Source organism: Streptomyces sp. NPDC005423 (assembly GCF_040606415.1).
Taxonomy (GTDB): Bacteria; Actinomycetota; Actinomycetes; order Streptomycetales; family Streptomycetaceae; genus Streptomyces.
Genome location: NZ_JBEXET010000027.1, coordinates 1 through 54,989, shown reverse-complemented (window position 1 = coordinate 54,989; position 54,989 = coordinate 1). Strand labels below are relative to the sequence as shown.

Below are 54,989 nucleotides of genomic sequence, written 5' to 3'. Positions count from 1 at the left end.
TCCTCGTCAACGGCGGCAGCCAGGGGATCGGCGCCGCCGTCGCCCGGGCCGCCGTCCGCGAGGGCGCCACGGTGGCCGTCACCGGCCGCCGCCCCGAGCTGGGCGAGGCCCTGGTGGCGGAGCTGACCGAGGCGGGCGGCACGGCGCTGTTCGTCCGCGCCGACCTCGCCGACGCCGAGCGGGCGAAGGCGTCCGTGGCCGAGGTCATCGCCGCGTACGGCCGGGTGGACTGCCTGGTGAACTCCGCCGGACTCACCTCCCGCGGCACCCTGCTCGACACCACGCCCGAGCTCTTCGACCAGCACATCGCGATCAACCTCAAGGCGCCGTTCTTCGCCATGCAGGCCGTCGTGGCGGACCAGCTGGCTCGGAAGGCGCCGGGCACCGTCGTCAACATCGGCTCCAACTGCGCGCACGGCGGCGCGCCGCACCTGGCGGCCTACTCCGCGGCCAAGGCCGGGCTCGCCGGTCTGACGCGCAACGCCGCGCACGCGCACCGCTGGGACCGGATCCGGATCAACACCCTGAACATCGGCTGGACCGAGACCGAGGGCGAGGACGCCACCCAGCGGGCCTTCCACGGCGCCGGCGACGACTGGCGGGAACGGGCCGGCGAGCGGCTCCCGATGGGCAGGCTCGGCCGACCGGACGAGATCGCCGACTTCGTGGTCCTCCTGCTCTCCGACCGATCGGGAGTGGTCACGGGTTCGGTGATCGACTGGGACCAGAACGTCCTCGGCGCCCTCGACTGACCCTCCCGGCAAGCAGTCCGCACCACTCAAGGAGCACCTCCCCCATGCGTATCGGCATCCTCGGCCTCGGCCGCATCGGCGCGTTCCACGCCGAGACCCTCTCCGGGCTCGACGCGGTCGAGTCCCTCGTCGTCGCCGACCCGTTCGCGGACGCCGCCAAGGCCGCCGCCGAACGGTTCGGCGCCCAGGTCGCGGACTCCCCGGAGGCCCTCCTCGCCGCCGGTGTCGACGGCATCGTCATCGCCGCCGCGACCGACGCCCACCCCGCGCTGATCCTCGCCGCCGTCGAGGCGGGCGTCCCCGTCTTCTGCGAGAAGCCCGTCGCCCGGACGATGGGCGAGGGCGTGGAGGTCCTCAAGGCCGTCCAGGGCAGCGCGGTGCCGATCCAGATCGGCTACAACCGCCGCTTCGACGCCGGTTTCGTCGCCGCGCGCGCCGCCGTCCGCTCCGGCGAACTGGGCAAGCTGCACACCGTACGCTCCACCACGCTGGACCCGGCCCCGCCCCCCGCCGCCTACGTCGCCACGTCCGGTGGCATCTTCCGGGACTGCAGCGTGCACGACTTCGACATCATCCGCTGGGTGACCGGCCACGAGGTGAGCGAGGTGTACGCGGTGGGCGGCAACCGGGGCGCCGACTACATCCGGGAGGCGGGCGACGCCGACACCACCGGCGCGCTCCTCACCCTCGACGACGGCACCATCGCCGTGGTCTCCAACTCCCGGCACAACGCCCGGGGTTACGACGTGCGCATGGAGCTGCACGGCTTCGCCGACTCCATCGCCGTGGGTCTGGAGGAGAAGCTGCCGCTGCGGTCCGTCGAGCCGGGCGTCACCTTCCCCGCGGGCACCCCGCACGACTTCTTCATGGACCGCTTCACCGACGCCTACCGCGCCGAACTCACCGCGTTCACCGAGGTCGTCTCCGGCGTCCGGGCCTCGCCGTGCACGGTCGCGGACGCGCTGGAGGCGGGCTGGATCGCCGAGGCGTGCACGCTCTCCCTGCGCGAGCACCGCCCGGTGACCGTTCAGGAGGTACGGGGCGCATGAGCCGGCCGGCCCCGGAGCCACTGCGCATCGGAGTACTGGGAGCGGCGCGCATCACCGGCAGCTCCCTGGCCGGCCCGGCCCGGACGACCGGCCACCGCCTCGTCGCGGTGGCCGCTCGCGACCGGTCCCGCGCCGAGTCGTTCGCCGCCGCGCACAGGGTGGAGCGGGTCGTCGGCTCCTACGCCGACCTGCTCGCCGACCCCGAGGTCGAGGTGGTCTACAACCCCCTCGCCAACGGACTGCACGGACCGTGGAACCTGGCCGCCCTATCGGCCGGCAAACACGTCCTGAGCGAGAAGCCCTCGGCGAGCAACGCCGAGGAGGCGGCCGCGGTACGGGAGGCGGCCGGCCGGGCCGGCACCGTCTTCATGGAAGCGTTCCACTACCTCTTCCACCCGGTCACCCGGCGCCTGCACGAAGTGCTGGCCTCCGGTGAACTGGGCGAACTGCGGCACGTCGAGACCCTGGTGGCGATTCCCGCGCCGCCGGAGACCGACCCGCGCTGGTCGCTGGAGCTGGCCGGCGGCGCCGTGATGGACCTGGGCTGCTACGGCCTGCACGCGCAGCGCATGCTGGCCCCGTGGGCGGGCGGGCCGCCGCGCGCGGTCGCGGCCCGGGGCGGGGAGCGCGCCGGAGCGCCGGGCGTCGACGAGTGGCTCGACGCCGACCTCGTCTTCCCCAGCGGCGCCACCGGCACCGCCCGCTGTCACATGGCCCACCACGAACTGGTGATGAGCTGCCGGATCACCGGCACCCGGGGCGAGGCGACCGCGCCGAACTTCGTGCTGCCGCACCTGGACGACCGGGTGGTGGTCCGTACGACGGACGGCGAGCGCACCGAGCGGCTGGGCCGGCGGTCCTCGTACACGTATCAACTGGAGTCGTTCGCGGCCCGGTTGCGGGGCGGCGCCCCGCTGCCGATGGGGCCGGACGACGCGGTGCGGACGATGACGCTGATCGACGAGTGCTACCGCCTGGCGGGGTTCGAGCCCCGGCCGTCCCGTTCCCCCGCGGCGCTCTGACCGGGCCGGCCGCGCGGGCCCGGCCGGTCTCCGTGGACCGGCCGGGTTCCCGGCGGACCGGGTGCGCCCACTGCTGCTGCTATGACCGGGGCTCTCGTGTCCCGGGGCCCCGGTTCAGGGGCGGCCGGCCGGTCGGCTCAGGAGGTTGTGTCCGGGGCACCGGCCGCCCGTGCCCGGAGCTCCTCCGCCTCCGGGAGCTTCTCGACGTCCACACCGCGGACCTGGGCCAACTCGTGCTTGAGCGCGGCGAGTTCGGTGCCGCCCGCCATGTGGTTGGTCAGCTCTTCGAGAGTGATCTCGCTGCGCTCGGCGGAGAGTTCGAGGGTGCCGAGGCGCAGCACGCTGAAGTGGTCGCCGACCATGTAGGCGTGGTGCGGGTTGTGGGTGATGAAGATGACGCCGAGACCGCGCTCGCGGGCGGCGGCGACGTACTTCAGCACGACACCGGACTGCTTGACGCCGAGGGCGGCGGTCGGCTCGTCCAGGATCAGGACGCGGGCCCCGAAGTAGACGGCGCGGGCGATCGCCACACACTGGCGCTGGCCGCCCGAGAGGGTGCCGATGGGCTGGTCCAGGTCGTCGAGGACGATGCCCATGTTGCGCAGTTCCTCGTCGGCCGTCCTCTTCATCCGCTCGATGTCGAGACGGCGCACGGGCCAGGGGCCCTTGGTCATCTCGGAGCCGAGGAAGAAGTTGCGCCACACCGGCATCAGCGGGACCGTCGCGAGGTCCTGGTAGACGGTGGCGATGCCCCGGTCGAGCGCCTCGCGCGGGGTGGAGAACCGCACCGGCTCGCCGTCGACGAGGAACTCGCCCTCGGTGTGCTGGTGCAGCCCGGAGATGATCTTGATGAGGGTGGATTTGCCTGCGCCGTTGTCGCCCAGCACACAGGTGACCCGGCCCGGACGGACGGTGAGGTCGACGCCGTGCAGGGCGCGGATGTTGCCGTAGGACTTGCCCGCGTTGCGGAGTTCGACGACCGGGCGGTCCCCGCCCTCGGGCGCGGTGTCCTGGAGGATCGCGCCGTGCGTGCCGGTGGTGGTGTTCTCTGTCATGGGGGTCACCTCCTCGTCGCCGTGCGCTGGACCCACAGGTTGATCAGGACGGCGCCGAGCAGCATCACGCCGAGGAACGCCTTGAACCAGTCGGGGTTCCAGCCGGCGTAGACGATGCCCTGCTGCACCATCCCGAACATGAAGGCGCCGAAGACCGGGCCGATCGCGGAACCGGCGCCGCCGGTCAGCAGACAGCCGCCGATGACGGCCGCCGAGATGAAGATCAGCTCCTGGCCGACGCCCTCCCCGGACTGCACGGTGTTGAAGGAGAAGAGCTGGTGCATGCCGATGAACCAGGCACCGAGACCGACCAGCATGAAGAGCGAGATCTTGGTGAAGGCCACCGGGACGCCGACGGCCCGCGCCGACTCCTTGTTGCCGCCGACCGCGAAGATCCAGTTGCCGTACCTGGTGCGCAGCAGTACCCAGGTCGCCAGGGCGGCGAAGACCAGCCACCAGACGATCGTGATCTTGACCTGGACGCCGCCGACGTCGAAGGACGAGGCGAAGACCTTCTTGGCCTGCCCGAAGCCGTCCATGTCGCTGATGTCGTCGGTCGCCACGTTGCCGGTCACCAGCTTGGTGACGGCCAGGTTGACGCCCTGGAGGATCAGGAAGCTGCCCAGGGTGATCAGGAAGCTGGGCAGGCCGGTCCTGACCACCAGCCAGCCGTTGAGGAACCCGATCCCGAGCGAGACGACCAGGGCGGCGACCACACCGACCCACACGTTCATGGTGAGTTGGTAGCTGAGCATGCTCGCGGTGAGCGCCGAGGTGATCACGGCGACACCGGCGGAGAGGTCGAACTCGCCGCCGATCATCAGCAGGGCGACCGGCAGCGCCATGATGCCGATGGTCGACGAGCCGTAGAGGATGTTCGCCATCGAGGCGCCGTCGCGCACCGGCGGAGCGGCGATCAGGAAGAACACGTAGACCGCGGCGGCGCCGAGGAAGACGCCCACCTCGGGGCGGGCCAACACCCGCAGCGCGAGCGGCCGTTGGGCGGTGCGGCCGTCGGTCTCCTTCGGGCCGGGAGCCGGCGGTGTGGTCACCGCCGGCTCAGCCTGCTGGGTCATGCTGATCACCGGGTTCCATTGGCCGCGTACTTGGCCACGGCGTCGACGTTCGTCTTGTCCACGAACGCCGGACCGGTCAGCACGGGCTGCTCGCCGCCACCGCTGTAGTTGCCGTTGTTCTTGTAGAGCCAGAGCGAGTCGACCGCCAAGTAGCCCTGGAGGTAAGGCTGCTGGTCCACCGCGAACTGGATGGTGCCCTTGCTGATGGCGCTCGTCAGGTCCTTGTTGAGGTCGAAGGTGGCGACCTTCGCCTTGCTGCCCGCGTCGGAGAGCGACTGCACGGCCGTCAGCGCGTACGGGGCGCCGAGCGTGACGACGTAGTCGATCGCCTTGTCCTGGGTGAGCTTGGCGGTGATCGTCGACTTCACGGACGGCATGTCGGTGCCGTTGACGTAGAGCGTCTCGGTGGCCCCGCTGAACGTCTTCTTCACCCCGGCGCAGCGCTGGGTCAGGCCCACGTTGCCCTGCTCCTGGATGACGCAGACGGCCTTCTTGGCGCCGACGGAGTTCAGCTTCTTGCCGAGCGCCTCGCCGGCCACCGTCTCGTCCTGGCCGAAGAACTGGAGCAGTCCGAGCTTCTTCCAGTCGCTGAGCCCGGAGTTGAGGCCGACGACGGGTATGTTCGCCGCCTTCGCCTTGCTGATGACGTCCTTCATGGCGTCGGGCTTGGCGAGGGTGACCGCGACGCCGTCGACCTTCTGGTCGATCGCGTTCTGCACCAGGTTGGCCTGGTTGCCCGCGTTCGGGTCGGCCGAGTAGACGAGCTTGATGTTGTCCTTGGCCGCGGCGGCCTCGGCGCCCTTGCGGACGATGTCCCAGAAGGTGTCGCCGGGCGCCTGGTGCGTGACCAGGGCGACCGTCATCCGGGGGGTACTGGCCTTGCCCGCCGACGCGTTGTCGGCGCTTTCCTGCGACTTCTTGCCGCCGGAACTGCTGGAACAGCCAGCGAGGGTCAGGGCCGCCGCCGCGGCCACGGCCACGAAGGGGGCCACTTTGCGGAAGCGGGTCTGGGTTGAGCGGTCCATCTTTCCTGCACCTCACTGTGCTACGGGGGAAAGCGAGCAGAGATCACAAGTATCCCGGTGCCCTGGATCCGAGGAGATCCCGGGTCGTACACCGCGACTGGGCGGCTGTTTGCGCTGGGACGGAATCCAATCCCCGGTCGCACCCGCTGTCAATACTTTGTTAAGACATCATTTCACAAGCAGGTCCGAATGTAATTACAAAGTATTGACAGTGTGCCCCTCCAAGTTCTACACCTGGGAGGCGGCAGGCCCCCAGACACCCGCACCCCGGCAGCTTGAGGAGCGTCGCGCATGGCCGAAACAGCCCAGCCCCACGACCTCGTCGCGAGGGGCCGCGCCGGAGCCGGACTCCGTCCTCCGCGGTCCCGCGCACTCCTGTCCCGGCGGGAGACGTCCGGGCGGTTCCGCGGCTGCCCCGCCACGAAGGCCACGCTCGCGACCGCCCGGCGGGGGCGGCACCCGAGGCGGCCCCCGCTGCCGCGGACCGGACGGACACCCGGCCCCCCGCGCGCCTGACCGCCCGGCCGCCCGAGCCACCCCCCGAACGGAGTTTCCCTTGCCCCTCACCATCCCCGACCTGGTCACGGTCCGGGCCCGGCACCCCGAGGCCGTCGCCGAGGCCGCCGCCCGCCGGGTGCGCCGCCCACTGCTCGGCGACAGCGGCCGGCTGATGATCGTCGCCGCCGACCATCCGGCCCGCGGCGCCCTCGGCGTCGGCGACCGCCGTACGGCCATGGCGAACCGGGCCGGCCTGCTGGAGCGGCTCTGTGTGGCGCTGTCCCGGCCCGGCGTCGACGGAGTGCTCGCCAGCGCCGACATCCTGGAGGACCTGCTGCTGCTCGGGGTCCTCGACGGGAAGGTCGTGATGGGGTCGATGAACCGCGGCGGCCTGTCCGGCGCCGCCTTCGAGATGGACGACCGGTTCACCGGCCACCGCGCCGAGGACCTCGCCCGGCTCCGCTTCGACGCGGGCAAGCTGCTGCTCCGCGTCGACTACGACGACCCGGGCTCGCTGACCACGCTGGAGTCCGCGGCCCGCGCGATCGACGCCATGGCGGAGCGCCGACTGCCCCTGTTCGTCGAGCCGTTCATCTCCCGCAGGGTCGACGGCCGGGTCCGCAACGACCTCTCCGCCGAGGCCGTCACCACGTCCGTCGCCATCGCGTCCGGGCTCGGCGGCACCTCCGCCTACACCTGGCTGAAACTGCCCGTCACCGACGACCCGGACGACATGGCCGAGGCACTGGAGACGTCCACGCTCCCCGTCGTCCTGCTCGGCGGCGAGGCCGGGGGCTCCGCCGAGGAGCAGGAGGGCACCTACGAACGCTGGCGCAAGGCACTCCAACTGCCCACCGTGCAGGGCCTGGTCGTGGGCCGCTCGCTGCTCTACCCCGCCCACGGCGGAGTGGCGGCGGCGGTGGACACGGCCGTCGGCCTGCTGTGAACCGGAGAGAGAGTCGATGACCAGGACCCACCACCTTCCCGCCGGCCGGGCCCGCGGCGGCCCCTACGTCGTGGACGTCACGCCCGAGTCGGCCGGCTGGGGCTACTCAAGCCTTCGGGTGCTGGAGCTGCCGCCGGGCGGCACCCACACCTTCGACACCGGCGACAGCGAGTGGATCGTGCTGCCGCTCAGCGGTGGCTGCACGGTCTCCTGCGCCGACGACTTCGGCCACGAGACCTTCCCACTCGCGGGCCGCGACAGCGTGTTCACCGCCGTGAGCGACTTCGCCTACGCGCCCCGGGACTCCCGTACGACCGTCTCCTCCGAAGGCGGCGGCCGGTTCGCCCTCACCGGGGCACGCTGCACCCGGCGCCTGCCCGCCCGCTACGGCCCCGCCTCCTCGGTGCCGGTGGAGCTGCGCGGCACCGGCAACAGCTCGCGCCAGGTCAACAACTTCGGCGCGGCCGGGGTCTTCGAGTGCGACAAGCTGATCGCCGTGGAGGTGGTCACGCCCGGCGGCAACTGGTCCTCCTTCCCGCCGCACAAGCACGACGAGCACCGGCCCGGCGAGGAGTCCGTCCTCGAAGAGGTCTACTACTTCGAGTTCGCCGCCCACGAGGGCACCCCCGGTCTGGGCTACCAGCGGGTGTCCCCCTCCGGACCGGACCGGAACACGGATGTGCTGGCCGAGGTGCGCGACGGTGACGTCGTCCTGATCCCGGACGGCTGGCACGGCCCCTCGATGGCGGTCCCCGGCCACCACATGTACTACCTCAACGTCATGGCGGGCCCCGAGGCCGACCGCGCCTGGCTGATCCGCGACCACCCCGACCACGCCTGGATCCGCTCCACCTGGCCCGACCAGGCCGTCGACCCCCGCCTTCCCCTCTACACGGCACCGGAGAAGTCCTGATGAGCACCCCCACCCGCCGTCTGACCGTCGCCCAGGCCCTGGTGCGCTTCCTCTCCGTCCAGTACAGCGAGCGCGACGGCGTACGGCACCGGCTGATCGCTGGGACCTGGGGGATCTTCGGCCACGGCAACGTGGCGGGCATCGGCCAGGCCCTCGTGGAGGCGGGTACCGGCGCGAACGCCGCCATGCCGTTCCACCAGGGCCGCAACGAGCAGGCGATGGTGCACGCGGCCGTCGGCTACGCCCGCCATCTCAACCGGCTCTCCGCGCAGGCGGTCACCACCTCGATCGGGCCGGGCGCCACCAACCTCGTCACGGGCGCCGCGCTCGCGACCGTGAACCGGCTGCCCGTACTCCTGCTGCCCGGCGACTACTTCGCGGCCCGCGCCGCCGACCCCCTGCTGCAACAGCTGGAGCACCCGGTCGAGGCGGACCTCTCCGTCAACGACACGCTGCGCCCGGTCTCCCGCTACTTCGACCGGATCACCCGCCCCGAAGCCCTGGTGCCGTCCGCCCTGAACGCGATGCGGGTGCTCACGGACCCGGCCGAGACCGGCGCCGTCACCCTCGCGCTGCCGCAGGACGTACAGGTGGAGGCGTTCGACTGGCCCGAGGAGTTCTTCGCCGAACGCGTCTGGCACGTCCGCAGGCCCGCGCCGGACCCGGCCGAACTGGCCGAGGCGGTCCGCGCGATCCGCTCCGCGGCCCGCCCCGTCATCGTCGCCGGCGGCGGCATCCACCACAGCCAGGCCGAGGAGGCGCTGCGGGCGCTCGTCGACGCCACCGGCATCCCGGTCGTCTCCACCCAGGCCGGCAAGGGCTCCCTGCGCCACGACCACCCCGCCGACCTGGGCGGGGTCGGCCACACCGGCACGGCGGTCGCCGACGAGGTGGCGCGCGGCGCCGATCTCGTCATCGGGGCCGGCACTCGGTACACCGACTTCACCACCGCGTCCCACACGCTCTTCCAGCACCCGGACGTCCGGTTCCTCAACCTCAACATCGCCGCGTCCGACGCCCACAAGCTGGCCGCACGGACCCTGGTCGCGGACGCGCGATCCGGTCTTGAGGCGCTCGCCGCCGGCCTCGAAGGCCACCGCGTGGAAGCCGCCTACGAGGCCGAGTACCGTGCGGGGAAGGGCAGTTGGGAGCGGGTGGTCGAGGCCGCCTTCCGCGCCGACGACGAGAACGCCGTACCGACCCAGACGCAGCTGCTCGGCGCCCTCGACGCGGTCGTCGGCGACGACGACGTGGTGATCAACGCGGCCGGTTCGCTCCCCGGCGACCTGCACAAGCTGTGGCGCTCCCGCTCGCCGCGCCAGTACCACCTGGAGTACGGCTACTCCTGCATGGGCTACGAGATCCCGGCCGGCATCGGCGTCCAGCAGGCCGCCCCGGACACCCCGGTGTGGTCGCTGGTCGGCGACGGCACCTATCTGATGATGCCGACCGAGATCGTCACCGCCGTCCAGGAGCGCCTGCCCGTCAACCTGGTGCTGATCCAGAACCACGGCTACGCCTCCATCGGCGGCCTCTCCGAGTCGGTCGGCGGCGAACGCTTCGGCACCGCCTACCGCTACCGGGCCGCCGACGGCACCTTCTCCGGAGACCCGCTCCCCGTCGACCTGGCCGCGAACGCGGCCAGCCTCGGCATGGACGTCCTGCGCGCCAAGACCGTCCGCGAACTGCGCGAGGCGCTCGCCACGGCCCGCGCTTCCTCCCGTCCGACGTGCGTCTACGTCGAGACGGACACCGCCGCCGCGACCGCGCCGCCGGCCGAGGCGTGGTGGGACGTGCCGGTGGCGGAGACCGCCTCGCGGGAGTCCGCCGTACGGGCCCGGCAGGAGTACGACCGCCAGGTCACCGACCGCCGCCGCCACCTCTGAACTCCCCTCCCCCGAAAGGCTCTCACCCCATGCAGACGATCACGCACCGGAAGGGCGGCCGACCCGTGAGGATCCGCGCGGAGTCCTGCGACGCCGCCATCGACCCCGTCGACGGCGGCCTCGGCTGCCCGAGCCACTCCTGACCCGCACCGCCGAATCCGAGAGGGGGTGCCCGCTGTGGCCGCGACCGGTGACCGGGTTCGCGCCGTGAACGTAGCGGCGCTGGACGCACTGGACTTCACCCTGGACCGCAACAGTCCGGTGCCGTTGTACTACCAGCTGGCGCAGCAGTTGGAGGCGGCGATCAAGCACGGCGCCCTCGCTCCGGGCAACCTCCTGGGCAACGAGATCGACCTCTCCGTACGCCTCGGCCTCTCCCGGCCCACGGTCCGCCAGGCGATCCAGTCCCTCGTCGACAAGGGCCTGCTGGTCCGCCGCCGGGGCGTCGGCACCCAGGTGGTGCACAGCCAGGTCAGGAGACCCCTCGAACTCAGCAGTCTCTACGACGACTTGGAGTCGGCGGGGCAGGCGCCGACGACGCTGGTGACCCGGAACGAGAGCGTCCCCGCGTCCCCCTGTGTCGCAGCCGCCCTGGGGATCGCGGAGGGCGTCGAGGTCACGGTGCTGGAGCGGCTGCGCTCCACGCACGGCCAACCCGTCGCGCTGCTCCGCAACCACCTCCCGGCCGACCTGCTCGAACTCGGCACCGCGCGGCTGGAGTCGACGGGTCTTTACCGGCTGATGCGCGCCGCCGGCATCACCCTGCACAGCGCCCGCCAGACCATCGGCGCCCGCTCGGCGACCGCCGCGGAAGCCCTTCGCCTCGATGAGAGGGAGGGCGCGGCGCTGCTCACGATGGAGCGCACGGCGTACGACGACACGGGGCGGCCGGTCGAGTACGGGACGCACGTCTACCGCGCGTCCCGGTACGCGTTCGACTTCCAGCTGCTGGTCAGGTCCTGAGCGGCCGGCGGGGCCGACCGCACCGGCCGGTCCCGCCTCCTCGCCGCGGCGCTCGGTCAGACCTGGCCGAGGAGCTGCCTCATCCGCTCGATCTCGGCGCTCTGCGCGACGACCACGTTCCCCGCGAGGGCGATGGCGGGACCGTAACTCCCCTTCCCCTGCTCGGACTTCGCCATGGTGACGGCACCCTGGTGGTGCTGGACCATCAGGGTGAGGAACAGGGTGTCGAACGCGGCGCCGGACGCCTTCCTGAGCCTGTTCATGTCGGTGGCGGCCATCATGCCGGGCATCGCCGGGGACATGTCGTGGCCCATGCCGGTCATGTCCTCGGGGAGCGGCTCGCCCCATGAGGTGAGCCAGCCGGACATGGTGGTGATCTCCGGGGCCTGGGCCGCCCGGATCTTCCTGGCGAGTGCCTCGACCGTCGCCGAGCGGGCCCGGCCGTGGGCGAGGCCGGCCATCTCGACGGCCTGGCGGTGGTGCTGGATCATCTCCGTCGCGAAGGACACGTCCGCCGCGTTGTGGGTGCCCGCCGACGCCGTGGCGGTCGCGGTGGGGCGGGGGGTCACGGACTGCGTGGCGTGGGCCCCGCCGGTGCCGCCGCCGCACGCGGCGAGCGCGAGGGCGGCCACGGGGACGGCGGCGGCGAAGAGGGTACGGCGGACGGACCCGCGGTGTGCGGTCATGGTGGGACTCCTGGGGTGGATCTCGGTACGAGGGCGGACCGGAACGCGGCACCTGGCCCCAGAGGGCGGGTTGCGGTGGCGCGCGGGCCGCTCTAGATCCGCAGGAGCTGGAGTTCGGAGAGGGAGGGCGGCGCGCGTCCGCCCTCGGGGACGGCACCGGCTCGGGCGGCGCGCGGGCCGGACGGGTCCGGCGCGGCGGCCACGTCGGGGCACAGCACCGGCACCACCACGGGTGTCCCGGCGACGGACGCCGAGACACAGAGCGGGTCGGCGTGGGTCATCCCGCCCTCGCAGCCGCAAGAACCCCCGTCCGACGCCTTCTCGGCGGAGGAGACGACGGCCGTGCTCGTCACGCGACCGTGGCCGGGGCCCATGTCCGCGCCGGGCACCGGCCCGAGGCCGTGCATGCCGAGCAGCCCCAGCAGCACGGCGGCGACGAGCAACCCGCTGCGCCACAACGGACGTCGTGGCGCAGCGGGTTGCCCGGGAAGGATCACGGACCCACCATACCCACCCCGGGTATGGTGGGTCCCGGAGGGTCAGCTCGCGGGCAGCAGCTCGGCCAGCAGGCCGCGGATCCTGGTCTCGATCTCGTCCCGGATGGGCCGTACCGCGGCAACGCCCTGCCCGGCGGGGTCCTCCAACTGCCAGTCCAGGTACCGCTTGCCGGGGAAGACGGGGCAGGCGTCCCCGCAGCCCATGGTGATCACCACGTCGGACGCCCGCACCGCCTCGTGGGTCAGCACCTTGGGGCGCTGGGCGGACAGGTCGACGCCCACCTCGGCCATGGCCTCGACCACGGCGGGGTTCACCGTCCCGGCGGGGGCCGACCCGGCGGAGCGCACCTCGACCCGGTCCCCGCCGAGCCGGGCGAGGAAGGCGGCGGCCATCTGCGAGCGGCCCGCGTTGTGGACGCACACGAACAGCACGGACGGCTTGGACGGCTTGGACGGCTTGGACTCAGACATGGACGGGACCTTCCTCGACGGGGGCCGGACTCCCGGCGGGCGGAGAGAAGAAGCGGCGGGCGGCGAGGGCGGCGTAGACCAGGCCGATCAGGACCGGCACCTCGATCAGGGGGCCGACGACTCCGGCGAGGGCCTGCCCGGAGGTCGCCCCGAAGGTGGCGACGGCGACCGCGATGGCGAGTTCGAAGTTGTTGCCCGCCGCGGTGAAGGCCAGCGTGGTCGTCTTCGCGTAACCGAGGCCGACAGCCCTGCCCAGCGCCATGGAGCCGGCCCAGATGACGGCGAAGTACACCAGCAGCGGGACCGCGATCCGCACCACGTCCAGCGGCCGGGAGGTGATGGCGTGGCCCTGGAGCGCGAACAGCACGACGATCGTGAACAGCAGCCCGTACAGCGCGAACGGGCCGATGCGCGGCACCAGTCGGGACTCGTACCAGGTCCGCCCGCGAGCCCTCTCGCCGAGCCTGCGAGTCGCGAACCCGGCGGCCAGGGGGATGCCGAGGAAGATCAGTACGCTGCGGGCGATCTCCCACACGGACACGTCCAGGCCGGTCCGCTCCAGGCCGAGCAGGCCGGGCAGCACGGAGAGGTAGAACCAGCCCAGCGCGCCGAAGGCGATCACCTGGAAGACGGAGTTCAGGGCGACGAGGACGGCGGCGGCCTCGCGGTCGCCGCAGGCCAGGTCGTTCCAGATGACGACCATGGCGATACAGCGGGCGAGCCCGACGATGATCAGGCCGGTGCGGTACTCGGGCAGGTCGGGCAGGAAGATCCAGGCGAGGGCGAACATCACGGCCGGCCCCACCACCCAGTTGAGGACCAAGGAGGGGACGAGCAGGCGCTTGTCGCGGGTGACGGTGCCGAGGCGGTCGAAGCGGACCTTGGCCAGGACCGGGTACATCATCACGAACAGGCCGAGCGCGATCGGCAGCGAGACCCCGGTGACCGTGACCCGCGCGAGGGCGTCGCCGAGGCCCGGGACAAGGCGGCCCAGACCCAGGCCCGCGGCCATCGCGACGAGGATCCACACCGCCAGGAACCGGTCCACCAGTGACAGCCGCCCGGCCACCGAACCCGTGGGCGGCGCGGTCGCCCCGCTCACGAGGCGGCCCCGGACGGCTCGCCCGGCGAGGCCGCCGGGCGGCTCAGCACCTGGGCGAGCCGGTCCGTGGTCGCGGGCAGCAGCCGGTAGTACACCCAGGTCCCGCGGCGCTCGGAGGCGATCAGGCCGGCCTGCTTCAGCAGTTTGAGGTGGTGCGAGATCGTCGGCTGAGAGAGCGCGAACGCCGGGGTCAGGTCACAGACACAGATCTCCCCGCCGTCCCGTGAGGCGATCATCGACAGCAGCCGCAGCCGCACCGGGTCACCCAGGGCCTTGAACACCTTCGCCAGTTCGACGGCCCGGCCCTCGTCCATCGGCGCGGTCAGCATCGCCGGGCAGCACGCGTCGGCGTCCTGACCGAGGACCGCCGGCTCTTGTTTCGACATGTTTCTATATTGACGTTTCCCGATCCAGGGCGCAAGGTTGTATCGATAAACGTCAATCCAGCCGGGTCGGACCTGACCCGGTCCCCCCGCCCCGAGGAGTCACCTCATGAGCGAGCACACCACCGGCCTGCGCGAATCCGTCCGCCGCCGCTACGCGGACGCCGCCCTGCGGGTCACCGAAGGGAACACCGCCTGCTGCGGCCCGTCCACCATCGAGACCGACGACTCCTTCGGCTCCGCGCTCTACGCCGCCGACGAGCGCCACGCCCTGCCCGCCGAGGCCGTCGCCGCCTCACTCGGCTGCGGCAACCCGACAGCGGTCGCCGACCTCCGCGAGGGCGAGCGTGTCCTCGACCTCGGCTCCGGAGGCGGCATCGACGTACTGCTCTCCGCCCGCCGGGTCGGACCGGCCGGCAAGGCGTACGGCCTCGACATGACGGAGGAGATGCTCGAACTCGCCCTCGCCAACCAGAGGAAGGCCGGCGCGCGCAACGTCGAGTTCCTCAAGGGCACCATCGAGGCCGTACCGCTCCCGGCGGGCACGATCGACGTCGTCATCTCCAACTGCGTGATCAACCTGTCCGTCGACAAGGCCGCCGTCTTCGCCGAGATGATGCGCGTCCTCGCGCCGGGCGGCCGTATCGGCGTCTCCGACGTCGTCGCCGACGACACCCTCACCCCCGCGCAACGGCGCGAACGCGGCGACTACGCCGGCTGCATCGCCGCAGCGCTCTCCTTCGCCGAGTACCGGCAGGGCCTCGAAGCCGCCGGCTTCACGGAGATCGACATCACCCCCACCCACGAGGTCGCCGACCGCATGCACGCCGCGACCATCCGCGCCACCAAGCCCGCCACCGGGGACGACACCCGCCCGGACGAGGCCGTGCCCGACTCCTGCTGCGGCGTCACCGCCTGCTGCACGGCCACCGAGCACGCCGACGACCCGGCCGTCACGGTCAGGGAGGCGAAGAAGGCGTCGGGCTGCGCCTGCGCCTGACCCACACAGGGGAACGAGAACGAGAACGGGAAGGGGACGGGGACGGGGACGGGGACGGGGACGGCGAACGGAAGAGGGCGGCTCCCGGTCTTTCCGCAGCCGCCCACTTCCCCTCAACTACCGTTCTGCCACGGCGAGTTGCGTCGGACTCAGTCGACGTTGCCGGAGTTCTCCCGCGGCAGGAGCCTCTGGCGAGCCCAGAGGCTCAGCAGTGCCGTCGCGCCGACCAACAGCGGCACCGGATCACGGGCGGGCGGAGCCAGCACGTATCCCAGCGCCGTGGCCGTGCAGACCGTCAGGGGAATGAACGCCGCCGCACCCTCCATACCCCACCGCAGCGCGGGCTGAGCGGTGCCCAGGGCGCTCGCCCCGCCGGGCACCCAGGGGCTGACAGCGGCCACCAGCAGTCCCCCGGTGGCGCAGACGTCGACCAGCCGACAGGACATCACCTCGGGGCCGTGCGGGCCGACCGTCCACAGTCGCAGGGTGTCGCCGATCAGAATGAAGGACAGCCCGGCGATCCCGACCCACAAGGTGACCCTCTGTTCGCTCCGCACGAGACGACGCAGAGCGAACAGAAAGCTGATGAACACGACTTCCGCGACCCACAGGACACCGACCATCCCCGTCCCCAGCCGCCAGCCGTCACCGGCCCCGCGCAGCAGCACCCACCCCGTCATGAACACGACCTCGGTCGTGACGACCCCGTCGAGCACGCGCCGCAGCACCACGTGCCGGCCCGTGCCGGCATCGGCCGCGACCACCAGGCCGGCCGTCCCCAGGCCGACCGTCAGCGTCACTCCGGTGACCACCACCGAACCCAGCAACGATCGCGCGCCCCGCCCCGAAGCCGGAGGCTGAGCCGACAGCACGGTGACCGCTCCCCGGTACACACCTCCGGCTACGGCGGAACCCCCCAACAGCAGCAGGCGCGTCCGCACCCGTCCACTCGCCCCCCACGCCCGGAGCATCAGGGAGGCCGCCAACCCCCAGCAACCGGCGGACGGCCCGAAGGCCACCTGCCGCCCCGCCCCGCCATCGGCGGCCCACGACCCGCCGTAGGTCAGCACCGTGCCCACCACACCTGCCACGCCGACCGCACCCCAGGTACGCGCCCAGGCCCTAAGACAGCGGCCCGCCCGGAGCCCGAGCACGTCCGGCGACTTCCCCAGCCCCGACATCAGGTGCGCCTTTCCACCGGTCCCCCGCCCGCGGGGCCTCCCCCCGCAACCCCCGGATGCAGAGGCAGCGTAGAGATCGGGCACCCGGCCCCGAACGGAACCATCGGTTCATTCACTCGTACTGCGTAAGGAAGGGCAGATCACCGACTGCCCTCCGCTTGGCGCGGCCGAGGGCTCGGCGGAGATCCGGACGGGACGCGGATGTCGTCGACGGACACGGCGGACACGGCGGAGTCGACGCCCTGACGCACTGCCACAACGGCTGGAACAGGAAGCGAGCAACTGGACTAGGGACGCGCCGACATCCGTTCGGTGCCGATGACACGTAGTACGTCGAGTGCCGACGCCTCCCGCGTACCGGCTGCGGCGGAGTACACGATCATCGACTGGTCGGTGTCCGGAAGCATCAACGTGTCGCAGTCCAGGACGAGACGTCCCACCTCGGGGTGGTCGATCGTCTTCTGCATCGACCGATGCACCGTCAGGCCCCCCTCCTCCCAACTGTCCCGGAACCGCTCACTGCCGGCGGTCAGCTCCTTGATCAGCCCACCGAGGTCCCGGTCGTCCGGATACCGCGAGAGTGCCGTGCGCAGCAGCCCGACCGCTTGCTGCAACCACGCCGCCTCTCCTTCCGGGGTGAGTGTGACGCGAGCGTGGCCGGTGCCGAGGAGTCGCTGCCAGATGATGTTGCGACGCTCCTCGGGCCACCGGCTCAGGTCACCGAGGAGCGCACACCCCATCGGGTTCTGCGCCAGGACGTCACCCTTGGCCGACAACACCACCGCGGGGAGGTCGGTCAGTCGTTGGAGCAGCCGCAGCACGCTCGGCCGTATCGCCATCTCGATCCCCCCAGCGAGCGGCGGTGTGCTGCCGGCGAGGCGGAAGACCTGGTCGCGTTCGTCCGCCTCCAGTCGCAGGGCCTGGGTCAGTGCCTTGAGCACTTGGGTGGAGGGTCGCGATCCGCGACCCTGCTCAAGACGGACCACGTACTCCACGCTCACCCCCGCGAGCAGAGCCACCTCCTCGCGGCGCAGTCCGCTCACCCTCCGCCTGGGGCCGGCGGTGAAGCCGACCTCCTGGGGTGCGATGCGTGCCCGGGCAGCCTTGAGGACACGAGCCAGTTCGAGGCGATCCATGCACCCATCATCCCGGCCCCGGCGCCCGACATCCTGGTACGGCCGCTCCTACCCACGGCCGTACCTGTATCGGTTCCCGCCACCGCAGCATCATGGACGCATGAGCGAGACTCACACCCTGTTGATTTTGTAGGTCCCCCTTCCAACTCAGCTGTGCTGGACAGGAGTTGGGCTGGACCAGGAGACGGTACGCCGTCCCGCAACTTCTGCGGGCAACAGGATCGGCCGCTTCCTCGCCGACGTAGACCGCGCCGGCCGCCCCACCCGCACGCCCGCACGCCCGCCCGGAGACCTAGACCTCGGAGGTCGATCAGGGCACCCCGCTCCTGTCCGACCTCCCACCACCGCAACGGGCTCTGTCGCCACCCACAGGGGCCGTACCGACATCACCTTCACTTCTTGATTCAAGTTGACCGCTGTCAACGCTGGAGTAATCGATATGACCACGATCCTGATCACCGGCGGCCACTCGGGCATCGGCCTCGCCGCTGCGCGCACGCTCGCCGCACAGAACATCGACCTCGTGCTGGCAGGACGCGGCTCGGAGCGCATGCGACAGGCCGCGGAAGAGCTGCACGCGGCCCACGGCGTCACCGTGACCACACTGACGCTCGACACGTCATCACTCGCGTCGGTCCGAACTGCCGCCGCGCAGTTCAGGACGACGATCGAGGCCGGCGAGATCGACCCGCTGGACGCGCTCCTCTGCAACGCGGGTGGCCGCTTCGACGGTGAAGTCACCTACAGCCCTGATGGTTATGAGACCACCTTCGCGACGAACTGCCTCGGACACTTCCTGTTCGTCGAGCTCCTGCTTCCATGCCTGGCCGAGCGGGGCCGGATCGTGTACACCGCCAGCGGTACCCACGACCCCGACTCGATGGACGGAAAGGCGGTCGGCACCGCCGTGGAGCCGGACGCCGTGGCGCTGGCGTACGACGGCAAGAGCGGCGGCAAGGCGCTGTCCGCCGGGAAGCGCTACTCCACCTCGAAACTGTGCATGGTCATGTACGCCTACGAGTTGGACCGCCGGCTCCGCCGAGCCGGCAGCTCGGTCGCCTCGATGTCCTTCGACCCGGGATCCGTGCCGGAAACCGGCTTTCTCCGCGGGATGCCGAAGCCGATCCAATGGTTCTCGAAGACATCCGTCATGAAGTGGATGTCCAAGCGCATCGGCCTCATCACCTCCGACGTCGAGTTCTCCGGCGCGTCCTTGGCGGCGATCGCGGCCGACCCCGCCCATGCGAACGACTCCGGCAAGTACTTCCAGGCGAACGACGGAACCCTCTCGGCCGTGCGATCGTCACGGATCTCCTATGACGAGCAGCGCGCGGCGAAGCTGTGGGACGACTCCAAGCAACTCGTCCACCTGACCGCCGAGGAGGAGCCCGCGCAGCTGCGATGACCGCAGTCGAGTAACCCGTCGCTGCCGCAGAGCTACTCGACTCAGGCGGCAGGATCACCGCGCGTCCCGTCCCCTCGCGCCGCGTGCGGAAACATGCCGCTCGACCACCGCGCGAGCGGCCGTGTCGTCCAGGACTGGCGCGCCCAGGGCAGGGACGGCTGCGGGCCTACCAGAAGGAAGCACCCGATCGACCCGTCTCGGTAGCATGCACCGCATGGCCATCAAACTCGAGAACGTCGGCATCGCCGTTCGCGACCTCGAAGCAACGATCTCCTTCTTCACCGACCTCGGCCTCACCGTCATCGGCCGTGACACGGTCAGCGGTGAGTGGACCGACACCGCGGTCGGCCTTGATGGCAATCACGCCGACATCGCGATGCTCCAGACGCCGGACGGTCACGGTCGCCTTGAGCTCTTCGAGTACATCCACCCCGAAGCGATCGAGTCGACGCCCACTCTTCCCAACGAGATCGGCATGCACCGCGTCGCCTTCTCAGTCGACGACATCGACGAAGCCCTCGAAACAGCCGCGAAGCACGGATGCCTTCCGCTTCGCGGTGTGGCGACCTACGAGGACATCTACAAGCTGACGTACGTCCGCGGCCCCAGCGGCATCCTCGTCATGCTCGCCGAGGAACTGAAGAAGAACTGACGCTGACCGGGCCCAAACCGATCAGGGGCCGATTCTGAATCTCTCCGAAACCGACCCTGCCCTGCCCTGCCCTGCGACTGACTCCAGTCCCCTGTCCCAGGGCGCTACGGGGTTGGTCTGGGGGCCAGTTGGGGACCACACAGCGTGCCCCGGCTCGCCGACGACCAACAACTCCTGCGCACCACCTTCCGGATCCTCATCCCCACCACCTACAAGGCCGACCGACGAATACGTCGCCCAGGCCCTGCAAGCCGGGGCCAGCGGATTTCTCGGCAAGGACGTCTCCGCACACACCCTGCTGAACGGCATCCGCACCGCGTCGTCTCCGGAGAAGCACTCCTGGCAACGCGCCGGAGGTTCACTCGCACGAGCGATTGTGACGTTTTGCACATAGGTGGACACTCGGTGTATTCGGGGAGCTTGTGGGAGCTCTCCCGACACAAGGGGGAACCGTCATGACCGCAGTCGAATCATCCACCGCCAAGGTGCCGCAGATCACGAACAGTTCACAAACCACCGAGAGCGACCAGGGCCTCGCGGCGATCAGCGGCAACGTCAACGCCGTGTGGCGGGCGTGGTGGACGTGGAGCCCGGGGAACGGGACGTTCAACCTCCAGCTCCCCTGGAATGTCATCGGGACCAACTCGACGGTCGTCATCACGGCCTCCGAGATCGACGGCAACGGGAACCGGCTCGTCGGCGCGGCGCCCTTCCAGGTGTCGAGCATCGCCCCCGGTAGTGGACTGGTGACATTCAAGATCAGTATCGGCTGGAGCAGCCCGCTGCCGATGCGCACCGACGTCCTGGTCTTCAACTGAGCACCACTCTCCCGTCGCACCGGTCAGGCAGGCCAGGGACCCCGCCGATCGGCGGTGACGACCAGGCACGGCCTGCCCCGTGTCGACTCCGGGTTCGCCCGAGCCGCCACGGGGCACGCCATCTGCCCAGGCCACCTCGACGACCACCGCGATCCTCCCCGCCCCGCGACCAGACCCGCGCACGGCATGCCGCGGCCGGACTGCCCGCCGCCGCGCACGGCGGCGGGCGGATCCACGGGCGCGACCAGCTCGCTGCCGGCGCCGGCACGAGCACCTCGCGCAACCCCACCGGCGCCCGGCCGGTCAGCGCCTCGACGTCGCCGCTCAGCTGGAGTACGTCAGCATCACTAGCGGCGCCAAGCTGCAGGCGGCCAAGGATCAGCCGTTGAAGGCCGTATCTCCTCACGCGCGGTCCGTCAGTTCCTCCGCGAACACTTGAGACAGAGGCTGCGGTCCAACGTACTGCTGACAGTTGCATTGGCCGGCTTCGTATCGCAGCGGCTTCTTGTTCTCGTCCCAGGCCGTCGGCACCTCGACACCTTCATGGCACCGGCCCTGTTTGTCGTGCTTGGCGAGATGGTGCGTGCATCCACACACGGCCTCGGGCGGCTTGTGCGCCGCTTCGATGGCCAAACGTTCCTGCTTCGCTGCCTCCAACAACTGCAGCTTGCGCTCATGCCGATTGCGCAACGCGGTGCGGACGTTGTCAGCCGCCCACGCGAAGCCACCTGTCCAGAAGATGATCAGAATCCACCAGAACCAGTCCATGAACTGCCCCCCTCCCCCTGTCCTACTGTGGGCCAGCATAGATAGCTCACCCCGGAGGCTTCCGCACCTGTCACGCAGACAGGCTTCGCTGAGAGCCGTATACGTGCGCGGCACCTGTCGCACATGCCCGCCAGCGCTTCCACCCCGCCGACCACCTACAACCCGACCGGAGCGAACACCTACGAAGCAGTAGCCAAGCAATCACCGCAATGGCTCGCCTTCCCCGTCGACCGGGCACCGCTCGACATCCTCAAAGACCACGGCTTCACCGCCGTCGCCGCCCAGCTCAGGGGACCCGTTGAGAGGCCTCGGAAACCCGGGACGGCATCTACGAGACGGCCGCCAGTACGCCGCCACCCGCTAAGCAGTGAAATCGCCTCGGCGCTTGGGTCACCCCCACAAGGACGTGCGCGAGCCTCAGCCGGCCCAGTTCGTCACCTCCACCGACACCTCCTTCCTCCTGAGCAAGGACGGCGGAGGCGGCGCCTTGGCGCTGATCGCCGCCTGCGCGGACTCGTGATACGGGCCGCGACCGCACTGGCCGAACGCGCCGGGGGACGACTCGACCCACCGAAGCTCGCGATCCTCGACGAGGCCGCCAAGGCCCAAGTCGACGTCCGAGTCGATCTCAAGCGAGCGGTGTGACCGAGGACCACACGCCGAACCACTGCTCGGCGCCGTAGGCCTCGAATCGCTCCAGCTCGGTGAACCCGAGCTTCGCCGCGAGGCGCATGGAGCGGACGTTGGCGGTCTGGGTGTAGAGCACCACCGGCTCACCGGGAAGCGCGCCGGCAAACCAGTCGAGTGCCGCTGTGCACGCCTCCGTGGCGTACCCGCGTTCCCACCCCTCCGGCAGAAACAAGTAGCCGAGTCCGGTCCCACCGGCCTCCCGACGGCGGTCGCTGTCCGGAAGCTCGGAGGCGTGCGGGTCGAGCTCGATCGTGCCGATCGCCACTCCGTCGAGCTCCACCACGAAGAAGCCGGGGCGCCGCCCGGGTACCTCAGGCACCGTACGTTCGAGCTCAGCACGCGGTCGAGGGCCACCGAGGTAAGTGCCCACCTCTGGCGAGGCGTTCAGCTCGATGACCGCCGCACGGTCGCGGGCCTCGGACTCGCGGAGTACGAGCCGCTCGGTTTTGATCGGGGCCGGTGGCCAGGAGAGGGGGCGGAGGTCACTCACACCTGCCAACCTAGCCAGCACCTTCGACAGCGATCAAGACGCGCAAGGCGGTCAACACACCGGCCGGGCCCGGTCTCACCGTCGCCTACGAGGCCGGGCCCGACAAACAAGAGGTCCCTCCCCACCGGCTGGTGTCCACTCCTTGCCCCACCCTTCCTTGGCCCACCCTGCGCTCGTGTGCCCGTACCCGCGTCCCCGACCCCAGATGTCCCACCTCCCACCCGGAAGTAGGCTCGTGGGCAGCGACGACACTCTGCGGAGTCCGATCGCCCCGCCCAAGGAGAGAGCGGAGCGCCACTGCGGGTTGTGCGGCGCACTTGGCCGTTCCGCACCTCCGGATCCACCCACACGGCTGCCGGTGACGGACGGAGCCGAAAACGCACCCGCAGATGTCAGGCAGACACTCAGCCTGTTCTTCAGGGCAGGGCCGCCTGAAAGTGTGCGCCAGGGTCAATCCTGCCCATGAGTAGGGTTGTTGCCATGGCCAAGGGGATGGGGCGGCGGCCCAAGGTGGATCTGGACAGCGATGTCGAGGACGCGACGGTGCTCATCCTCGAATGGCTCGGCGAGCAAGGTGTGAGTGCCATGATCCGGGTCGACGCGGAGCGCATGTGTGACGGTCAGCCGGCATGGACATTCGCAGCCTCAGGCGGGCCCCTGGAGGGTGAGATGAGGGCCGACGGGGCCTCATCCGCCGAGTGCATGGGCAGGGCACTGTTCGGATTGCGGGAAGCCGGGCTGGCCGTTCCCTTTTGAAGTCGGGTTCAGGGTCGAAGCTGGTCGCGCTCGGAGATGGTTTCGGGGCGCCTGGTGGTCTCACCGACGTCGTAGCGGGTCGCCGGCAACCACGGGCAGACCGCCAGTGGATCGTGACCGCCAGGCAGACGGTCGACCTTCAGACGGACCAACTTGGCTTCGATGAGCGGCAGTTCACCGGTGTGATCGATCCGTGGCGAGCGCGTGGTCAGTCTCGGGTGAACGCGTTCCCAGGCCCTCACACGACATCACACGAGTGATGCCACAGCGGTCGGTGACCTGCACGGTCACCTGTCCGGGCATTCATAAGCCAGTTGTGGGCCGTCAAATCTCATCTCCGGCCATCGCCCGCCGCTCCCCGTACCAGCGCCGCACGCGTTCCGAGCGCCTGAGGCATGGTCACGAACCACCACCAATCTGATGCAGTGTCAGCCACCTGGACTCCGCAAGGGCCGCGCGACCTGGGCAAGCGGGAAGCCCAACTGGACTACTGGGTCAGGCCTTTGCCAGGAACAGGTCGATCTCCGCCCAGGTCGCGTCCGGGGCTTCGAGGTGCGGGAGGTGCCCGGCTTCCGGGATCTCGACGAACCGCGCACCTGGCACCGCCTGCGCGACGGCCCGCCCGTAGGCCGGCGTGACGATCCGGTCGCTCTCGCCCCAGACCACGAGCGTCGGGACGTTCACCGCGCCGAGCCGACCGAGCAACGTAGGGTCGCTCATGCCGGTACCGGCAATGGCAGCCATCGTGCGTCCGTTCGCCTGCTGGATCGCGCGCTGCTCATCGGTGAAGCCGGCCGGGTCGACGTATCCACGCTCCGGGTCGTGCCAGGCGGCCTCGGCGAGCCCGCGGGCGTCGAGGGCGAAGAAGTCCGCGACAGGCGATCCCTCCACGACCGCACCGACGCCGTCGATGGAGACCACGGCCCCGATCAGCCCCGCATACCGCTCGTCATCGGCGGCCTGAACCGCCATTTCGAGTGCGATCCATCCGCCGATCGAGGACCCGATCAGTACGACGTCCTGCTCTTCGTGATCGAGCAGGCGCGCGAGGTAGCCGGCCGCGAGCTGCGCGACCGAGGTGATGGAGTCGGGGCGCTCGGTGCCGTCCCAGCCGGGATGCGTCGGCGCGAGCGCGTGCATGGTGGGGGCGAGGTGCTGCACGATGGGCAGGACGGTCCGGGGCCCGCCGCCGCCGTGCAGCACGAGTGCCGTACGTGACTCGGGGGCGCCGGCCTGAACGACAGGAAGGTCCTCGGGAAGGGAGACGCGCATGATGCTCCTCGGTGAATCAACATGTTTATGTAAGGGCGTTGATACATTAACACCATGACGACCGACCTAGAAGCCCTCGGGCAGGCGATCAAGCGTGCACAGCACCGGAACCACCGCACGATGGATGCCGCGCTGCGCGAGATCGGGGTCAGCCTGGTCCAGTGGGATGCTCTGCGCGCCATCGAGCGAATGCCGGGGGCCTCCGGGCATGAGCTCGCCGTCGCGACCTTCCAGAGTGATCAGGCGTTCGGCACCCTCGCGAGCCGACTCGTGGATCGTGGGCTCATCGCTCGGTCCGCAGGCCGCGGGCGACGTTTCGAGCACGTCCTCACCGAGGCGGGGCATACAGCACTCACGGAGGGGCGGCAGTTGTCGATCGGCGTTTTGCGAGACCTCTTCGCACCTCTCGACGAGGCGCAACGTACGGCATTGCTTCGATCACTGCGGGAACTCACCGAGGAGACGTGATCGGACGTCACGCGACTCGATCACCCCGCGGCGCTACCTCAAGAAGCAGATGAGGACGCGACGACGGTTGATGGACGGCATACGGTGGCGGACGCCGACCCGGGCCGGGGCCCCCGGCGGGACACGCCAGAAGGATGCGGCCATGGGATTGGGTCGATGACGTCTGGCTGGAGGAACTGGCCCCGCCCGCCTACCACTTCAGGGAGGCCGGCTGGGAGATCACCCGCGCCTCCCCCAAGACCGACCAGGTCGCGCTCCGGACCGAGCAGACCCGCCGCTTCGAGACCGACACGGAGGTGACCGTGGCGCTCACGAACACCGTGCGCGCGCCTTGACTCCGTATGGGCGGCGTCTTCGTGGCGGACTCCGACACCGTCATCTCCCCCGATGGCCACGGCCCGCTGTGGGAACTGGCCGAGGACACCGGGGTTGCCCACCGCGCGTTGACTTATGGGTGGAGGCGCCACCGGCCCTCGGAGATGACGTCCACCTCGGCGTCCCTGACGCGAACGGCCGTCTCGTCGTCGATGAAGTAGATCGGGAAGTCCGCCCGCGCAGCGATGCGATCAGCCCAGGCTTCGTCCCGCTCGGGGAAGTCGGGCGAGTACAGGTGGGGCTTGAGGTACCAGTCGAAGAGGCCGAACGGCGGCTCCACGGTCGTCGCGCCGAGCACGTGGAGGTCCGCGGTGTCCCCGATGACGTCGGCGGAGTGTGCGGTGAGATTACGGCTGAAGATCATCGATCCGGCGCTGACCCCCACATACACCCGGTCCTCCAGCGCCTTCAGGAAGCCGTCGGCCAGGCCGTTGCCGGTGATGCTGCGCGCGAGGTGGTAGTGGCTGCCGCCCTCGACATAGATGACGTCGGCATGGAGCAGCCGGTCGAGCACCATCTGCCGGGGCAGGCCGTTCAGCTCCAGGACGTCGAACTCCTGCCAGCCGAGGCCGTACAGCAGGTTCATGTCCGCGATGAACCACCCATGGTCCCCGGGCTCGGCGACCGATGCCGTGGGAACGTACACGACGTTCGCCGATTCGAACGGCTTTCCCAGCATGTCCCGCAGCGCGTCCAGCAGCGTCTCGTTGCGCAGGCCACTCGCCGTCAACAGAAGGTTCATCGGATGAGCCAAACACGACTTACGGGCGCGCGCAACGAACCGAAGATCCACCAATTCGATCACGGCATGGCGGCATCAGGGGCAGGTGCGGGGTCGCTCGTTCGATACGACATGAGGCCGGAGGCGAACGGCGACGGAGAACGGCGATGGAGAACGACGACGGCGCGAAGGCGATGGCCCGACGGCGGTTGCGCGCCCGAGTCGCCGACGGTGAGGAGCACGCTCAGGAAGCGGGTCGCGCGCGAAGGCCGCGGTCGACGAGGTCGATGAGCCAGTCGAAGCTGTCGTCGACGTCGACCGACCACTGGAAGCCGCCGGTGGCCTGTAGGGCGGCGAAGCCGTGGAAGACGCTGCGCAGCGACCGGAGTGCGTGCGTCATCTCCTCCGGTGGGATGTCGTACCCGGTGAGGACCGCTTGGAAGGGGGCGATCCCTTTGACGGCGGCGACGGCGATGGGGTCGTCGGGCCCGGCCGGGGTGAGCCCGGCGGTGGCGGCGTAACGGCCCGGGTGATCGAGGACGTACTGGCGGAGCGCCCGTGCCGCGGCGCCCAGTGCGTCGCGGCCGGAGCGGCCTTGGATGGCGGTGCCGACGGTGTCGGCGACCTCGGCGAGCGCCAGGGCGGCGATACGACGGTTGAGGTCGTCCTGGCTGACGACGTGTTTGTACAGCGAGGGGGCTTTGACGCCGACGCGCTCGGCCAGCCGCGCCATGGTGAGTTCGCTGAAGCCGATCTCGTCCGCGAGCTCCGCGCCGGCCGCGACGACCGCGGCCGCGTCCAGCCCCACCCTAGGCACGGGAACCACCCTCCACCGAGGTGAGCGGTGCCAGGAACGGCAGGACCGCGGCGAGGGTCTGCTGCGGGTACTGCACGTGCGGGTAGTGTCCGGCGCCGTCGATCATCTCCAAGTGGCCCAGTCCGGTGGGGAGTTCGGCCACGACGGCGTCGCCCTCGGCTCGGGGCGAGGTCCAGTCGGGGTCGTCACTGCCCTGTACGACGAGCACCGGGCAGGCCACGTTGCCCAGTTGCTCACCGGCGTCGGCGGGAGAGACCGAGCCCATCTTCTGCAGGACCTTCATCCGGCTCGGCTCCTTCAGGTGCGCCATCAACTGGGTCGTGCGCGCCTCCCAGTCCACCGGCTTGACTCCGGGATACGCGACGTCCAGGTACTTGGCCCACTGGTGCCTGCTGCCGAAGAGGGTGGTGCCCGCCAAGTGGCTCGCACCGCGGCGGTAGTTGGCGACACGCATGTCGCCGAGCCGGAACCGCAGCTTGCGCGTGAAGGGGGCGATCTCGACGACGGCGGTGACCAGCTCCGGGGCCTGCGCCGCGGCGATGGTGACCGCGCCGCCGGCGATGGAATGCCCCACCAGTACCGCGGGACCACCGAGATGCCGCACCAGGGCGAGCAGGTCCCCCGCGATCGCGGTGCGCGAGTAGGACGCCCACCCCGTACTGGACTCGCCGCAACCGCGCAGGTCCACCACCGCCACCCGGTACCCGGCTTCGACCAGGGCCGGACCGAGGAACCGGTAAGCCTCACGCGTGTCGCCCATCCCGTGTGCGAGCACGACGAGCGGTCCGACGCCCGTCACCTCGTAAGCGAGAGTTTCGCTTCCCTCAACGGCCAGAAACTCAGTCACGGCGATCTCCGAACTCATGGCGCGGCTACTACCTTTAGCCAAAAGCTAACACAGTTAGCTTGAACGTGAAACCCGCTCGCGCCTCGCGGACGGGCCGACAGCGGCATGCCGCGCATCGACGGCTACGCCACCCCGCATCACGAGGCCAAGAGAAGCCGCCCATGAACACCTCAGTTCGGCAGCTCACCCCCATCGCCAACTCCCGCGCACGCCGGGGCCGTTGACGCCGCCATCGAGGCGGCACTGGAACGACGACACCAAGATCACCGAAGCCACGCTGGACACCGTCGCGTGACGATCCCCAGCCATCGATCGGTGGGGGCAGTCGTCCGGATGCCCCAGCGATCGATGGGCAGCGTTCACCTGCTCCCCGTACTCCGCGGCATTTCTGGGTCTCTGAGCGGGCACGTGTAGTCGTGACGGTTACAGAAATGGCACGATGGGGTGATGGCCCGCTCCACGAACACCCAGTTCGCTGTCGCCGTGCACGTACTGGTCATCCTGACCGGCGTCACTGATGGCAGCGCCGTGAGTTCCGAGGAACTCTCCAAGAGTGCCAACGTCAACTCCGTCTATGTACGCCGCGTGCTCGGACCCATGCGGAACGCGGGGCTGGTCCGGTCCCGGTCCGGCGTGAACGGCGGCTGGGAGCTGGCAACCGACCCTGCCCGGATCACGCTGGAACAGGTGTGGCTGGTGCTTCAGGGCGACGAACCCGTGCTCGGACTGCACGGCCCTGATCCGTCCTGCGTCACGGGCCGGTCCGTCCAGAAGTCCCTGGTGTCGATCGACCGTACGGTCGCCCACGCCGTGGCGACGGCCCTCGGGCACTTCACCGTGCAGGACATCGCGCAAGGTGTTCCCGAGGCGGCGCGGCTCCTGGGGAGCGCGTGACCGCGATCCTCTCCGCCGGCCGAGGAGGACTGTGCCCTAAGGCGGCGAGTCGGCGCGGACCCGTTGCGCGGAACACTTCCGGCCCGCCGGGCTGAAGCCTGGCGGGCCGGAAGTGCGGAGAGAATCTCTTACGCGGAGGCGGACAGGCTCTCCTCGCCGACCGATCCGGCCTGGGCCGTGGTGAGTGCGATGAGGGCGTCGGCTGCCGGGCCGGACGAGGCGGGGTTCTGGCCGGTGATGAGCAGGCCGTCCTGGACGACGTAGGGCTGCCAGTCGCCGATCTTGGAGTAGACGCCACCGAGGCTCTTGAGTTCGTCCTCGACGAGGAAGGGGACGATGTCGGTGAGGGCGACGCCGTCCTCCTCGGAGTTGGTGAAGCCGGTGACCTTCCTGCCCTTTACCAGGGGCGTGCCGTCTTCGTTGACGGTGTGGCGCAGAACGCCGGGGGCGTGGCAGACCAGGGCCAGGGGCTTGCCGGAACGCAGCGTCGTCTCGATCAGGCGGGCGGAGACGGTGTCCTCCGCGGAGCAGTTCGGCCTGGGTGGCATCGGCGTGCTGTTGAAGTTCCTCGAGGTGCTGCCTTCCGGCGGCGGTGAGGGTGACGACGTTGCGGCGCCGATTGGCGGGGTCGGCCTGCCGGTCGACCCGGCGGCAGCCTTCCAGGCGGTTGAGGATGCCGCTGACGTCGTTGCGGTCCAGGCCGAGGCGGCGGCCGATATCGGCTTGACTGAGCGCCCCGTCCTCGTCCAGTGCCGCCAGGACAGCGAATTCGGCGCGGGCGCTGAGCGGCATGCGTTGTGCGGTCAGCCGAGCGCCGAGCGTCGACACCTTGCTCGCCTGCCAGCTGGCGAGCTCACGCAGTCGGGCCGGAGAACGAGGCCACTCTGGCATCCGGGTCGTACGCCGGCTCGCCACAGATCCAACTGCCCAACCGAAAATACCCGCGCATCAGCGGTGGAATGGCCAGGCTGTCCACATCGACCGTGTCATCACTCAAAAGGGGCTCATGCGCGGCGACCCGGAATCCAGGCGGTGCCATGTACTTCTCGCGCAGTGTTTTCCATGTGACAGCGGATTCATCTTCGCCGGCCCGTAGATGAACCCACGCGCAGCCACCCAGCCAGCGATATCCGGTCCTGCGCATGTATTGACCGATACCACTCCAGATCAAGTTGATGACCGCGCCGCTCCGGTGATCGGGGTGTACGCAAGAGCGCCCCGTCTCCACCAGGTCGGCGGCGATGGGCCGCAGAGGGCCAAGGTCGAAGGTCCGGTCCCCGAACCGCTCTCCCACGAGTGCTGCGCACCGCGGCGTCATCATGCGATACGTGCCGACGATCTTCCCGCTGCTGTTCTCGCGCACGATCAGATGGTCGGCGTACTCGTCGAACTCATCAGCGTCGAATCCATTGGTCAGGCTGGACATGTGAGCGCCGAATTCGGCTGCGAACACGTCGTGACGCAACTGCTGGGCTTCGCGCACTTCATCTCGGTCGGCAACCGTCAGGCTGTAGCCTGGAACGGAGGAAAACAGCCCGAATTCACTGTTCGCCGCCTCGGGGTGAGCATTATTACTCATGCTTCCATTTCCTTTTTCCTCTCGAGTATACCCGCTCCGGGACGACGCTTCTGTTCCTCGCCGAGTGGTCCGACCACGTCAGCCGATCCGGAGCAGACGTATTTCTCACGATTCGAGGCAGTGAGGCTTCCTCAGTGTTTTTGGCGCGACGCCACGCTGGTTCGATTCATGAGGGTGGCGGGCCGGTGTGATCGTCGCGACACTGCGGGGCCATGCTGGCAGAGGTGCGGCGCACGCTCGACCGTGGGTCTGGCAACTCGGCTTCCCGTGACGTGAGTTGAGCCGACTGCGCTCGCCTGCGCCGGACGATCACTTGGACACCCCGGCCTCATCACCGCCGTACTGCGCGGATGCGGCGGCCGGCTCATCGACCCGTTCCCAAGCCGGGCCGGGCCGGGGTCAAGAGCCGGTATGTGTTGCCCGTCGTACCGGCCAGGCGATCAGCGTCATCGCCAGGGCGGCCACCGCGAGCGCGGAGCCGGCGAGCAGGACGGCTACCGGGTCCCAGACTTTGCCCAGCACCTGCACGAGGACGGGGAAGGCGAATCCGACGTAGGGAGGCTGTAGAACACGGCGATGACGGTCGAGATGTCCCGCGGGCCGGCGAGCGACTCCACGAGCTGGAGACCGCTCACCAGAAGAAGGCCGTAGGTGGTGACAGCGGCTCCCACCACCCGCTCGCTCTGCCGCAGGACGCGGCTGACACGGGTGCGGTTGGCGGCCAGCGCTCCGTAGGCGACGGCCGTGCGGACGAGGAACATGGTGTACCGGGCGCCGTCGACCTGGGCGTCCCAGTACTGGATCGCGCCGACCGGGGCGTCGGAGCGCAGCGCGGGCGCCTCGTGCAGGGCTCGGCGCTTGAGCAGGTGGCGGTGGTGGGGCAGACCTCTGGAGGTACCGGAGGCCGCGGCCATGGTGTCGTACAGCAGCACCCCGGCACCGACGTACGGACGCTCCCGGATCCGGTGTCGCAGGGATGGAGGAACGGCACCGGACGCACCAGATGAGGGGCCAGGAACTGAAGCAGGAGTTCGCGTTCCTTCAGGGCTTCGGCGACGAGCCGGGAGTCCAGCATCTCCAGGTAGCGCAGGCCGCCGTGGATGAGCTTGCTGGAGCGGCTGGAAGTGCCCGAGGCCCAGTCCGGGCTTCGACGAGGCCGACTCTGAGCCCCCGGGTGGCGGCGTCCAGGGCCGCGCCGGCGCCGACGACGCCGCCCCCGACGACGAGGACGTCGAGCTCACCCTCTCCCAGTCGGACCAGGGCCTCCGCGCGTGCGCCGGGCGAGAGAGCCACCGGGTTCGCCATGGTTTCTTCCTCGTGCAGCGGGTGCGGGCGGCGCAGGCGGCTCGGGCGGGCCCATTCGGTCACTCCCGGCCGGAACCTATTCGACCGTGGCCCAGTCGAGCGTGCGCTCCACCGCCTTCTTCCAGCCCGCGTATCCTTCCTCGCGCTGTTCCTCGGACCACTGGGGTTCCCAGCGCTTGGACTCCTGCCAGTGGGTGCGGAGTTCGTCCGTGTCCTGCCAGAAACCGGTGGCCAGGCCGGCGGCGTAGGCGGCCCCGAGCGCGGTGGTCTCGGCGACGACCGGGCGGCTGACGGGGACGCCGAGGACGTCGGCCTGGATCTGCATGCACAGGTCGTTGGCCGTCACGCCGCCGTCGACCTTGAGCACGTCGAGGTGGACGCCGGAGTCCTGCTCCATGGCTTCCACCACGTCACGGCTCTGGTAGCAGATGGCTTCCAGGGTGGCCCGTGCCAGGTGGCCGTTGTCGTTGTACCGGGCGAGGCCGACGATCGCGCCACGGGCGTCGGAACGCCAGTACGGGGCGAACAGGCCGGAGAAGGCGGGGATGAAGTAGATCCCGCCACTGTCTTCGACGGTACGCGCCAGGCGTTCACTCTCGGCGGCATCGTTGATGATCTTCAGCTGGTCGCGCAACCATTGCACCGCGGAGCCTGTGACGGCGATGGAGCCTTCGAGTGCGTAGATCGCCGGGCTGTCGCCGAATTGGTACGCCACGGTGGTCAGGAGGCCGTGCTGGGACCGCACCAGTTCCGTGCCGGTGTTGAGCACCAGGAAGTTGCCGGTGCCGTAAGTGTTTTTGGCTTCGCCGGGCGCATAGCAGACCTGCCCGACGGTGGCTGCCTGCTGGTCACCGAGCACACCGGTGATGGGGATGGCCGCCCGCAGCGGCCGGGACGTACGGGTCTGTCCGAACGCTTCCCGGTGGGAGGACGGGCTGATGGTCGGCAACATCGCCCGGGGAACGCCGAAGAAGCCCAGCAGCTCGTCGTCCCAGTCGAGGGTCTCCAGGTCCATCAGCATGGTGCGGCTGGCATTGGTCACGTCGGTGGCGTGGACGCCACCGTCGGGGCCGCCGGTGAGGTTCCACAGCACCCAGGAGTCGGTGTTGCCGAAGAGGGCATGGCCCTGCTCGGCCGCCTCGCGGACTCCGTCGACGTTCTCCAGGATCCACTGGATCTTGCCGCCGGAGAAGTACGTGGCCGGCGGCAGCCCTGCCTTGCGGCGGATGACGTCGCCCCGGCCCGAGCGGTCCAGCGCTGCCGCGATGGAGTCGGTACGGGTGTCCTGCCAGACGATGGCGTTGTAGTAGGGGCGGCCGTTGCGCGGGTCCCAGACGACGGTCGTCTCCCGTTGGTTGGTGATACCGATGGCCGCGAGGTCCTCCGGCGAGAGGTTTCCGTGCCGGAGCGCGTTCTGGATCACCGAGTTGGTGCGCTCCCAGATCTCCACCGGGTCGTGTTCGACCCACCCCGAGCGCGGGAGGATCTGTGAGTGCTCCAGCTGGTGCCTCGCCACTTCGTTGCCGGCATGGTCGAAGATCATGAAACGCGTGCTGGTGGTCCCTTGGTCCACCGCGCCGACGAAGTCCGCCATGGGATGCCGCCTCTCCTTGGGCTCTCCCGGGGGCAGCCGGATCACGGCAACCCCAAGAGCCGGTCAGTTCTCGTCCGGGGCCGGGACCCGTCCGGGGGGCTCCGGCTCAGCGGTCGGCAGGAACCGGCCGATGAAGAACTTGTACAGGCCCGCCCCCAGCAGACCTCCGATCAGCGGACCGACGATCGGCACCCAGAAGTAGAAGTGCCCGTACTGATCTCGCCACGCTCCGCCGTACCCGGTGAAGAAGCTGGCCAGCCGGGGACCGAAGTCGCGTGCCGGATTGATCGCGTAACCCGCGTTGGTACCCCAGGCCATGCCGATGGCCACGACGATCAGGCCGACGATGAACGGCGCCAGGTTGGCGCCGGGGGGCGTGTTGAGCAGGTCCGTGACCGCGAGGATCAGCAGCAGCAGGATCGCGGTGCCGATGATCTGGTCGCGGAGTGCGCCCCATTCGGTGACCGGCAGGTTCGTGTTGCCGTTGGCGGGCAGCGTGGAGAAGACGAACTGTGTCTTGATCGTGTGGGTGGGATCTGCCTTCGCCAGCGCCTCGGTGTAGTTCCACCGGACGATCAGGGCTGCCACGAAGGCGCCGGCTGTCTGGGCCAGCGCGTAGGGAGCCACTTTGCTCCACGGGAAGCCCTTGAACGCCGCCAGCGCGAGGGTCACCGCGGGATTGAGGTGCGCACCGCTCAGCCTCGCCGCGACGTACACACCCAGGGTGACACCGAGGCCCCAGGCCCAGGCGATGCTGTCGTGGTTTCCCAGGCCGCCCGCCGGAGTCGTGAGGGCCCCGCCGGCGACTACCTGAGCCACCACGCCACAACCGAAGAGGATGAGGATCATCGTGCCGGCGAATTCCGCTGAAAGCTCGCCGACCAGCCCTGATCTCTTGAGTCGCTCAGCCATGGGTGCCCGCTTCCCGCCGGCCCAAGGGTCGGCCGTCAACTGCCCCGAGTCCTCAGTAGCCATTGTAGGACCGGCCAGAGCCGTACGCGCGCGGGCGATACTGCCCGCTGCCCGGCTAGGGAGGAGACGGAAGTCCGCCCGCCGCGATGAGACATTCGGGGCTGCCATGCATGTTCCGCTGTGATGGCGACCGCCGCTTCTGCACCAGCTCACGAGCACCGGCCGACAAGTGGCTGCTAAAGCGCCTTGGGCGCTCGGACCGCTCATCGCCCTCGGACCCCTGACCAGGCGGCAGGGGATGCCAGCGCCTGTGGTTCGACCTGCCGGACGGGGAGATGGAGCTCGGGGTCGGGATCCACGGCGAGCCGGGCCGAGAGGGGCGCGCGATGATGCCGGCCCGAGAGATCGCGGAGGCCGCGGTGGGCGCCGTACTCGAGGAGCTGGTGGAGGTGGCTCCGGCCGACGGGCCGGTACTGGCCTTGGTCAACGGGATGGGAGCGACGCCGCTGCTGGAGCTGTACGGGTTCCACGCCGAGGTCACCGGGCCGGATCAGTGATTTGGCCGCCCGCCAGCGCCTGGCGCCCAGCACCGTCAGCGGGCTGATCGGCCAGATGATCACCGCGGGTCTGGTCGTCAGCGAGGTCGACCCCGCCGACCGCCGCGCCTCCGGCGTCACCCTCACCGATGCCGGACGCGAGCAGCTCGCCGCCTGGACCGCGGCTCATGAACGCCGGATGGATGCCGCACTCGGTGCCCTCGACGCGGGTGCACGTGTGGCCATCGCGGGTGCGCTGCCGGCCCTCTTCCAGCTCGCCGAGGAGCTGGGCGAGCCGGGTGACGGCCCGGCGGCGGGCTGACGCACGAGATCACGCCACAGTGCCGGGCCGTTGCCGGTGAGCTCGTCCTCGCCGACCGGCATGACGGACGCCGTGGTTTGCGGGGCGTGCTCAATGAGCACCAGGAGGGCTTCGCCCCGCCCGGGAATTTGCTGGCGTCCGGGCCGAGAGGTAGTCGAGGAACGTGCCAGGCTCCAGGTAGCTGCTGGCGGTGTCCGACGCACGGGCAACGCGGATGGGCAGCTGCCGTCTGCGATAGCCTGATCCCCGACAGTGGTCGTTCTGGCGATCACTGCGCGGCGGTGGGGCTCGCCGTACCCGAACCGCGGCATTGGTGCCGCCAACAGTCCCTACTTGCGATGGTGTGTGCCCGCGTGTGTGTGGGCCCCGGCGAGTAGGAGACGTACGTTCATGACAGCCCCGAAGCCCCAGGCGGTGGACGAAGCCACGGACCCCGACGTTGATCTGCACCTGCCCGACCAGCGGCGGCTGTCCTGGCGGGCACAGGCGCCGATCGTGGCGGTGGTGGCGCTCGGCGGAGCGATCGGGGCTTCCGCCCGGTACGGGGCCTCGCTTCTCTGGCCGGCTGCGACTGGGGCATTCCCGTGGACCACCCTGTGGATCAACGCGGTCGGCTGTGCGGTGATCGGTGTCTTCATGGTGGTGATCACGGACGTGTGGGCGGCGCACCGGCTGGTGCGGCCGTTCTTCGGTACCGGTGTCCTGGGTGGTTTCACGACCTTCTCGACGTACGCCGTCGACATCCAAAAGCTCGTGGACTCAGGTCATGCCCGCACCGGTCTGCTCTATCTTGCGGCGACGCTGCTGGCGGCGCTCGCCGCCGTATGGCTGGCGGTGACGGTGACGCGCCGCGTTCTGGCATGGAGGCAGGGATGACGAGGCTGACGGGCAGGGCTCTGCGGGTGACGGTCTTCATCGGAGAGAACGACATCTGGCATCACAAGCCGCTGTACTCCGAGATCGTGCACCGCGCGCATAAGGCCGGGCTGGCGGGTGCGTCTGTCCTCCGGGGTATCGAGGGGTTCGGCGCGTCGTCGCTGATCCATACCTCGCGGTTGCTGTCGCTGAGCGAGGACCTGCCGGTGGCGATCGTGATCGTGGACAACGAGGAGTTGGTGCGTGCCTTTCTGCCGCAGCTCGACGAACCCGTCTCCGAAGGACTGGTGATCCTCGACGACTGTGAGGTCATCCGGTACGTGGGCAGGGGGAGCAACGCATGAGCTGGCTGCTGGTCGTCGGCGGCGGCGCGATAGGCGGTCCGCTGCGCTATCTGACGGACCGCGCGGTGCAGAAGCGGCACGACACCGTCTTCCCCTGGGGCACGTTCACCGTGAACGCCGTGGGTTGCTTCGTGCTGGGTCTGCTGAGCGGTGCGGTGGTGGCCGGGGCAGCCTCCTCGCAGGTGCAGTTGCTGCTGGGCACCGGGCTGTGCGGGGCGCTGACGACGTATTCGACATTCTCGTACGAGACGCTGCGGCTGGCCGAGGACGGGGCGCGGTTCTTCGCCGCCGCCAATGTGATCGCGAGCGTGGTGGCCGGACTGGGTGCGGTGTTCGTCGGGGTCGCCTTCGCCGAGGCGCTGTGGGCGTGATCAAGGGGGCGCCCGCTCAGCAGCGGACCGGGATGGGGCCCTGGCGGTTCGTGGTCTGGTTCGGCACGGTCAGCCTGCTCGCGGACTTCGTGTACGAGGGTGCCCGTTCGATCACCGGCCCCCTGCTGGCGTCGCTGGGCGCGTCGGCGCTGGTGGTCGGTGTGGTGACGGGCGCGGGCGAGGCGGCGGCGCTGGGGCTGCGGCTGGTCTCGGGGCCGCTGGCGGACCGTACCCGGCGCTTCTGGGGCCTGGCGATCGCCGGCTACGCGTTGACGGTGGTCTCCGTACCCCTGCTGGGCGTGGTCGGGGTGCTGTGGGCGGCGTGCGCGCTGGTGATCGCCGAGCGGGTGGGCAAGGCGGTGCGATCGCCGGCGAAGGACACGATGCTGTCGCACGCCACCGCCGCGACCGGGCGCGGGCGCGGCTTCGCCGTGCACGAGGCGATGGACCAGATCGGCGCGCTGGTCGGACCGCTCGTCGTGGCCGGCATGCTCGCCCTCACCGGCGGCGACTACGGACCGGCGCTCGCCGTGCTCGCCCTCCCGGGCGTTGCTTTGCTGGGACTGCTGCTGTGGCTGCGCGCGCGGGTGCCCGACCCGGAGGCGTACGAGCGGGAGGTGGTCACTGCCACGGATGAGCCTGCATCGGACGGCCGTCTGCCGGCGGCGTTCTGGACGTATGCGGCCTTCACCGCTGCCACTACTGCCGGGTTCGCCACGTTCGGCGTGCTGTCGTACCACCTGGTCGAGCGGCATCTCATGGCAGCGGCCTGGGTGCCGGTGCTCTACGCCGCCGCCATGGCCGTCGACGCCGTGGCCGCGCTCGCCACCGGCTGGCTGTACGACCGCCACGGCGCACGCGTGCTGATCGCCCTGCCGGTCCTGACCGCCGCGGTCGCAGTGCTGGCGTTCACCGACACGGTCGCGATCGCGGTGGCCGGGTCCCTGGTGTGGGGTGCGGCCATGGGGATCCAGGAGTCCACCCTGCGCGCAACGGTCGCGGATCTGGTGCCCCGTGGCCGGAGGGCGACCGCCTACGGCCTGTTCGCCGGTGTCGTCGGCGCGGCAAGTCTGGTCGGTGGCGCACTGACGGGCGGCCTGTACGGCTATTCGATCCCCGTGCTGATCACGGTCGTGGTCGCCATCCAGGTTCTTGCTCTGGTTCTGCTGGCCGCCACGCCGGCGGCTCGGCGCTGATCCCGGGAGCGTCTCACGCTGGGGGCACGTCACCCGACGGGCGGCGTGCCCCCGACGGTGCCCTTTGCCGCGACCGGGCGCGCGCGGGTGGTCGCTCGGTGGGACCCGCGTCAAAGGGCTGGAGGCTGGAGCCGCGGGAGACCGCTATGGGCCGCGGACCAGCCTGTCCGCGGAACCTCAAAGACACGTGTTCGATGATCGGCAGCAGCAGATTTGGGGGCATGCCGACAGATGAGTACGGCCAGCGAGGTCCTGTACGGCGATTTCACCTGCGCACCTCCGGGAAGGCATGCGTTCCTGACCAGGTCAGGAACCATCAGTCCGGGCAGGCGGTTCGGACCAGAGCGGTCCCGGCGGGATCCATCGCCACAAGCAAGTGAACAACTTTGCAGATGGGTGGTCAAGGCGGCCGGCATCCTGAACCACCGCTCTATGCCACGGCTTTACCTCCCGGTGCTCATCAGCGGCTCGGCCCGTACGGCAGGGCGGTCCCGGCCGCGGCGATCTCGATGAGCCGGTTGTACTTGACGACGCGTTCACCGCGGGCCGGCGCGCCAGTCTTGAGCCGGCCGCTTCCGGTGCCGACGACGAGATCGGCGATGAAGGCGTCCTCGGTCTCACCGGAGCGGTGGGACACCATCTGCGTGTAGCCGGCCTCCCGGCAGATCCGCATCGCGTCCAGGGTCTCGGTGACCGTGCCGATCTGGTTGACCTTGATCAGGGCGGAGTTGCCGATCTGCTTGGCGATCGCCTCGCTGATGATGGCCGGGTTCGTGACGAAGATGTCGTCACCCATCAACTGCACGCGATCGCCCACGCGTTCTGTCAGGCGGACCCATCCGTCCCAGTCGTCCTCGGCCAGCCCGTCCTTCGATCGACCAGACCGGGAAGCGGTCGGTGATCGCTTCGTAGCGATCGATGAGCTGGTCACTGGTGAGCGCGTCGCACGCCACGCGGTACAGGCCGTCGTCCCCATGACGGAACTCGCTGGCGGCCGGGTCCAGGGCGATGGCGATGCCGTCGCGGCCAGGGGTGTATCCGGCGTCGTTGATGGCGTCGACGAGGAGTTGAAGAACGTCTTCCGGGCGGTCGATCGCGGGAGCGAAGCCGCCCTCGTCACCCAGCCCGGTGGCGTGCCCGTCGGCGGACAGGCGGGCCTTCAACCGGGCGTAGACCTCGGCCCCGGCGCGCACCGCCTCCGGCAGGCTCGGTGCGCCGAGCGGGGCGAGCATGAACTCCTGGAAGTCCAGGCTGTTCGCGGCGTGGGCGCCGCCGTTGACGACGTTGAAGTGCGGCACCGGCAAACGCGGCGTCGTGCCCGCAACCTGGGCGAGGTGCTGCCACAACTCCCGTCCCGCGAGAGCGGCTTCGGCGCGGGCGGCGGCGAGGGAGACGCCGATGATGGCGTTGGCGCCGAGCCGGTCCTTGGTGTCGGTGCCGTCCAGCTCGATCAGCGCACGGTCGATCTCTGCGGCGGAGGCGAAGGTCCGGCCGGTGAGAGCGTGGGCGATTTCGCCGTTGACGTGGCCGACGGCCGTCAGCACCCCCTGCCCGCTGTAGCGGTTCGGGTCGCCGTCGCGGAGTTCGACGGCCTCGCGGCTGCCGGTGGAGGCGCCGGAAGGCACCCCAGCGCGGACACGGGTGCCGTCGGCGGTGTGTCGCGCAGCCGCCGTAGATCGTCCGCCGGCCGCCCCAGACCCTTCAGCTGCAGCCGGGCCACCTCTGTGCGGACGTCCGGGTGCACGGTGAAGGCCAGGTTCACGGACTGGTGCACCATCCACTGGTCGTAGTCCAGGAGCCGCCCCGCGTACGCCCGCGTGTGCACGAGGTCGGCGTCGGTGAGCGCCACCTCCCACAGCCGGGCCCGCAGGTGGAGGAAGGCCGAGCTCGCGTCGCCGCAGTCCCGGGCGGCCTGCCCGGAGACGGGCCCTGGCTCCCCGCAGGAGGCCACCGCCGCATCGGCGGGCTCCTGAGCGGCCACGGCCTCGTCCAGCACCGCAAGCAGTGCCCGCACCTGGGACGCCGAACCGCATCGCGAGAAGGAGTCCACAGCGGTCCCTGCAGCTGCTCACCATCGTGCCGTATCACCTGACAGCCGAGCGTCTCTCCTCACCAGCGCCTGGTATTCAACCAGTGACCTCGCTGCCTGCCTGCGAGTCGACGCCTCAACTCTGCGCCGCTGGCGCACCGCCCAGCCTCCCCAGGGGGCGCCTTTCGTCGCGGTCTCGGAACGCGTCGTCATGTACAGCGCCCTCGACGTCGAGGAATGGCTGCGCCGCCGACGTACCGTCCCGACCAAGGGACTCAATGGCCGATAAGACCAGCGTTCCTGTCGGTGTCCGGCTCTCGACCGATATCGAGTACCGTCCTGACCGCCCCACTCCGTATCGGGCACGCGTCCGGTGGACCGATCCGACCAGCAAGCGCCGCCAGTCACTGTCCGAGGGAAAGGACAGCGAAGAAGAAGCGCAGGAATGGCTCCAGTCCATCATCGAGGCCGCAGAGGCCGGCCTGAGCCCGTCGCTGGCCACCATGAAACTCGCCGAATACGGCGAAGCGAACATGGACCTCGCCCTGCGCGGCCTGGAATTGAAAACGCTGGACCCCTACCTGTCGGGGTGGCGGATGCGCGTGGTCCCCGCCCTGGGCCACCTCGCGGTGCGGATGATCACCAATGGCGTCGTCGACCGCACCGTGCAGAACTGGATCGCCGACGAGCACAGCCGCTCGACGGTGAAGAACACGATCGCCGTCCTGGTCCGCGTCATGGAGCAGGCAGTCCGCGACGGCATCATCAAGGTCAACCCCGCCCGGGTGACCGGCTGGCAGAAACTCTACAAGCAGGCCGAGGACGAACTCCTCGACCCACGCGGGCTGGCTCTGCCCGACTGGGAGACCCTCATCGCACTGGCCGACGCGCTCGTGGCCGCCTCCCACGACCAGTATCGCGCTGGGGAGACGTGGTCATCTTCGCCGCGTGCACTGCCGCACGGATCGGCGAGGTCTCAGGCTGCCGCGTCGGGGATATCGACACCACCCAGTGGATCTGGACTGTGCGGCGTCAGACCACACCCGCGCCCGGCGGGCTGACCGACAAGGGCACCAAGGGCAAGCGGGCCCGGAAGGTTCCCATCGTCGAGGAGATCCGTCCCCTCGTCGCCCAGCGCGTCCTGTCCGCCGGCCCCAATCTCGATGGCCGCCTGTTCACCGGCCCGCGCGGCGGACGTATCTCCACCGCCGTCCTGCGCGATGCCACGCACTGGGACGACGTGGTCACCAAGCTCGGCTACGAGCACCTGCGCCGCCACGACCTCCGGCACACCGGTCTGACCTGGTTCGCCGACGCCGGAGTCCAGGTACATGTCCTCCGCAAGATCGCCGGACACGGCTCCCTGACCACCACCCAGCGCTACCTGCATCCTGACGTACACAAGATCACCGCCGCCGGGGCCGCGCTCTCCGCACACCTCAGCGTGCTCCGCGCACCCCGCTCGCTGCCAAGCCCGATCGTCATGACCCGCTGACCTGAGTCAAGGGCGCCGGTCCCCAACTGGTCCCCAAGAATGATCAAGGGCCGGTGTCGGATATCTCCGAAACCGGCCCTCACCTGCGACTGTCTCCAGTCGGGACGACAGGATTTGAACCTGCGACCCCTTGACCCCCAGTCAAGTGCGCTACCAAGCTGCGCCACGTCCCGGTGCGCGTCCCGCGGTGAACCGCGTGCTCGCGCGAAGAGAACCTTACCCCACCACCCCCGCAGGCCCGAAAGCGGCGCTCGCGCGCGACAATCGACGTATGGGCAGCGCATCCTCCGGCCGGACGGCCGACGCACGGGACCGGGACGGCGAAGGGCGGGCGCGCAACGCCCGGCCGCGGGACGGCCTCGGACGCCCACTGCCGTACGGCGCGGCCGGGGTGGAGCGGCAGCCCGAGGGAGTGGTGCGCGCGCCGGAGGACTCCGTCACCGAGGCGCAGGCGCTGCTCGGCGCGGGGAAGCCGTTCCACGCCCACGAGGTCTTCGAGGACGCCTGGAAGGCGGGCCCGGAGGAGGAACGCGCTCTGTGGCGCGGTCTCGCCCAGCTCGCCGTGGGGCTCACCCACTCCGCCAGGGGCAACGTCACCGGAGGGGCCCGGCTGCTGCGCCGCGGGGCCGGTTCCGTGCGGGAGTGGGCCGGCCTCACCGGGCGGGAGCGGCCGTACGGGATGGATGTCGCGGGGCTCGCGGCCTGGGCGCGGGAGCTCGCGGACGAGGTGGAGCGGGACGGGGCCGCCGTGGACGCGCGCGCCCGGGCGCCGCGACTGCGCGGAGCGTCCTAGGCGGTCGCGCCGGGTGCGGTGGGGGCGTTGTCAGTGGGGTGCGGCAGACTCGGTGCGTGCGAAAGATTCATGTCATCGGTATCGGCGCGGGCGACCCTGAGCAGCTGACGCTGCAGGCGGTCGGGGCCCTGCGGAGCACGGACGTGTTCTTCGTCCTCGACAAGGGCGAGGTGAAGTCCGACCTGGTGCGGGTGCGCCGCGACATGCTCGACACGCATCTGCCGGAGGGGGCGTACCGGGTGGTCGAGGTGCGCGATCCGGAGCGCGACCGGACGGCCGGCGGGGCGGCCTACTCCCCCGCCGTCGGCGACTGGCGCAGCGCCCGTGCCGCCCTCTACGAACGGCTGATCGCCGAGGAGTTGGGCGAGGAGGAGAGCGGTGCGTTCCTGGTGTGGGGCGACCCTTCGCTCTACGACAGCACGCTCGGCATTCTCGAAGAGATCCTCGACCGGGGCACGGTGGCCTTCGCGTACGACGTGGTGCCCGGGATCAGCAGCGTCTCCGCGCTCGTCGCCCGGCACCGGACAGGGCTCAACCGGGTGGCCCGCCCGGTGCAGATCACCACGGGCCGGCGGCTCGCCGAGGGTTTCCCGGAGGGGGTGGACGACGTGGTCGTGATGCTCGACGCGCAGCAGACCTTCCGGCAGTACGCCGACCAGGACATCGACATCTACTGGGGCGCGTACATAGGCACCCCGGACGAGATCCTCGCCGCCGGACCGATAGCCGAGACCGCGCCGCGCATCGAGCGGCTGCGCGCGGAGGCCCGGGAGCGCAAGGGCTGGATCATGGACACGTATCTGCTGCGCCGGCACCCGAAGAAGCAGGATCAGGAGCAAAGGCAAGAACGAGGGCAGCAGGAGGAGCCGCAGCAGGAGCGACCGGAGGATCGCTGACGAGGCTGCTGACTGGCTGCTGACGGAACAGGGGCCTCAGTAGCGTGCTCCAGCGAGCAGGTCTTGGTGGTGAACTGCCCACCCGGGGTGGGGTGTTGAACCGAGCACGCCCGCTGTGCACCGTGCCCGGGTCCCGGTCCCGCTCGCGGTGTCGGTCCCGGCCCGGGTCCCGGTCCGCGGCCCAGCGGGCGGCCGAGCGCACCGGTCGCCGCCGGTGTCGCGAGGGCCCGTGCGGGCCCGTGCGGGCCTCGGTCGATCGGCGCGCGGTGGACCGTCCATGGCCGTGGGCGTGGGTCACGGGGTGCCGAGGCCCAGTCGGTTCAGCGCCCCGGCCACGTCGGGCACCGCCCGTACGCCGTCCGGCAGTGGGGGCCGTCGTACGACCACGACGGGGAGGTTCGCGTCCCGGGCCGCGGTGAGTTTGGCGGCGGTCGCGGCGCCTCCGCTGTCCTTCGTCACCACCACGTCGATACGGTGCTCGCGGAGCAGCGCCGCCTCGCCGGCCACTGTGAACGGTCCGCGCGCCAGCAGCAGTTGGACGTCGGGCGGCATCGGGGGCTCGGGTGGCTCCACCGACCGTACGACGAAGTGGACCCGCGTGAGATGGGCGAAGGCAGCGAGGCCGAGGCGGCCCGTGGTCAGCAGGGCACGCCGGCCCAGGGCGGGCAGCGCGTCGGCGGCGGCGGCCAGCGAGGGGACCGGGTGCCAGCGGTCGCCGGGGCCCGGGGTCCAGGCCGGCCGTCGTAGCACGACCGTCGGGATGCCGGTCGCCGCGGCGGCCTGGACTGCGTTCGCGGTGATCGACTCGGCGAAGGGGTGCGTGGCGTCGACCAGGGCGTCCACCTGTCGCTCCCGCAGCCATGCGGCCAGGCCGTGGGTACCGCCGAACCCGCCGATCCGTACCTCTCCGTCGAGCTCGCCGGGCGCCTTCACCCGCCCGGCGAGGGAGGTCGTCACCCGCAGGCCGGGGCGGGCCGCGAGGGCGGCGGCCAGCTCGCGTGCCTCGGTGGTGCCGCCGAGGACCAGGATGTGCGGAGACCGGGAGTCAGGCCGGGCCGGGGGCGAGGTCGGGGACGGGGGCATGGGGACGAGCCTACGAGACGACGCGACGGGCGCTAGCGGAGCAGCAGTTGCAGGCCGCCCACGATCGTCGCGGCGATCACGAGTTGTTCGAACAATCGCTGGTTGATTCGGTTCACAGCCCATTTGCCGAACAACGCACCGGGCACGACGAAGGCCACCAGTGCGGCGTCGAGGAGGAGCGAGTGGGCGTCGATCAGTCCGAGACCCGCGCTGAAGGGCAGTTTGGTGACGTTCACGATCAGGAAGAAGAAGGCCGACGTGCCGAGGAAGCCGAGTTTGCGGAAGCCCGCGGAGAGGAGATAAAGCGACATCACCGGGCCGCCCGCGTTGGCGACCATGGTGGTGAAACCGCCCAGCACGCCGTACGAGCCGGCCTTGATCCGCCCCGAGCGGGTGGTGACCGAGTCGGGTTCGTCCTCCGTGGCGGTCCCGCGCCGCCGCCACACCGTGACCCCGGCCATCAGCAGCAGGATCGCGCCGATCGACGTCCGTACGACCCTGTCGTCGGCCCACACCAGGAAGACGGTGCCGGCCACGACCCCCACCGCGACCGCCGGGAAGAGCCGCCACAGGGTGGGCCAGTGCGCGTGCCGCCGGTAGGTGAGGACGGCGAGCACGTCCCCGGCGATCAGCAGCGGGAGGAGTACGCCGGTGGAGGCGCGGGCCGGCAGGACGGCGGCGAAGACCGCCAGGCTGACCGTGTTGGCCCCGCTCACGGCGGTCTTCGAGAAGCCGACGAGCAGGGCCGCGAGGGCGAGCGCGGCGAATCCCCATCCGGAAACGTGCCAGAGCGTCATCGTGTTCATCGGCCACCGATGCTAGGCGCACGCGTCCGGCCACGTCAGGGCCGTCTCGCCTGATGGCCGCGCGTTCACCGGCCCCGGCACCCGGCGTACCGGCGTACCGGCGTACCGGCGTACCGGTCGCACGGTTCCCGCTCGCGCACCCTCGTGCTCGGACCGGGCTGCCACGCGTGCGCGCACGCGTCCCGTCGGCCGTACGCCGAGTCCGGACGCCGAGTCCGGCGAGCGCGCCGGCCTGGACGGGGAGTGCCGCCCCGCCTCCCAACGCCCTTGCCGCACAGTCTTGTTGCGGAGACGGGTCCCGCCGTGCCGCCTACTCCTTCTCGACCAGGATCGCGCTCCCCTGGCCCACGCCCACGCACATGGTCGCCAGTCCGCGCGTGGCGCCCGTACGCCGCATCCGGTGCAGCAGGGTGGTGAGGATGCGGGCACCCGAGCAGCCGAGGGGGTGGCCGAGGGCGATCGCGCCGCCGCTGGGGTTCACCAGCTCCGGGTCGATGCCGAGCCGGTCGACACAGGCGAGGGCCTGCGCGGCGAACGCCTCGTTGAACTCGGCCTCGTCGATGTCGCCGACGCTCCAGCCGACCCGGGCCAGCGCCTTCCGGGTGGCGGGGACGGGTCCGATGCCCATCACGTCGGGGTGGACACCGGCCGAGGCGCCGGCGGCGTACCGGCCGAGGGACTCCAACTCCAGGTCGCGCAGCGCCTCTTCGCTGACGAGGAGGAGTCCGGCGGCGCCGTCGTTCATCGGTGAGGCGTTGCCCGCGGTGACGGTCCCGCCCTCGCGGAAGACCGGCTTCAGCCGGGCGAGTTTCTCGTACGAGGTGTCCTCGCGGATGCTCTCGTCGGTGTCGACGACGACACCGTCCGGCCTCCGCACGGGCAGGAGTTCACCGTCGAAGTGGCCGTTCTTCCGCGCCAGGGCGGCGAGTTGGTGGCTTCGCAGGGCGAACTCGTCCTGCCGCTCGCGGGGTACGCCGTACCGTCCGGCGACCTCTTCGGCGGTCTCCCCCATGGAGAGCAGCCCGTGGAGTTCCCGCATCGCCGGGTTGACCAGGCGCCAGCCGAGCCGGGTGTCGACGGTCTCGACCCGGTGCGGGAGGGCCTCGTCGGGGCGGGCCAGCACGAAGGGGGCACGGCTCATCGACTCGGAGCCGCCCGCGAGGACGATGTCGGCCTCTCCGGCGGCGATCGTCCGGGCGGCGAGGGTGACGGCCTCCAGGCCGGAGGCGCAGAGCCGGTTGACGGTGGCGCCGGGCACGGAGTCGGGCAGCCCGGCGAGGAGTACGGCCATCCGGGCGACATCGCGGTTGTCCTCGCCGGCCTGGTTGGCGGCGCCCCAGTAGACGTCGTCGACGCGGGCGGGGTCGAGCGCGGGCACGTCGACGACCAGGGCGCGCAGCACGGTCGCGGCGAGGTCGTCGGGCCGGACCGTGGAGAGCGCGCCGCGCAGTCGGCCGATGGGGGTGCGGCGGGCGGCCGCGAAATGGACGGGACGCACGACAGGGGCTCCTGACCGTCTTCGCTCGGTGGGTACCGGTCTCCGGCGGAGACCACCTGAGCTTGAATTAGCACTGCTAGTTTTTGACTGTAGACCGCGTGCCGGCTCTCTGGGAAGATCCCGGGACCTTCACCGACGCCGCCGGAGGAGACATGGCCGACACCCGCGAGCACGTCCTCAGGGGGACCCGCGGCGCGATCCGCGTACGGGAGTGGCCGCGCGCCCGGCCCCGCTGCGTGGTCCTCCTGTCGCACGGCTACGGCGAGCACGTCGGCCGGTACGCGGAGCCGGCCGCCGCCCTGCTCGCTTACGGCGCGGCCGTCCTCGGTCCCGACCACCTCGGGCACGGCCGCTCCGACGGCGAGCGCGTGCTGGTCGAGGACTTCGAGGACGTCGTCACGGACCTGCACTCCGTCGCCGGGCTCGCCCGCGCCGCCCACCCCGGCGTCCCGCTCGTCCTGGCCGGCCACTCGATGGGCGGTCTGGTCGCGGCCCGCTACGCGCAGCGCCACGGCACGGGACTCACCGCGCTGGTGCTGTCCGGGCCGGTGCTCGGCACCTGGAAACCGGTGGACCGACTGCTCGCCCTGGAGGAGATCCCCGACACACCCGTCAGTCCCGGCGCGCTCTCCCGGGACCCGGCCGTCGGGGCCGCGTACACGGCGGACCCGCTGGTCTGGCACGGGCCGATGAAACGGCCGACGGTGCGGGCGTTCGCCCGCACCCTGGAGACCGTCGCGGGAGCGGGCGGCATCGGCGCCCTGCCCCTGCTCTGGCTGCACGGAGCCGACGACCGGCTCGTCCCCGTCCCCGGCACCCGGGCCGGCATCGAGCGGCTGGCCGGCGGCGACCTCACCGAACACCTCTACCCCGGTGCCCGTCACGAGGTCCTGCACGAGACGAACCGGGCGGAGGTCCTCGCGGACGTGTTCCGCTTCCTGGACCGCGTGCTCGCCCACCGACTCCCCCCAGCCCAGCGGTAGTTGGGTGCCGCGACGCATCCGGCGCATCCGCCGCCGCCGTACCGCGAGGACGTGCCAGACTGCTCGCGCGCGCCCTGTCCGAGGTGCGCGGCGCCCGTCGAACGAAGGAGCACTCCGTGACCGGGACCGAGGCGGCCGTCGGCCGGATCGACACGAGCAGGCCCCACCCGGCCCGGGTGTACGACTGGTTCCTCGGCGGGAAGGACAACTACCCGGTCGACGAGGAACTCGGCCGGCGGATCAGCGCGGCGGACGGGGGGGCGCCGCGCGTGGCCCGCGCCAACCGCTCGTTCATGCGGCGGGCCACCCGGCGGATCGTCCACGAGACGGGGATCCGCCAGTTCCTCGACATCGGCTCCGGCATCCCCACGGAACCCAACCTGCACCAGGTCGCCCAGGCCGCGGCGCCCGAGTCCCGGGTGGTCTACGTCGACAACGACCCGATCGTCCTCGCGCACGCCGGCGCCCTGCTGCGCGGCACCCCCGAGGGCGCCACCGAGTACGTGCAGGCGGACGCCCGCGCCCCGCGGACCATCCTCGAACAGGCGGGCCGCGTCCTGGACTTCGGCCGTCCCGTCGCCCTCTCCCTGATCGCCCTGCTCCACTTCGTCGCGGACGATGACGGCGCCCACGAGCTGGTGGACGAACTGGTCGCCGCGCTGGCCCCCGGCAGTTGTCTGGTGCTGTCCGCGATGACGGCCGACTTCGAGCCGGAGCACGTGCGCAGGGGCATCGCGATGTACGCGGCGGGCGGTGTGACCCTGGTGGCCCGCTCGCACGCCGAGGTGAGCGGGTTCTTCCACGGGCTCGACCTGATGGACCCGGGCGTCGTCTCCGTGGCGGAGTGGCACCCCGAGCCGGCGGAGCACGTGACTTCGTCGAGCGAGGGGCCGGTGTCGCTGTACGGCGGGGTGGGCGTCAAGCCCTAGTCGAGCCCCGTAGTGTCCGGCCCTCGTGTCGGTGCGCAACCGCCGGGACAGGGTGATCACCGGGCGGCACAATGGAGTTGACATCCGGCCGTACGAAAAAGGAGCCAGACGTGAGTGACAGCCACACCCCGGCGGACCAACCCACCAGACTCAACACGGGGGTGGCGCACAACGCGCGCGTGTGGAACTACTGGATCGGCGGCAAGGACAACTACGAGATCGACCAGAAGGTCGGTGAGCAGGTCGCCGGACTCTTCCCGGTGATCCGCGAAGTGGCGCGCGCCGACCGCGACTTCCTCGGCCGGGCGGTGCGCTTCCTCGCCGCCGAACGCGGGGTACGGCAGTTCCTCGACATCGGCACCGGACTGCCCACGGTCGACAACACGCACGAGATCGCCCAGCGCGTCGCCCCCGACGCCCGGATCGTCTACGTCGACAACGACCCGCTGGTCCTCATCCACGCCCGCACGCTGCTGACCAGCACCCGCGAGGGCGTCACCGACTACATCGACGCCGACGTGCACGACCCGGCCTCGATCGTCGAACGGGCCACCGCCACACTGGACTTCACCCGTCCCGTCGCGGTGATGATGCTCGGCATCCTCAACTTCATCCTCGACACCGACGAGGCCCGGGACGTGGTGCGCAAGGTGATGGCCACGGTCCCCTCCGGCAGTTTCCTCGTCCTCACCCACCCCACCTTCGACTCCGACCTCGGCGGCGAGGGGAACGTGCCGGCCATGGAGTTCTGGAACAAGAACGCCACTCCGCCGATCACCGCCCGCGACCGGGCCGGCATCGCCTCCTTCTTCGACGGTCTCGACCTGCTCGAACCCGGCCTGGTGACGTGTTCGCGGTGGCGTCCCGGTCCCGATGTCCCGGCCGTGGTACCGCAGTTCGGGGCGGTCGCCGTGAAACCCTGACGGGGTTGCCGGCGCCGACCGTGGAGGACGTATGACCACCTTTGCCGACCCCGTGCCCGGCGGGCGCCCCGGGGATGTGGAACGGGCCACCGCGCTCGGCGCCGAACTGGCCGGGCGGGACGTGCACGGCGTCGTGCTGTCGTACGTCGACACCGCGGGCGTCGGCCGGGTGAAGACCGTCCCCACCGCGGGCCTCCGCTCGGCCGCGGCCTGGGGCGTCGGCATGTCGCCGGTGTTCGACACGTTCCTCGCCAACGACTCCGTCGCCACGACCGACGTCCTCGGCTCCCCGGACGGTGACCTGCGCCTCTACCCCGACCTCGACCGGCTGACCGTCCTGGCCGGACAGCCCGGCTGGGCGTGGGCGCCGGTCGACCGCGCCACGCAGGAGGGCGAGCCGCACCCCGGATGCAGCCGCACCTTCCTGCGCCGGGTCGTCAGGGACGCGGCACGACTGCACGGCATCACCTTCCGCGCGGGCATCGAGATCGAGTGGATGCTCGGCCGACCGGGCTCGCCCGACGGGGAGTTCGTGCCCGCCACCACCGCCCCAGCGTACAGCGCGGCCCGGCAGGTCGAACTCGGCGACTACGGCGCCGACCTGCTGGCGGCGCTCGCCGCGCAGGGAGTCGACGTGGAGCAGTTCCATCCCGAGTACGCGGCCGGGCAGTTCGAACTCTCGGTGGGCGCGCTGGACCCGGTGGCGGCGGCCGACCGCAGTGTCCTGGTCCGGCAGACCGTCCGCGCGGTGTCCCAACGGCACGGCCTGCGGGCGTCGTTCGCGCCCGCCGTCCTCGCGCGGGGCGTCGGCAACGGCGGCCACCTCCACCTGTCCGCGTGGCGCGAGGAGCGGAACCTGCACGCCGGGGGCGACCGCCGGTACGGCATGACGGCCGACGCGGAGTCGTTCGCGGCCGGCGTGCTGGACCGGCTGCCCGCCCTCACCGCGGTGACCGCGCCGAGCCCGGCCAGCTATCTGCGGCTACGACCGTCGCAGTGGGCCGGGGTGTTCACCGCCTGGGGCCGGGAGACCCGTGAGGCCGCGGTGCGGATCGTCACCGGTACGGCCGGACGGCGCGAGCGGTCGGCCAACCTGGAGGTGAAACCCGTCGACCTGGCCGCCAACCCCTACCTCGCCCTCGGCTCCGTGATCACCGCCGGGCTGGACGGGATCGCCGCGTCGGCGGTGCTCCCCGAGGAGACCACCGGCGACCCGGTACGGCTCGACCCCGCGCGGGCCGCGGCCTGCGGCGTGCGGCGGCTGCCGGAGTCGCTGGCGGCGGCGGTCACGGAGTTCCGCCGGGACGAAGGGCTGCGGGCCGCGCTGGGCCCGCTCCTCGCCGACGCGGTGATCGCCGTACGCGAAGGGGAGATCGAGGCCGTGGCCGGGCTGGACGACGAGCGGGTGGCCGCGGCCTACCGCTGGAAGTACTGACGCCGTGCGCACCGGCCCCGGCCCCGTCCGGGAGACGCTCGCCGCGCTCCCCCTCGTGGACCACCACTGCCACGGCGTCACCACCGACGACCTGGACCGTACGGCCTTCGAGTCGCTGCTCACCGAGGGCGAGGTCCGGCCCGGCGGCGACCTCTCGGCGTTCGACACGCCTGTCGGCGCGGCCGTACGGCGCCACTGCGCACCCCTGCTGGACCTGGAGCGGCACGCGCCGGCCGAGGAGTACCTGGCCCGCCGGTCCGCGCTGGGCGCGCACGAGGTGAACCGGCGCTTCCTGGCCGCCGCCGGGACCGGCGTGTTCTGCGTCGACACCGGGTTCGCGCCGCCCCGCACCACCTCACCCGCCGACCTGGCCCGACTGGCCCAACTCCCCGCGGGGCCAACGGTGGTGGCGCACGAGGTCGTACGACTGGAAGTGGTGGCCGAGGCGGTGGCCGCGCGGGGCGTCGAACCGGAGGAGTACGCCGACGCGTTCCGGGCCGCCGCGCTGGACGCGGTGCGCCGGCCGGGCGTGGTGGCGGTCAAGTCGGTCGCCGCCTACCGCACCGGCTTCGACCTCGACCCGGCCCGGCCCACCGACACCGAGGTGACCCGGGCCGCCCACGCGTGGCTGTCCCACGGCGGCAGGCTCGAACACCCCGTGCTGGTACGGCAGTTGCTGTGGACCGCCGTCGAGCTGGGGCTCCCCCTCCAACTCCACGCCGGCTTCGGCGACAGCGACCTGCGGCTGCACCGCGCGGACCCCGCCCTGCTCACCGACTGGCTGCGGCTGACCTCGGGCACCGTCCCCGTCATGCTCCTGCACTGCTGGCCCTACCAGAGACAGGCGTCCTATCTCTCCGCCGTCTTCGAACAGGTGTACCTCGACGTGGGCCTCGCCCTGCACCACGTCGGACCCGCCCGGGCCCGCGCGGTACTGGCCGAAGCGCTGGAGATCACACCGTTCCGCAAACTGCTGTACAGCTCCGACGCCTATGGTGTTGCGGAGTTCTACGGGCTCGGCGCGCTGGCGTTCCGCCGCGGTCTGGGAGACCTCCTCCAGGACCTGGTGGACGCCGACGAACTGGGCCTGCCCGACGCGCTGCGCCTGGCGCGCTGGGCGGGAGCGGACAACGCACGCCGGATCTACCGGCTGACCGGCGGACACTGAAAGTATGATCAAGCAATGTCTGACATGACCGAAACCACGCCCGGCTGGCTGTCCGCCGACGACCTCGAACAGGCCCGCGCCCGCATGCCGATCCTGTACGTCGAGGCGGTTCCCGTGCGCGTCGACGACAGCGGCGAAGTCACCAGCATCGGACTGCTGCTCCGTATCGGCCCCGACGGGACGGTCAGCCGGACCCTGGTCTCCGGCCGGGTGCTGCACCACGAGCGGGTCAGGGACGCCCTGCTGCGCCATCTGGAGAAGGACCTCGGCCCGGTGGCGCTGCCCCGGATCCCGGCCTCCCTCCAGCCGTTCACCGTCGCCGAGTACTTCCCGACGCTCGGCGTCACGCCGTACCACGACCCCCGGCAGCACGCGGTCTCCCTCGCCTACATCGTGCCGGTGACGGGCGACTGCCGGCCCCGGCAGGACGCTCTCGACCTGGTCTGGCTGAGCCCGCAGGAGGCGCTGTCGGAGTCGGTGCGCAGCGAGATGCCCGGCGGCCACGGGGTGCTCCTCAAACAGGCGCTGGCACACGCGGGTTGCGTCTCCTGACCGGGCGCCCACGACCGCGCCGCGGCAGGCCGTACCGCGCGCCAGCAGCCGCCCCGGCGCCCTGGTGAGGCCGGCCGCGTCGAGGCCGAGCGCGGTGCGGGCGGCGGCGCGGCCGTGCGCCTCGGCGTCGACGTGGACCGTGGTGAGGGCGGGTGTGACCAGGGCGCCGTACTCGGCGTCGCCGAGGCCTCGTATCCCTGCGGCCTGTTGCGGCCGTCCGGCGTCCGTCCCGCACGGACGCCGGACGGCCGCGGTGCCTCGATCAGCTGTCTCGGCCGTTCAGGACCTGTCCCTGGTGACGACCCACTTGCCGCCCACCCACTCCCCGGTCGTCTCGTAGCCGGAGCGGAAGGAACCGAGCCGGTTCAGCGTGAGGCCCGCCTCGGCGGTGGACTTGACGGGGGTGTAGCTGCTCGCCTCGGTGGCCGGGCCGCCGGTGGTGTTCGCCGCGTAGTAAGGGAAGGGGTAGACCGGGCGGGTCGCGGTGGTGCGGCCGGTGCTGTCGACCGACCTGGTCGTGAGGGAGTCGGGGGCGTGGTCGCCGGTGACCCAGTCGGTGATCGCGGTCAGCGCGTCGAAGGTGTCGGGGCCCTGGCCGCCGCCGCAGTGCGCGACGCCGGGCAGCAGGAAGAGCCGGGCGAAGCTCTCGGTCGCCGCGCTGCCGCCCATGACCTTCTCAACCGCTTTGTAATAGGCCATGGTTCCGACCGACGGGATGTGCTGGTCGCCCAGTCCGTGCCAGAGGATGAGCTTGCCGCCGGCCGCCTTGAAGGCCCTCAGGTCGGGGTCGGTCGCGTCGTACATGCCCTCGTTGGGCGCCATGACCTTCCGGTAGTAGGCGGCGGTGAACTTGACGTCCCGGTAGGTCAGTTCGGGCCGCGGGCTGTCGAAGATCTGATAACGGAGGGTCTCCCGGACGAAGTTGACGTCGCCGGAGACTCCGGTGGCCGTGGCGGGAGTGATGATGCCGGCCCAGTTCAGCTCGGAGCCGCGCAACTGGTACCCGGGATACAGGAGTTGGCCGTGCTCGTCGGTCGGTCCGGCATAGATCCGCCGCAGGGTGGCGACCTGGTCGGCGGTGAGGCAGTACGCGTCGGCCGTCGAGGTCTGTCCGGCCCGGCACTTGATGGAGCCGGGGTCCCAGGTGCAGCTGAGCGGGTCCGGGATGATCCCGTCGGCGGGGGCGCCGCAGCCCTTGAGCACGGCCGCGTGCAGGGCCGGGAGGTCGGCGTTGACGAGGGTGGCGGGGCCGCCGCCGAGGTAGACGGACTGGGCGGTCCAGGCGTGCGAGAAGGTGTTCAGCGCGGTGAAGTTGTTGGCCGGGGCGCCGGCGATGACACCGTCGAAGTCGTGCGGGTAGCGCTGGACTTCGGTGAGCGCCTGGTGGCCACCCTGCGAGCAGCCGTCGAAGTAGGCGTGGGTGGCGGCCTGTCCGTAGTACCGCTTGACGATCTCCTTGGCGGCCAGCGCCAGTTGGTGATCGGACCTGTAGCCGAAGTCCGCGCGCAGGGTCGGGTCGGTGGAGAAGAGTCCGCCGCCCTGGGAGTGGCCCTCGTCGCTGGTGGCGACCGCGAATCCGCCGCTGGTGAGCGGGGCGCAGCCGGCCGAGGCGGGGGCGCTGCCCAGGTTCACGCTGCCGCACAGGCCGCCGCAGCCGAGCTGGAGGTAGTCGGCCTGCCAGCCGGTCTCGGGCAGCCTGAGCTCGAAGTGGATCTGCGGCGCGATCACGCCCTTGACGTCACAGGCGGCCCAGTTGCCCAACGTGTTGGCGCTCGCGGCGAGTTCGGTGGCCGAGCCGATCTCGAAGGGCACGCCGGGCACGGCGGCGGCCAGGTCCAGCTGGGCGACACCGGAACAGGAGAGCGCGGGCGACATGCCCGACGAGGCGGTGCCGCTCGCCGCGACGGCCGCCGTTCCCGCCGAGGCGGAGGCGGGGCCCCGCGCGCCGCCGTTCGCGCCGTACGCGAGCGCCACGCCGGCGCCGGTCACGAGGGCGACGGCGGCGGCGAGGGTGGCCAGGAACGGGCCTGACTTCCACCGGCACCATCTGAACAGCTGGGGCATGCTCGGGTCTCCGTTCGCTCGCCGTGGCGGAATGCCTGAAGGGGCGTACGGCGAAGGAACGTAGCCGGGTGGTCATCGTGGCGCAATACCTGTCGACGACATTGTTGACGATTTTGTCGTCCATCGCTCCCGACGGAGTGACCGGAAAGACAGGAACGGTCGTGGGAGCGGCGGGCAGAAGGAGACCCGCAGCCGCCCGCCGGGTGGCGGGACGGGCGGTTCGGCCGCTGCGGCGACCTGATCGCCCCGAGGGCCCGTACCCTTCGTGATGTATACAGCGTCACATAGCGGGCGCCAAACCACTGGAGGCAACACCTCGTGCTGATCGCTCAGCGTCCGTCCCTGACCGAAGAGGTCGTCGACGAGTTCCGCTCCCGGTTCGTGATCGAGCCGCTGGAGCCGGGCTTCGGCTACACCCTCGGCAACTCCCTGCGCCGCACACTCCTCTCCTCGATCCCCGGCGCCGCTGTCACCAGCATCCGGATCGACGGCATCCTGCACGAGTTCACCACCGTGCCGGGTGTCAAGGAGGACGTCACCGACCTCATCCTCAACATCAAGCAGCTCGTCGTGAGCAGCGAGCAGGACGAACCGGTCGTGATGTACCTGCGCAAGCAGGGCCCGGGTCTGGTCACCGCCGCCGACATCGCGCCGCCGGCCGGTGTCGAGGTGCACAACCCCGACCT

54 protein-coding genes, 1 tRNA gene, 9 pseudogenes and 1 riboswitch (1 of these 65 running past the window's edge) are annotated in these 54,989 nt (G+C 70.8%); of the genes and pseudogenes, 34 read left to right on the top strand and 30 right to left on the bottom strand.

Annotated elements, in window-relative coordinates:
- The 3 genes in view from ABZT12_RS25740 to ABZT12_RS25730 are tightly spaced (at most 44 nt apart) and all read left to right on the top strand, a layout consistent with a single transcriptional unit that may run on beyond the window.
- On the top strand, positions 1–752 hold the 3' portion of the coding sequence (locus tag ABZT12_RS25740; protein ID WP_356388757.1) for an SDR family oxidoreductase. Its footprint begins 25 nt before the window's first position; the window shows 752 of its 777 coding nt (coding positions 26–777); its start codon lies beyond the left edge, outside the window; it ends in the stop codon at positions 750–752.
- A 44-nt stretch (positions 753–796) separates the two neighbouring features.
- The gene (locus tag ABZT12_RS25735; protein ID WP_356388755.1) at positions 797–1,801 is read left to right on the top strand and encodes a Gfo/Idh/MocA family oxidoreductase; all 1,005 of its coding nucleotides are present in this window, start codon (positions 797–799) and stop codon (positions 1,799–1,801) included.
- Positions 1,798–2,823, top strand: coding sequence for a Gfo/Idh/MocA family oxidoreductase (locus tag ABZT12_RS25730; protein WP_356388753.1), 1,026 nt, complete (start codon positions 1,798–1,800; stop codon positions 2,821–2,823). Before ABZT12_RS25735 ends, ABZT12_RS25730 begins: the two co-directional genes overlap by 4 nt.
- Positions 2,824–2,960: 137 nt before the next feature.
- On the opposite strand, the gene ABZT12_RS25725 is transcribed toward ABZT12_RS25730, so the two are convergent.
- Genes ABZT12_RS25725 through ABZT12_RS25715 form a run of 3 tightly spaced genes read right to left on the bottom strand, consistent with a single transcriptional unit; the run spans position 2,961 to position 5,979 of the window.
- Complete coding sequence (locus tag ABZT12_RS25725) at positions 2,961–3,878, bottom strand: ATP-binding cassette domain-containing protein (protein WP_356388751.1); 918 nt, start codon at positions 3,876–3,878, stop codon at positions 2,961–2,963.
- 5 nt (positions 3,879–3,883) lie between these two features.
- A complete protein-coding gene (locus ABZT12_RS25720; RefSeq protein ID WP_356388834.1) occupies positions 3,884–4,960 on the bottom strand; it encodes an ABC transporter permease in 1,077 nt (358 codons plus the stop codon).
- Positions 4,960–5,979 carry a sugar ABC transporter substrate-binding protein gene (locus tag ABZT12_RS25715; protein WP_356388749.1) on the bottom strand — a complete coding sequence of 340 codons (1,020 nt, stop codon included), beginning with the start codon at positions 5,977–5,979 and terminating at the stop codon, positions 4,960–4,962. Before ABZT12_RS25715 ends, ABZT12_RS25720 begins: the two co-directional genes overlap by 1 nt.
- 556 nt (positions 5,980–6,535) lie before the next feature.
- On the opposite strand from ABZT12_RS25715, the gene ABZT12_RS25710 reads away from it, so the two are divergent.
- From ABZT12_RS25710 to ABZT12_RS25695, 4 genes are all read left to right on the top strand, one after another.
- On the top strand, positions 6,536–7,423 hold the full coding sequence (locus ABZT12_RS25710) for a deoxyribose-phosphate aldolase (RefSeq protein ID WP_356388747.1): 888 nt from the start codon (positions 6,536–6,538) through the stop codon (positions 7,421–7,423).
- A 16-nt stretch (positions 7,424–7,439) separates the two neighbouring features.
- Positions 7,440–8,336, top strand: a complete 897-nt coding sequence (gene iolB / locus ABZT12_RS25705; protein WP_356388745.1) for a 5-deoxy-glucuronate isomerase — start codon at positions 7,440–7,442, stop codon at positions 8,334–8,336.
- Positions 8,336–10,222, top strand: a complete 1,887-nt coding sequence (gene iolD, locus ABZT12_RS25700) for a 3D-(3,5/4)-trihydroxycyclohexane-1,2-dione acylhydrolase (decyclizing) (RefSeq protein WP_356388743.1) — start codon at positions 8,336–8,338, stop codon at positions 10,220–10,222. The genes iolB and iolD overlap by 1 nt, the downstream gene beginning before the upstream one ends.
- A gap of 177 nt (positions 10,223–10,399) precedes the next feature.
- Positions 10,400–11,185, top strand: coding sequence for a GntR family transcriptional regulator (locus ABZT12_RS25695; RefSeq protein ID WP_356388741.1), 786 nt, complete (start codon positions 10,400–10,402; stop codon positions 11,183–11,185).
- Between the two features lie 56 nt (positions 11,186–11,241).
- On the opposite strand, the gene ABZT12_RS25690 is transcribed toward ABZT12_RS25695, so the two are convergent.
- The 5 genes from ABZT12_RS25690 to ABZT12_RS25670 form a co-directional block, all read right to left on the bottom strand.
- Positions 11,242–11,871, bottom strand: coding sequence for a DUF305 domain-containing protein (locus ABZT12_RS25690; protein WP_356388739.1), 630 nt, complete (start codon positions 11,869–11,871; stop codon positions 11,242–11,244).
- Between the two features lie 92 nt (positions 11,872–11,963).
- Entirely contained in the window at positions 11,964–12,368 is a 405-nt protein-coding gene (locus tag ABZT12_RS25685; RefSeq protein WP_356388736.1) for a DUF6153 family protein, read from the bottom strand.
- Between the two features lie 42 nt (positions 12,369–12,410).
- Positions 12,411–12,839 carry an arsenate reductase ArsC gene (locus ABZT12_RS25680; RefSeq protein ID WP_356388734.1) on the bottom strand — a complete coding sequence of 143 codons (429 nt, stop codon included), beginning with the start codon at positions 12,837–12,839 and terminating at the stop codon, positions 12,411–12,413.
- Entirely contained in the window at positions 12,832–13,941 is a 1,110-nt protein-coding gene (gene arsB / locus ABZT12_RS25675) for an ACR3 family arsenite efflux transporter (protein ID WP_356388732.1), read from the bottom strand. The genes ABZT12_RS25680 and arsB overlap by 8 nt, the downstream gene beginning before the upstream one ends.
- Entirely contained in the window at positions 13,938–14,327 is a 390-nt protein-coding gene (locus tag ABZT12_RS25670; RefSeq protein WP_356388730.1) for a metalloregulator ArsR/SmtB family transcription factor, read from the bottom strand. The genes arsB and ABZT12_RS25670 overlap by 4 nt, the downstream gene beginning before the upstream one ends.
- A 106-nt stretch (positions 14,328–14,433) precedes the next feature.
- Here ABZT12_RS25670 and arsM point away from each other — a divergent pair, with 106 nt between their 5' ends.
- Positions 14,434–15,324: an arsenite methyltransferase gene (arsM, locus tag ABZT12_RS25665; protein WP_356388728.1), complete on the top strand. Its 891-nt coding sequence runs from the start codon at positions 14,434–14,436 to the stop codon at positions 15,322–15,324.
- Positions 15,325–15,473: 149 nt separating this feature from the next.
- On the opposite strand, the gene ABZT12_RS25660 is transcribed toward arsM, so the two are convergent.
- Together ABZT12_RS25660 and ABZT12_RS25655 are read right to left on the bottom strand one after the other, a co-directional pair.
- On the bottom strand, positions 15,474–16,415 hold the full coding sequence (locus ABZT12_RS25660) for a hypothetical protein (RefSeq protein ID WP_356388726.1): 942 nt from the start codon (positions 16,413–16,415) through the stop codon (positions 15,474–15,476).
- Between the two features lie 377 nt (positions 16,416–16,792).
- The gene (locus ABZT12_RS25655; RefSeq protein ID WP_356388724.1) at positions 16,793–17,641 is read right to left on the bottom strand and encodes a helix-turn-helix transcriptional regulator; all 849 of its coding nucleotides are present in this window, start codon (positions 17,639–17,641) and stop codon (positions 16,793–16,795) included.
- A 439-nt stretch (positions 17,642–18,080) separates the two neighbouring features.
- Between ABZT12_RS25655 and ABZT12_RS25650 the strand changes: the two genes are divergently transcribed.
- From ABZT12_RS25650 to ABZT12_RS25640, 3 genes are all read left to right on the top strand, one after another.
- Positions 18,081–19,046, top strand: a complete 966-nt coding sequence (locus tag ABZT12_RS25650) for an SDR family NAD(P)-dependent oxidoreductase (RefSeq protein WP_356388722.1) — start codon at positions 18,081–18,083, stop codon at positions 19,044–19,046.
- Positions 19,047–19,260: 214 nt separating this feature from the next.
- On the top strand, positions 19,261–19,698 hold the full coding sequence (locus ABZT12_RS25645; RefSeq protein ID WP_356388720.1) for a VOC family protein: 438 nt from the start codon (positions 19,261–19,263) through the stop codon (positions 19,696–19,698).
- Between the two features lie 455 nt (positions 19,699–20,153).
- The gene (locus tag ABZT12_RS25640) at positions 20,154–20,516 is read left to right on the top strand and encodes a hypothetical protein (RefSeq protein WP_356388718.1); all 363 of its coding nucleotides are present in this window, start codon (positions 20,154–20,156) and stop codon (positions 20,514–20,516) included.
- A 402-nt stretch (positions 20,517–20,918) separates the two neighbouring features.
- Here ABZT12_RS25640 and ABZT12_RS25635 read toward each other — a convergent pair whose 3' ends face one another.
- Positions 20,919–21,284: a hypothetical protein gene (locus ABZT12_RS25635; protein WP_356388716.1), complete on the bottom strand. Its 366-nt coding sequence runs from the start codon at positions 21,282–21,284 to the stop codon at positions 20,919–20,921.
- A 207-nt stretch (positions 21,285–21,491) separates the two neighbouring features.
- On the opposite strand from ABZT12_RS25635, the pseudogene ABZT12_RS25630 reads away from it, so the two are divergent.
- A pseudogene (locus tag ABZT12_RS25630) lies at positions 21,492–21,884 on the top strand (hypothetical protein); the annotation flags it as partial.
- A gap of 28 nt (positions 21,885–21,912) precedes the next feature.
- On the opposite strand, the gene ABZT12_RS25625 reads toward ABZT12_RS25630, so the two are convergent.
- Positions 21,913–22,464, bottom strand: coding sequence for a GNAT family N-acetyltransferase (locus ABZT12_RS25625; protein WP_356388714.1), 552 nt, complete (start codon positions 22,462–22,464; stop codon positions 21,913–21,915).
- Between the two features lie 480 nt (positions 22,465–22,944).
- Here ABZT12_RS25625 and ABZT12_RS25620 point away from each other — a divergent pair, with 480 nt between their 5' ends.
- A complete protein-coding gene (locus ABZT12_RS25620; protein ID WP_356388711.1) occupies positions 22,945–23,220 on the top strand; it encodes a hypothetical protein in 276 nt (91 codons plus the stop codon).
- A gap of 98 nt (positions 23,221–23,318) precedes the next feature.
- On the opposite strand, the pseudogene ABZT12_RS25615 reads toward ABZT12_RS25620, so the two are convergent.
- Positions 23,319–23,508, bottom strand: a pseudogene (locus tag ABZT12_RS25615) (transposase); the annotation flags it as partial.
- A 207-nt stretch (positions 23,509–23,715) separates the two neighbouring features.
- Positions 23,716–24,492 carry an alpha/beta fold hydrolase gene (locus ABZT12_RS25610; RefSeq protein WP_356388709.1) on the bottom strand — a complete coding sequence of 259 codons (777 nt, stop codon included), beginning with the start codon at positions 24,490–24,492 and terminating at the stop codon, positions 23,716–23,718.
- Between the two features lie 54 nt (positions 24,493–24,546).
- On the opposite strand from ABZT12_RS25610, the gene ABZT12_RS25605 reads away from it, so the two are divergent.
- Together ABZT12_RS25605 and ABZT12_RS25600 are read left to right on the top strand one after the other, a co-directional pair.
- Positions 24,547–24,960, top strand: coding sequence for a helix-turn-helix domain-containing protein (locus tag ABZT12_RS25605; protein ID WP_356388707.1), 414 nt, complete (start codon positions 24,547–24,549; stop codon positions 24,958–24,960).
- Between the two features lie 134 nt (positions 24,961–25,094).
- Positions 25,095–25,295: a hypothetical protein gene (locus tag ABZT12_RS25600; RefSeq protein WP_356388705.1), complete on the top strand. Its 201-nt coding sequence runs from the start codon at positions 25,095–25,097 to the stop codon at positions 25,293–25,295.
- A gap of 113 nt (positions 25,296–25,408) precedes the next feature.
- Here the strand turns inward: ABZT12_RS25600 and ABZT12_RS25595 are convergent, their stop codons facing one another.
- The 3 genes from ABZT12_RS25595 to ABZT12_RS25585 form a co-directional block, all read right to left on the bottom strand.
- Positions 25,409–26,077 carry a Type 1 glutamine amidotransferase-like domain-containing protein gene (locus tag ABZT12_RS25595; RefSeq protein WP_356388703.1) on the bottom strand — a complete coding sequence of 223 codons (669 nt, stop codon included), beginning with the start codon at positions 26,075–26,077 and terminating at the stop codon, positions 25,409–25,411.
- 223 nt (positions 26,078–26,300) lie between these two features.
- On the bottom strand, positions 26,301–26,873 hold the full coding sequence (locus ABZT12_RS25590; protein WP_356388701.1) for a WHG domain-containing protein: 573 nt from the start codon (positions 26,871–26,873) through the stop codon (positions 26,301–26,303).
- Positions 26,866–27,720 carry an alpha/beta hydrolase gene (locus ABZT12_RS25585; protein ID WP_356388699.1) on the bottom strand — a complete coding sequence of 285 codons (855 nt, stop codon included), beginning with the start codon at positions 27,718–27,720 and terminating at the stop codon, positions 26,866–26,868. The genes ABZT12_RS25590 and ABZT12_RS25585 overlap by 8 nt, the downstream gene beginning before the upstream one ends.
- A gap of 447 nt (positions 27,721–28,167) precedes the next feature.
- On the opposite strand from ABZT12_RS25585, the gene ABZT12_RS25580 reads away from it, so the two are divergent.
- Positions 28,168–28,614, top strand: coding sequence for an Rrf2 family transcriptional regulator (locus tag ABZT12_RS25580; protein WP_356388697.1), 447 nt, complete (start codon positions 28,168–28,170; stop codon positions 28,612–28,614).
- A gap of 128 nt (positions 28,615–28,742) precedes the next feature.
- Here ABZT12_RS25580 and ABZT12_RS25575 read toward each other — a convergent pair.
- The 6 genes and pseudogenes from ABZT12_RS25575 to ABZT12_RS25550 form a co-directional block, all read right to left on the bottom strand.
- A pseudogene (locus ABZT12_RS25575) lies at positions 28,743–29,138 on the bottom strand (type 1 glutamine amidotransferase domain-containing protein); the annotation flags it as partial.
- A 70-nt stretch (positions 29,139–29,208) separates the two neighbouring features.
- Positions 29,209–29,406: pseudogene (locus ABZT12_RS25570) on the bottom strand (MarR family transcriptional regulator); the annotation flags it as partial.
- Between the two features lie 61 nt (positions 29,407–29,467).
- Positions 29,468–30,193 (bottom strand): GNAT family N-acyltransferase, encoded by a 726-nt coding sequence (locus ABZT12_RS25565; protein WP_356388694.1) that lies wholly within the window; start codon positions 30,191–30,193, stop codon positions 29,468–29,470.
- Positions 30,194–30,849: 656 nt separating this feature from the next.
- A pseudogene (locus ABZT12_RS25560) lies at positions 30,850–31,498 on the bottom strand (FAD-dependent oxidoreductase); the annotation flags it as partial.
- A gap of 76 nt (positions 31,499–31,574) precedes the next feature.
- Positions 31,575–33,092: a glycerol kinase GlpK gene (gene glpK, locus ABZT12_RS25555; protein ID WP_356388692.1), complete on the bottom strand. Its 1,518-nt coding sequence runs from the start codon at positions 33,090–33,092 to the stop codon at positions 31,575–31,577.
- Positions 33,093–33,155: 63 nt separating this feature from the next.
- Positions 33,156–34,004: an MIP/aquaporin family protein gene (locus ABZT12_RS25550; RefSeq protein ID WP_356388690.1), complete on the bottom strand. Its 849-nt coding sequence runs from the start codon at positions 34,002–34,004 to the stop codon at positions 33,156–33,158.
- A 314-nt stretch (positions 34,005–34,318) separates the two neighbouring features.
- Here ABZT12_RS25550 and ABZT12_RS25545 point away from each other — a divergent pair.
- The 6 genes and pseudogenes from ABZT12_RS25545 to ABZT12_RS25520 all read left to right on the top strand — a co-directional run.
- Positions 34,319–34,543: pseudogene (locus tag ABZT12_RS25545) on the top strand (dihydroxyacetone kinase subunit DhaK); the annotation flags it as partial.
- Between the two features lie 19 nt (positions 34,544–34,562).
- Positions 34,563–34,862, top strand: coding sequence for a MarR family winged helix-turn-helix transcriptional regulator (locus ABZT12_RS25540; RefSeq protein WP_356388688.1), 300 nt, complete (start codon positions 34,563–34,565; stop codon positions 34,860–34,862).
- A gap of 390 nt (positions 34,863–35,252) precedes the next feature.
- Complete coding sequence (gene crcB, locus ABZT12_RS25535) at positions 35,253–35,738, top strand: fluoride efflux transporter CrcB (RefSeq protein ID WP_356388686.1); 486 nt, start codon at positions 35,253–35,255, stop codon at positions 35,736–35,738.
- Complete coding sequence (locus tag ABZT12_RS25530) at positions 35,735–36,082, top strand: DUF190 domain-containing protein (protein ID WP_356388684.1); 348 nt, start codon at positions 35,735–35,737, stop codon at positions 36,080–36,082. The genes crcB (ABZT12_RS25535) and ABZT12_RS25530 overlap by 4 nt, the downstream gene beginning before the upstream one ends.
- On the top strand, positions 36,079–36,453 hold the full coding sequence (gene crcB / locus ABZT12_RS25525) for a fluoride efflux transporter CrcB (RefSeq protein WP_356388682.1): 375 nt from the start codon (positions 36,079–36,081) through the stop codon (positions 36,451–36,453). The genes ABZT12_RS25530 and crcB (ABZT12_RS25525) overlap by 4 nt, the downstream gene beginning before the upstream one ends.
- On the top strand, positions 36,450–37,649 hold the full coding sequence (locus ABZT12_RS25520; protein WP_356388680.1) for an MFS transporter: 1,200 nt from the start codon (positions 36,450–36,452) through the stop codon (positions 37,647–37,649). The genes crcB (ABZT12_RS25525) and ABZT12_RS25520 overlap by 4 nt, the downstream gene beginning before the upstream one ends.
- Before the next feature lie 300 nt (positions 37,650–37,949).
- Positions 37,950–38,026: riboswitch (Fluoride riboswitch) on the bottom strand.
- Positions 38,027–38,109: 83 nt separating this feature from the next.
- On the opposite strand, the pseudogene eno reads toward ABZT12_RS25520, so the two are convergent.
- Both eno and ABZT12_RS25510 read right to left on the bottom strand, forming a co-directional pair.
- A pseudogene (gene eno / locus ABZT12_RS25515) lies at positions 38,110–39,304 on the bottom strand (phosphopyruvate hydratase); the annotation flags it as partial.
- Entirely contained in the window at positions 39,187–39,663 is a 477-nt protein-coding gene (locus ABZT12_RS25510; protein ID WP_356388840.1) for a hypothetical protein, read from the bottom strand. The gene ABZT12_RS25510 and the pseudogene eno, both read right to left, overlap by 118 nt.
- A gap of 118 nt (positions 39,664–39,781) precedes the next feature.
- Here ABZT12_RS25510 and ABZT12_RS25505 point away from each other — a divergent pair.
- From ABZT12_RS25505 to ABZT12_RS25495, 3 genes and pseudogenes are all read left to right on the top strand, one after another.
- A pseudogene (locus ABZT12_RS25505) lies at positions 39,782–39,967 on the top strand (DNA-binding protein); the annotation flags it as partial.
- Positions 39,957–40,739: a hypothetical protein gene (locus ABZT12_RS25500; RefSeq protein ID WP_356388678.1), complete on the top strand. Its 783-nt coding sequence runs from the start codon at positions 39,957–39,959 to the stop codon at positions 40,737–40,739. The pseudogene ABZT12_RS25505 and the gene ABZT12_RS25500, both read left to right, overlap by 11 nt.
- The gene (locus ABZT12_RS25495; protein ID WP_356388832.1) at positions 40,643–41,173 is read left to right on the top strand and encodes a tyrosine-type recombinase/integrase; all 531 of its coding nucleotides are present in this window, start codon (positions 40,643–40,645) and stop codon (positions 41,171–41,173) included. Before ABZT12_RS25500 ends, ABZT12_RS25495 begins: the two co-directional genes overlap by 97 nt.
- Positions 41,174–41,272: 99 nt before the next feature.
- Here the strand turns inward: ABZT12_RS25495 and ABZT12_RS25490 are convergent.
- Positions 41,273–41,346: transfer RNA gene (locus tag ABZT12_RS25490), tRNA-Pro, on the bottom strand.
- Positions 41,347–41,444: 98 nt separating this feature from the next.
- On the opposite strand from ABZT12_RS25490, the gene ABZT12_RS25485 reads away from it, so the two are divergent.
- Together ABZT12_RS25485 and cobF are read left to right on the top strand one after the other, a co-directional pair.
- Positions 41,445–41,966, top strand: coding sequence for a DUF309 domain-containing protein (locus tag ABZT12_RS25485; protein ID WP_356388676.1), 522 nt, complete (start codon positions 41,445–41,447; stop codon positions 41,964–41,966).
- Positions 41,967–42,022: 56 nt separating this feature from the next.
- Positions 42,023–42,862, top strand: a complete 840-nt coding sequence (gene cobF, locus ABZT12_RS25480; protein WP_356388674.1) for a precorrin-6A synthase (deacetylating) — start codon at positions 42,023–42,025, stop codon at positions 42,860–42,862.
- Between the two features lie 294 nt (positions 42,863–43,156).
- Here cobF and ABZT12_RS25475 read toward each other — a convergent pair whose 3' ends face one another.
- The 3 genes from ABZT12_RS25475 to ABZT12_RS25465 form a co-directional block, all read right to left on the bottom strand.
- On the bottom strand, positions 43,157–43,945 hold the full coding sequence (locus ABZT12_RS25475; protein ID WP_356388672.1) for a cobalt-precorrin-6A reductase: 789 nt from the start codon (positions 43,943–43,945) through the stop codon (positions 43,157–43,159).
- Positions 43,946–43,977: 32 nt separating this feature from the next.
- Entirely contained in the window at positions 43,978–44,751 is a 774-nt protein-coding gene (locus tag ABZT12_RS25470; RefSeq protein WP_356388670.1) for a sulfite exporter TauE/SafE family protein, read from the bottom strand.
- Between the two features lie 310 nt (positions 44,752–45,061).
- Positions 45,062–46,249 carry a thiolase family protein gene (locus ABZT12_RS25465; protein WP_356388668.1) on the bottom strand — a complete coding sequence of 396 codons (1,188 nt, stop codon included), beginning with the start codon at positions 46,247–46,249 and terminating at the stop codon, positions 45,062–45,064.
- 152 nt (positions 46,250–46,401) lie between these two features.
- Here ABZT12_RS25465 and ABZT12_RS25460 point away from each other — a divergent pair, with 152 nt between their 5' ends.
- From ABZT12_RS25460 to ABZT12_RS25435, 6 genes are all read left to right on the top strand, one after another.
- Positions 46,402–47,232: an alpha/beta fold hydrolase gene (locus ABZT12_RS25460; RefSeq protein WP_356388666.1), complete on the top strand. Its 831-nt coding sequence runs from the start codon at positions 46,402–46,404 to the stop codon at positions 47,230–47,232.
- Positions 47,233–47,348: 116 nt separating this feature from the next.
- A complete protein-coding gene (locus ABZT12_RS25455) occupies positions 47,349–48,161 on the top strand; it encodes an SAM-dependent methyltransferase (protein WP_356388664.1) in 813 nt (270 codons plus the stop codon).
- 110 nt (positions 48,162–48,271) lie between these two features.
- Positions 48,272–49,084, top strand: a complete 813-nt coding sequence (locus ABZT12_RS25450) for an SAM-dependent methyltransferase (protein WP_356388662.1) — start codon at positions 48,272–48,274, stop codon at positions 49,082–49,084.
- Between the two features lie 31 nt (positions 49,085–49,115).
- Complete coding sequence (locus tag ABZT12_RS25445; RefSeq protein WP_356388660.1) at positions 49,116–50,519, top strand: glutamine synthetase family protein; 1,404 nt, start codon at positions 49,116–49,118, stop codon at positions 50,517–50,519.
- A 4-nt stretch (positions 50,520–50,523) separates the two neighbouring features.
- Positions 50,524–51,687: an amidohydrolase family protein gene (locus ABZT12_RS25440; protein ID WP_356388658.1), complete on the top strand. Its 1,164-nt coding sequence runs from the start codon at positions 50,524–50,526 to the stop codon at positions 51,685–51,687.
- Positions 51,688–51,702: 15 nt separating this feature from the next.
- Entirely contained in the window at positions 51,703–52,239 is a 537-nt protein-coding gene (locus tag ABZT12_RS25435; protein WP_356388656.1) for an NUDIX hydrolase family protein, read from the top strand.
- A gap of 279 nt (positions 52,240–52,518) precedes the next feature.
- Here the strand turns inward: ABZT12_RS25435 and ABZT12_RS25430 are convergent, their stop codons facing one another.
- The gene (locus tag ABZT12_RS25430) at positions 52,519–54,303 is read right to left on the bottom strand and encodes a tannase/feruloyl esterase family alpha/beta hydrolase (RefSeq protein WP_356388654.1); all 1,785 of its coding nucleotides are present in this window, start codon (positions 54,301–54,303) and stop codon (positions 52,519–52,521) included.
- A 318-nt stretch (positions 54,304–54,621) separates the two neighbouring features.
- Here ABZT12_RS25430 and ABZT12_RS25425 point away from each other — a divergent pair.
- A pseudogene (locus ABZT12_RS25425) lies at positions 54,622–54,989 on the top strand (DNA-directed RNA polymerase subunit alpha); the annotation flags it as partial.

Bases quoted from the DNA above. Each gene is read 5' to 3' on its own strand.
- ABZT12_RS25650 (WP_356388722.1), top strand. From the start codon at position 18,081: ATGACCACGATCCTGATCACCGGCGGCCACTCGGGCATCGGCCTCGCC.
- ABZT12_RS25725 (WP_356388751.1), bottom strand. From the start codon at position 3,878: ATGACAGAGAACACCACCACCGGCACGCACGGCGCGATCCTCCAGGAC.
- ABZT12_RS25680 (WP_356388734.1), bottom strand. From the start codon at position 12,839: ATGTCTGAGTCCAAGCCGTCCAAGCCGTCCAAGCCGTCCGTGCTGTTC.
- crcB (WP_356388686.1), top strand. From the start codon at position 35,253: ATGACAGCCCCGAAGCCCCAGGCGGTGGACGAAGCCACGGACCCCGAC.
- ABZT12_RS25430 (WP_356388654.1), bottom strand. From the start codon at position 54,303: ATGCCCCAGCTGTTCAGATGGTGCCGGTGGAAGTCAGGCCCGTTCCTG.
- crcB (WP_356388682.1), top strand. From the start codon at position 36,079: ATGAGCTGGCTGCTGGTCGTCGGCGGCGGCGCGATAGGCGGTCCGCTG.
- ABZT12_RS25565 (WP_356388694.1), bottom strand. From the start codon at position 30,193: ATGAGTAATAATGCTCACCCCGAGGCGGCGAACAGTGAATTCGGGCTG.
- ABZT12_RS25600 (WP_356388705.1), top strand. From the start codon at position 25,095: ATGCGGCCATGGGATTGGGTCGATGACGTCTGGCTGGAGGAACTGGCC.
- ABZT12_RS25580 (WP_356388697.1), top strand. From the start codon at position 28,168: ATGGCCCGCTCCACGAACACCCAGTTCGCTGTCGCCGTGCACGTACTG.
- ABZT12_RS25435 (WP_356388656.1), top strand. From the start codon at position 51,703: ATGTCTGACATGACCGAAACCACGCCCGGCTGGCTGTCCGCCGACGAC.
- ABZT12_RS25475 (WP_356388672.1), bottom strand. From the start codon at position 43,945: ATGCCCCCGTCCCCGACCTCGCCCCCGGCCCGGCCTGACTCCCGGTCT.
- ABZT12_RS25645 (WP_356388720.1), top strand. From the start codon at position 19,261: ATGGCCATCAAACTCGAGAACGTCGGCATCGCCGTTCGCGACCTCGAA.
- ABZT12_RS25610 (WP_356388709.1), bottom strand. From the start codon at position 24,492: ATGCGCGTCTCCCTTCCCGAGGACCTTCCTGTCGTTCAGGCCGGCGCC.
- ABZT12_RS25670 (WP_356388730.1), bottom strand. From the start codon at position 14,327: ATGTCGAAACAAGAGCCGGCGGTCCTCGGTCAGGACGCCGACGCGTGC.
- ABZT12_RS25690 (WP_356388739.1), bottom strand. From the start codon at position 11,871: ATGACCGCACACCGCGGGTCCGTCCGCCGTACCCTCTTCGCCGCCGCC.
- ABZT12_RS25605 (WP_356388707.1), top strand. From the start codon at position 24,547: ATGACGACCGACCTAGAAGCCCTCGGGCAGGCGATCAAGCGTGCACAG.
- ABZT12_RS25530 (WP_356388684.1), top strand. From the start codon at position 35,735: ATGACGAGGCTGACGGGCAGGGCTCTGCGGGTGACGGTCTTCATCGGA.
- ABZT12_RS25620 (WP_356388711.1), top strand. From the start codon at position 22,945: ATGGCCAAGGGGATGGGGCGGCGGCCCAAGGTGGATCTGGACAGCGAT.
- ABZT12_RS25460 (WP_356388666.1), top strand. From the start codon at position 46,402: ATGGCCGACACCCGCGAGCACGTCCTCAGGGGGACCCGCGGCGCGATC.
- ABZT12_RS25715 (WP_356388749.1), bottom strand. From the start codon at position 5,979: ATGGACCGCTCAACCCAGACCCGCTTCCGCAAAGTGGCCCCCTTCGTG.
- ABZT12_RS25655 (WP_356388724.1), bottom strand. From the start codon at position 17,641: ATGGATCGCCTCGAACTGGCTCGTGTCCTCAAGGCTGCCCGGGCACGC.
- ABZT12_RS25500 (WP_356388678.1), top strand. From the start codon at position 39,957: ATGGCCGATAAGACCAGCGTTCCTGTCGGTGTCCGGCTCTCGACCGAT.
- ABZT12_RS25470 (WP_356388670.1), bottom strand. From the start codon at position 44,751: ATGAACACGATGACGCTCTGGCACGTTTCCGGATGGGGATTCGCCGCG.
- ABZT12_RS25640 (WP_356388718.1), top strand. From the start codon at position 20,154: ATGACCGCAGTCGAATCATCCACCGCCAAGGTGCCGCAGATCACGAAC.
- ABZT12_RS25730 (WP_356388753.1), top strand. From the start codon at position 1,798: ATGAGCCGGCCGGCCCCGGAGCCACTGCGCATCGGAGTACTGGGAGCG.
- ABZT12_RS25595 (WP_356388703.1), bottom strand. From the start codon at position 26,077: ATGAACCTTCTGTTGACGGCGAGTGGCCTGCGCAACGAGACGCTGCTG.
- iolD (WP_356388743.1), top strand. From the start codon at position 8,336: ATGAGCACCCCCACCCGCCGTCTGACCGTCGCCCAGGCCCTGGTGCGC.
- ABZT12_RS25550 (WP_356388690.1), bottom strand. From the start codon at position 34,004: ATGGCTGAGCGACTCAAGAGATCAGGGCTGGTCGGCGAGCTTTCAGCG.
- iolB (WP_356388745.1), top strand. From the start codon at position 7,440: ATGACCAGGACCCACCACCTTCCCGCCGGCCGGGCCCGCGGCGGCCCC.
- glpK (WP_356388692.1), bottom strand. From the start codon at position 33,092: ATGGCGGACTTCGTCGGCGCGGTGGACCAAGGGACCACCAGCACGCGT.
- ABZT12_RS25485 (WP_356388676.1), top strand. From the start codon at position 41,445: ATGGGCAGCGCATCCTCCGGCCGGACGGCCGACGCACGGGACCGGGAC.
- ABZT12_RS25635 (WP_356388716.1), bottom strand. From the start codon at position 21,284: ATGGACTGGTTCTGGTGGATTCTGATCATCTTCTGGACAGGTGGCTTC.
- arsM (WP_356388728.1), top strand. From the start codon at position 14,434: ATGAGCGAGCACACCACCGGCCTGCGCGAATCCGTCCGCCGCCGCTAC.
- ABZT12_RS25445 (WP_356388660.1), top strand. From the start codon at position 49,116: ATGACCACCTTTGCCGACCCCGTGCCCGGCGGGCGCCCCGGGGATGTG.
- ABZT12_RS25735 (WP_356388755.1), top strand. From the start codon at position 797: ATGCGTATCGGCATCCTCGGCCTCGGCCGCATCGGCGCGTTCCACGCC.